Annotated in this window: 48 protein-coding genes, 1 tRNA gene and 1 pseudogene (1 of these 50 running past the window's edge); 37 read left to right on the top strand and 13 right to left on the bottom strand. The window is 65.3% G+C overall.

The features are described 5' to 3' along the window. From SD72_RS04465 to SD72_RS04440, 6 genes are all read left to right on the top strand, one after another. Nucleotides 1-131, top strand: the final stretch of a protein-coding gene (locus tag SD72_RS04465) for an ABC transporter substrate-binding protein (protein WP_042543244.1). Its footprint begins 1,396 nt before the window's first position; 131 of the gene's 1,527 nt are visible here — the last part of the coding sequence; its start codon lies beyond the left edge, outside the window; its stop codon occupies nt 129-131. A gap of 26 nt (nt 132-157) precedes the next feature. Next, on the top strand, nt 158-1,138 hold the full coding sequence (locus tag SD72_RS04460; RefSeq protein WP_198141860.1) for an ABC transporter ATP-binding protein: 981 nt from the start codon (nt 158-160) through the stop codon (nt 1,136-1,138). Further along, nucleotides 1,135-2,136, top strand: coding sequence for an ABC transporter ATP-binding protein (locus tag SD72_RS04455; RefSeq protein WP_052492468.1), 1,002 nt, complete (start codon nt 1,135-1,137; stop codon nt 2,134-2,136). Before SD72_RS04460 ends, SD72_RS04455 begins: the two co-directional genes overlap by 4 nt. Beyond that, entirely contained in the window at nt 2,133-3,080 is a 948-nt protein-coding gene (locus SD72_RS04450; protein WP_042543242.1) for an ABC transporter permease, read from the top strand. Before SD72_RS04455 ends, SD72_RS04450 begins: the two co-directional genes overlap by 4 nt. After that, nucleotides 3,077-3,940 (top strand): ABC transporter permease, encoded by an 864-nt coding sequence (locus SD72_RS04445; protein ID WP_052492467.1) that lies wholly within the window; start codon nt 3,077-3,079, stop codon nt 3,938-3,940. The genes SD72_RS04450 and SD72_RS04445 overlap by 4 nt, the downstream gene beginning before the upstream one ends. A 135-nt stretch (nt 3,941-4,075) precedes the next feature. Beyond that, nucleotides 4,076-5,221, top strand: coding sequence for a hypothetical protein (locus SD72_RS04440; protein ID WP_042543241.1), 1,146 nt, complete (start codon nt 4,076-4,078; stop codon nt 5,219-5,221). Nucleotides 5,222-5,230: 9 nt separating this feature from the next. Here SD72_RS04440 and SD72_RS04435 read toward each other — a convergent pair whose 3' ends face one another. Beyond that, nucleotides 5,231-6,043 carry an ABC transporter permease subunit gene (locus SD72_RS04435; protein WP_042543240.1) on the bottom strand — a complete coding sequence of 271 codons (813 nt, stop codon included), beginning with the start codon at nt 6,041-6,043 and terminating at the stop codon, nt 5,231-5,233. Next, the gene (locus SD72_RS04430; protein ID WP_198141858.1) at nt 6,040-7,011 is read right to left on the bottom strand and encodes an ABC transporter ATP-binding protein; all 972 of its coding nucleotides are present in this window, start codon (nt 7,009-7,011) and stop codon (nt 6,040-6,042) included. The genes SD72_RS04435 and SD72_RS04430 overlap by 4 nt, the downstream gene beginning before the upstream one ends. A gap of 512 nt (nt 7,012-7,523) precedes the next feature. Between SD72_RS04430 and SD72_RS04425 the strand changes: the two genes are divergently transcribed. Both SD72_RS04425 and SD72_RS04420 read left to right on the top strand, forming a co-directional pair. After that, on the top strand, nt 7,524-8,900 hold the full coding sequence (locus SD72_RS04425; protein WP_084766774.1) for an MFS transporter: 1,377 nt from the start codon (nt 7,524-7,526) through the stop codon (nt 8,898-8,900). Next, nucleotides 8,900-10,846, top strand: coding sequence for an acetoacetate--CoA ligase (locus SD72_RS04420; protein ID WP_042543239.1), 1,947 nt, complete (start codon nt 8,900-8,902; stop codon nt 10,844-10,846). The genes SD72_RS04425 and SD72_RS04420 overlap by 1 nt, the downstream gene beginning before the upstream one ends. Nucleotides 10,847-10,897: 51 nt before the next feature. Here SD72_RS04420 and SD72_RS04415 read toward each other — a convergent pair whose 3' ends face one another. Together SD72_RS04415 and SD72_RS04410 are read right to left on the bottom strand one after the other, a co-directional pair. Next, nucleotides 10,898-12,631, bottom strand: coding sequence for a DUF2075 domain-containing protein (locus SD72_RS04415; protein WP_052492464.1), 1,734 nt, complete (start codon nt 12,629-12,631; stop codon nt 10,898-10,900). Nucleotides 12,632-12,717: 86 nt separating this feature from the next. After that, on the bottom strand, nt 12,718-13,038 hold the full coding sequence (locus SD72_RS04410) for a nucleotide pyrophosphohydrolase (RefSeq protein ID WP_042543238.1): 321 nt from the start codon (nt 13,036-13,038) through the stop codon (nt 12,718-12,720). Nucleotides 13,039-13,268: 230 nt separating this feature from the next. On the opposite strand from SD72_RS04410, the gene SD72_RS04400 reads away from it, so the two are divergent. From SD72_RS04400 to SD72_RS04380, 6 genes are all read left to right on the top strand, one after another. After that, nucleotides 13,269-15,080: an AMP-binding protein gene (locus SD72_RS04400; protein WP_052492463.1), complete on the top strand. Its 1,812-nt coding sequence runs from the start codon at nt 13,269-13,271 to the stop codon at nt 15,078-15,080. A gap of 60 nt (nt 15,081-15,140) precedes the next feature. Beyond that, nucleotides 15,141-15,488: a hypothetical protein gene (locus SD72_RS17895; RefSeq protein ID WP_198141874.1), complete on the top strand. Its 348-nt coding sequence runs from the start codon at nt 15,141-15,143 to the stop codon at nt 15,486-15,488. After that, complete coding sequence (locus SD72_RS04395; RefSeq protein WP_198141856.1) at nt 15,377-16,516, top strand: MFS transporter; 1,140 nt, start codon at nt 15,377-15,379, stop codon at nt 16,514-16,516. The genes SD72_RS17895 and SD72_RS04395 overlap by 112 nt, the downstream gene beginning before the upstream one ends. A 931-nt stretch (nt 16,517-17,447) precedes the next feature. Continuing rightward, the gene (locus tag SD72_RS04390) at nt 17,448-19,052 is read left to right on the top strand and encodes an AMP-binding protein (RefSeq protein WP_042543237.1); all 1,605 of its coding nucleotides are present in this window, start codon (nt 17,448-17,450) and stop codon (nt 19,050-19,052) included. Between the two features lie 176 nt (nt 19,053-19,228). Next, nucleotides 19,229-20,059 (top strand): LuxR C-terminal-related transcriptional regulator, encoded by an 831-nt coding sequence (locus tag SD72_RS04385; protein WP_042543236.1) that lies wholly within the window; start codon nt 19,229-19,231, stop codon nt 20,057-20,059. Nucleotides 20,060-20,175: 116 nt separating this feature from the next. After that, nucleotides 20,176-21,327 (top strand): acyl-CoA dehydrogenase family protein, encoded by a 1,152-nt coding sequence (locus SD72_RS04380; RefSeq protein ID WP_042543235.1) that lies wholly within the window; start codon nt 20,176-20,178, stop codon nt 21,325-21,327. A gap of 99 nt (nt 21,328-21,426) precedes the next feature. Here SD72_RS04380 and SD72_RS04375 read toward each other — a convergent pair whose 3' ends face one another. After that, nucleotides 21,427-23,058 carry a class I adenylate-forming enzyme family protein gene (locus SD72_RS04375; protein WP_042543234.1) on the bottom strand — a complete coding sequence of 544 codons (1,632 nt, stop codon included), beginning with the start codon at nt 23,056-23,058 and terminating at the stop codon, nt 21,427-21,429. 19 nt (nt 23,059-23,077) lie between these two features. Next, entirely contained in the window at nt 23,078-23,950 is an 873-nt protein-coding gene (locus SD72_RS04370; RefSeq protein ID WP_042543233.1) for a crotonase/enoyl-CoA hydratase family protein, read from the bottom strand. Nucleotides 23,951-24,372: 422 nt separating this feature from the next. Here SD72_RS04370 and SD72_RS04365 point away from each other — a divergent pair, with 422 nt between their 5' ends. After that, nucleotides 24,373-25,758 (top strand): MFS transporter, encoded by a 1,386-nt coding sequence (locus SD72_RS04365; RefSeq protein WP_198141855.1) that lies wholly within the window; start codon nt 24,373-24,375, stop codon nt 25,756-25,758. Nucleotides 25,759-25,781: 23 nt separating this feature from the next. Here the strand turns inward: SD72_RS04365 and SD72_RS04360 are convergent, their stop codons facing one another. Beyond that, on the bottom strand, nt 25,782-27,425 hold the full coding sequence (locus SD72_RS04360) for a glycerol-3-phosphate dehydrogenase/oxidase (protein WP_042543232.1): 1,644 nt from the start codon (nt 27,423-27,425) through the stop codon (nt 25,782-25,784). Nucleotides 27,426-27,464: 39 nt separating this feature from the next. Then, a complete protein-coding gene (locus SD72_RS04355) occupies nt 27,465-28,115 on the bottom strand; it encodes a TetR/AcrR family transcriptional regulator (protein WP_052492462.1) in 651 nt (216 codons plus the stop codon). Nucleotides 28,116-28,132: 17 nt separating this feature from the next. Between SD72_RS04355 and SD72_RS04350 the strand changes: the two genes are divergently transcribed. Together SD72_RS04350 and SD72_RS04345 are read left to right on the top strand one after the other, a co-directional pair. Then, nucleotides 28,133-29,806 carry an FAD-binding oxidoreductase gene (locus SD72_RS04350; protein ID WP_042543231.1) on the top strand — a complete coding sequence of 558 codons (1,674 nt, stop codon included), beginning with the start codon at nt 28,133-28,135 and terminating at the stop codon, nt 29,804-29,806. A 32-nt stretch (nt 29,807-29,838) separates the two neighbouring features. Next, nucleotides 29,839-30,702 carry an SDR family NAD(P)-dependent oxidoreductase gene (locus SD72_RS04345; protein ID WP_042543230.1) on the top strand — a complete coding sequence of 288 codons (864 nt, stop codon included), beginning with the start codon at nt 29,839-29,841 and terminating at the stop codon, nt 30,700-30,702. On the opposite strand, the gene SD72_RS04340 is transcribed toward SD72_RS04345, so the two are convergent. After that, the gene (locus tag SD72_RS04340; RefSeq protein ID WP_042543229.1) at nt 30,686-31,612 is read right to left on the bottom strand and encodes an alpha/beta fold hydrolase; all 927 of its coding nucleotides are present in this window, start codon (nt 31,610-31,612) and stop codon (nt 30,686-30,688) included. The two genes, SD72_RS04345 and SD72_RS04340, sit on opposite strands and share 17 nt — an antisense overlap. Beyond that, a complete protein-coding gene (locus tag SD72_RS04335) occupies nt 31,599-32,246 on the bottom strand; it encodes a TetR/AcrR family transcriptional regulator C-terminal domain-containing protein (RefSeq protein ID WP_042543228.1) in 648 nt (215 codons plus the stop codon). The genes SD72_RS04340 and SD72_RS04335 overlap by 14 nt, the downstream gene beginning before the upstream one ends. 37 nt (nt 32,247-32,283) lie before the next feature. Here SD72_RS04335 and SD72_RS04330 point away from each other — a divergent pair, with 37 nt between their 5' ends. From SD72_RS04330 to SD72_RS04310, 5 genes and pseudogenes are all read left to right on the top strand, one after another. Continuing rightward, nucleotides 32,284-33,687, top strand: coding sequence for an amidase (locus tag SD72_RS04330; RefSeq protein ID WP_042543227.1), 1,404 nt, complete (start codon nt 32,284-32,286; stop codon nt 33,685-33,687). 108 nt (nt 33,688-33,795) lie between these two features. Then, entirely contained in the window at nt 33,796-35,271 is a 1,476-nt protein-coding gene (locus SD72_RS04325) for an MFS transporter (protein WP_084766772.1), read from the top strand. Between the two features lie 141 nt (nt 35,272-35,412). After that, nucleotides 35,413-35,601, top strand: coding sequence for a hypothetical protein (locus tag SD72_RS04320; protein WP_042543226.1), 189 nt, complete (start codon nt 35,413-35,415; stop codon nt 35,599-35,601). A gap of 59 nt (nt 35,602-35,660) precedes the next feature. Then, nucleotides 35,661-36,437, top strand: coding sequence for a glycerophosphodiester phosphodiesterase family protein (locus tag SD72_RS04315; RefSeq protein ID WP_042543225.1), 777 nt, complete (start codon nt 35,661-35,663; stop codon nt 36,435-36,437). 358 nt (nt 36,438-36,795) lie between these two features. Next, nucleotides 36,796-38,195 (top strand): annotated as a pseudogene (locus SD72_RS04310) (dipeptidase). 75 nt (nt 38,196-38,270) lie between these two features. Here SD72_RS04310 and mscL read toward each other — a convergent pair. After that, complete coding sequence (gene mscL, locus SD72_RS04305) at nt 38,271-38,732, bottom strand: large-conductance mechanosensitive channel protein MscL (protein WP_042543224.1); 462 nt, start codon at nt 38,730-38,732, stop codon at nt 38,271-38,273. A gap of 131 nt (nt 38,733-38,863) precedes the next feature. Between mscL and SD72_RS04300 the strand changes: the two genes are divergently transcribed. The 10 genes from SD72_RS04300 (at nt 38,864) to rlmN (ending at nt 48,715) form a co-directional block, all read left to right on the top strand. Next, complete coding sequence (locus SD72_RS04300; RefSeq protein ID WP_042543223.1) at nt 38,864-40,348, top strand: GuaB1 family IMP dehydrogenase-related protein; 1,485 nt, start codon at nt 38,864-38,866, stop codon at nt 40,346-40,348. A 110-nt stretch (nt 40,349-40,458) separates the two neighbouring features. Further along, nucleotides 40,459-41,886, top strand: coding sequence for a threonine synthase (thrC, locus tag SD72_RS04295; protein WP_042543222.1), 1,428 nt, complete (start codon nt 40,459-40,461; stop codon nt 41,884-41,886). A 110-nt stretch (nt 41,887-41,996) separates the two neighbouring features. Next, nucleotides 41,997-43,136, top strand: a complete 1,140-nt coding sequence (locus tag SD72_RS04290; protein WP_042543221.1) for an AI-2E family transporter — start codon at nt 41,997-41,999, stop codon at nt 43,134-43,136. Nucleotides 43,137-43,169: 33 nt separating this feature from the next. Next, nucleotides 43,170-43,580: a phage holin family protein gene (locus SD72_RS04285; protein WP_042543220.1), complete on the top strand. Its 411-nt coding sequence runs from the start codon at nt 43,170-43,172 to the stop codon at nt 43,578-43,580. 125 nt (nt 43,581-43,705) lie between these two features. Beyond that, nucleotides 43,706-43,778: transfer RNA gene (locus SD72_RS04280), tRNA-Glu, on the top strand. An 84-nt stretch (nt 43,779-43,862) separates the two neighbouring features. Beyond that, entirely contained in the window at nt 43,863-44,201 is a 339-nt protein-coding gene (locus SD72_RS04275) for a hypothetical protein (RefSeq protein ID WP_042543219.1), read from the top strand. 107 nt (nt 44,202-44,308) lie between these two features. Beyond that, a complete protein-coding gene (locus SD72_RS04270; RefSeq protein WP_042543218.1) occupies nt 44,309-45,388 on the top strand; it encodes a 3-isopropylmalate dehydrogenase in 1,080 nt (359 codons plus the stop codon). A 39-nt stretch (nt 45,389-45,427) separates the two neighbouring features. Further along, nucleotides 45,428-46,531 carry a branched-chain amino acid aminotransferase gene (locus SD72_RS04265; protein ID WP_042543217.1) on the top strand — a complete coding sequence of 368 codons (1,104 nt, stop codon included), beginning with the start codon at nt 45,428-45,430 and terminating at the stop codon, nt 46,529-46,531. Nucleotides 46,532-46,543: 12 nt separating this feature from the next. Next, nucleotides 46,544-47,332, top strand: coding sequence for a fumarylacetoacetate hydrolase family protein (locus SD72_RS04260; RefSeq protein WP_042543216.1), 789 nt, complete (start codon nt 46,544-46,546; stop codon nt 47,330-47,332). Nucleotides 47,333-47,410: 78 nt separating this feature from the next. Further along, the gene (gene rlmN / locus SD72_RS04255) at nt 47,411-48,715 is read left to right on the top strand and encodes a 23S rRNA (adenine(2503)-C(2))-methyltransferase RlmN (protein ID WP_042543215.1); all 1,305 of its coding nucleotides are present in this window, start codon (nt 47,411-47,413) and stop codon (nt 48,713-48,715) included. Between the two features lie 33 nt (nt 48,716-48,748). Here the strand turns inward: rlmN and SD72_RS04250 are convergent, their stop codons facing one another. Further along, a complete protein-coding gene (locus SD72_RS04250) occupies nt 48,749-49,822 on the bottom strand; it encodes an aminotransferase class V-fold PLP-dependent enzyme (protein WP_084766771.1) in 1,074 nt (357 codons plus the stop codon). 81 nt (nt 49,823-49,903) lie between these two features. Between SD72_RS04250 and SD72_RS04245 the strand changes: the two genes are divergently transcribed. The 5 genes from SD72_RS04245 (at nt 49,904) to SD72_RS04225 (ending at nt 55,802) form a co-directional block, all read left to right on the top strand. After that, a complete protein-coding gene (locus SD72_RS04245) occupies nt 49,904-50,893 on the top strand; it encodes a LysR family transcriptional regulator (protein WP_042543213.1) in 990 nt (329 codons plus the stop codon). Nucleotides 50,894-51,054: 161 nt separating this feature from the next. Then, a complete protein-coding gene (locus SD72_RS04240) occupies nt 51,055-52,359 on the top strand; it encodes an MFS transporter (protein ID WP_232299641.1) in 1,305 nt (434 codons plus the stop codon). Between the two features lie 57 nt (nt 52,360-52,416). Next, a complete protein-coding gene (gltX, locus tag SD72_RS04235) occupies nt 52,417-53,940 on the top strand; it encodes a glutamate--tRNA ligase (protein WP_042543212.1) in 1,524 nt (507 codons plus the stop codon). A gap of 73 nt (nt 53,941-54,013) precedes the next feature. Continuing rightward, nucleotides 54,014-55,018, top strand: a complete 1,005-nt coding sequence (locus tag SD72_RS04230; RefSeq protein ID WP_042543211.1) for an NAD(P)/FAD-dependent oxidoreductase — start codon at nt 54,014-54,016, stop codon at nt 55,016-55,018. A gap of 82 nt (nt 55,019-55,100) precedes the next feature. Further along, entirely contained in the window at nt 55,101-55,802 is a 702-nt protein-coding gene (locus SD72_RS04225; RefSeq protein ID WP_232299640.1) for a queuosine precursor transporter, read from the top strand. 268 nt (nt 55,803-56,070) lie between these two features. Here SD72_RS04225 and tgt read toward each other — a convergent pair whose 3' ends face one another. Then, nucleotides 56,071-57,399, bottom strand: a complete 1,329-nt coding sequence (gene tgt, locus SD72_RS04220) for a tRNA guanosine(34) transglycosylase Tgt (RefSeq protein WP_084766770.1) — start codon at nt 57,397-57,399, stop codon at nt 56,071-56,073. Nucleotides 57,400-57,671 lie beyond the last annotated feature (272 nt).

The following is a 57,671-nucleotide window of genomic DNA, read 5'->3' as shown; positions in this document are numbered from 1 at the left end:
AGGCGCTCTACGACTTCACGCCGGTAGTGCCCATCACCGCGAGTGTTGCTCTGGTGGGACTCAGTGACGAGGTGAGCGGGTTCGAGCTGAGCCTGCTTGGCAAGCCCAAGTTTGTCGGGGTCACGCTGTAGCGATCCCGAGAGAAAGGAAGTTGAACGTGGCGTTGCTAGAGGTTTCAGACCTGGAAGTCCGTTTCGGTCAGCAGGGCGAGCAGGTCCAGGCGCTAAACGATGTCAGCTTTTCCATCGAGCTCGGAGAGATAGTCGGCCTTGTGGGCGAGAGCGGGAGCGGGAAAACCGTCACCTCTCTCGCGCTCATGGGGCTCCTCGACCCTCGTGACTCCCAGGTGTCGGGTACGGTGACGCTCGACGGGGTCGCCGTGCTCGACGGGAGCGGGCGGCGCAAACGCAACGCCGAGTTGCCCATCGCAATGATCTTCCAGGAGCCAATGACGGCGCTCGATCCTGTGTTCACGGTCGGCAGTCAGCTCGTAGAGACGCTGCGGCTGCGGCAACACCTGAGCCGGCGCGCTGCCGAGGCTGCGGCCCGCGAACTCCTGGACGCCGTTGGTATCCCCGACCCAAAGGCTCGAATGCGGGCATATCCGCACGAACTCTCTGGTGGCATGCGTCAGCGCGTAGTCATTGCGATCGCGTTGGCGTGTGCCCCGAAGCTGCTCATCGCCGACGAACCGACGACCGCCGTCGACGTCACCATTCAAGCGCAGCTGCTCGAACTCATCCGCGGATTGGCGGTGGATCGAGGAATGGGGGTGCTCTTCGTGACACATGACCTCGGGGTTGTTGCTGAAACCTGCGACCGGATGATCACGATGTACGCTGGCCGCATCGTCGAGAGCGGCCCGGTACGGGAGGTGCTTGACGGTCCGGCTCACCCCTACACCGCGGGGTTGCTCGCCGCGCTTCCCTCGCTGGAAAGGCGGGGCGAGCCGCTGGTCACCATCCCCGGAAGGGTGCCGTCACCCAGCGAACACTCGGCCGGGTGCATGTTCGCGGCGCGTTGCGCATTTCGCGAGGACATCTGCGATGCTCCGCTCGCGCTCGCCCCGTATTCCAGTTCTCGGGTGGTTCGCTGCGCTCGAGCTGCCGACATCGAGCTCGCGGGAGCTGCCTCGTGAGTACCGTGCCACTGCTCTCGCTTGAGTCGCTCTCCGTTCGCTTTCCGATAAGCCTCCGCAAACGCGTGACCGCCGTCGACAACGTGAGCTTGCACCTGTACGAGGGCGAGACGCTCGGCCTGATAGGCGAGAGCGGGTCGGGAAAATCTACGGTCGCGCGAGCGGCGGTCGGGCTCGCGCCGGTGAGCAGCGGGCAAGTGAAGTGGCGTGGACAAGACGTCGCGACGTTCCGCGGGCGGGAAAAACGGGCATTCACTGAGGCAATCCAGATGGTGTTCCAAGACCCGCATAACGCGCTCGACCCGCGAAGGACGATCCTTCGCAGTGTCCGTGAGCCACTCGACGTCATGAGTCGCGGCAAGGCAAAGGAACGTGAGGAGCTCGCGGTAAAAGCGCTCGACGACGTGGGGCTCGGGTCGCAGTTCTTTGGCCGCTACCCCCATCAAATGAGTGGGGGTCAAAAGCAGCGCGCGAATATTGCACGTGCCCTCGTGACAAACCCGCAGGTGCTCATTTGCGATGAGTCTGTCGCGGCGCTCGATGTTGCGCTGCAGGCCGAAATTCTCAACCTGTTGAGTGCCTTGAAGCAGGAGTACGAGCTCACGCTGCTGTTTATCAGCCACGATCTCAGCGTCGTGAGCCATGTCGCGGACCGGATGTGCGTGATGTACCTGGGCAATATCGTCGAGGAGGCCCCGACCGAGACGCTGATGGATCAGAGCATGCATCCGTACAGTGAGGCCCTGCTATCCGCCCAGCCGATGGTGCAGGGCGACTCTGCCGCACGCCGGATTGTGCTCAGCGGTGACATCCCAAGCCCGCTCAACCCGCCGCCTGGCTGTCGCTTCAGCAGCAGGTGCAGCTATGCGACCGATGCGTGCACGAAAGCGCCGCCAGAGCTGCGTGCAGTGGGTGAGCACCACCGCTCAGCCTGCTTCCGAGTTGAGGACCTCTACGGCCCGGCGGCAGCGGCAGGAAGCTGGCGGGGGGACCGATGAAGATTCTCCGCGTCGTCGGAAGCAGCGTGCTTGCCGCCGTCCCAACACTGATCCTCGCGACGCTGATCGTGTTCCTGCTGCAGCGGCTCATCCCTGGCGATCCTGCCATCGCTATCGCTGGCGAGTATGCCACTCCAGAGAACCTTGCGAGAATCAGGGCAGATTTGAACCTCGACCAGCCATGGTACTCGCAGTATCTCTCGTGGATCGGCGGAGCGCTCACTGGGGATATGGGCACCACGTTCCAGTCCGGCGAACCCATCGCCCAGCTCATCGCGCAGCGGCTCCCTCTCACCGGGCTGCTCGCGTTCTTCGCGCTCATGTTTGCGATCCTCATCGGACTTCCAGCGGGAGTATTCGCAGCGCAAAGGGTTGACACGACCTTTGACCGCCTCCTCACGACATCCGCCACCTTCGGTATCGCGATTCCGAGTTTCTGGCTCGGCATGATGCTGATATCACTCTTCGCGCTAACGCTGAAGTGGCTGCCAGGCCCGGGAGGAGCGAGCCTTGCAGACAATCCCTCACAAGCGCTCCAGGGCCTCGTGCTGCCATCGATCGCGCTCGGACTCGTTGGCGCCGCTGAGATCGCGCGCCAGGTACGGAGCGCCATGATTGAGAGCCTGTCGAGTGACTACATTCGCACCCACCAGGCGAAAGGCCTACCGCAGCGCACGATTGTGTGGAAGCACGCTCTCCGCAACGCGAGCCTCCCGTTTGCCACGATCATCGGCATTCAGGTGTCGCGGCTCATCAGCGGAGCAGTCGTCATTGAGGCGGTCTTCGGGTTGTCCGGCATTGGCTCGCTCGCTGTCTCCGCAACGAATCAGCGCGAGTACGGGGTGATCCAGGCGGTGGTCTTCGTCGCCGCCATGATCATCCTCATCACCAACGTGCTCGTCGAAGTCTCGTATCGTCTCCTGGACCCAAGGATCAAATCATGACCGCAGTGCTCACGCTCCCAGGCAAGCGCTCGCCGATGACCTCGCGACGTAAGCCCGGCCGTCTCGTGATCTGGGTGAGCTGGGTGATCGTTGGGCTCGTTGTCATTGCGGTTGCATTCGCGGAACTCCTCGCACCCGCCGACCCCAACGCGCAGGACCTTGGAGCGCTCCTCCTCCCAGTAAGTGCGGAGCACCTGCTCGGCACTGACGACCTCGGTAGAGATATCTTCAGCCGCATGCTCTTCGGTACCAGGGTTTCCGTGATCGCCGCTGCGCAGGCCGTGGCCATCGCCGTCACCGTTGGTCTACCGCTTGGCGTCGCTGCTGGCTGGCTCGGCGGATGGTTCGACCTTGTGACGGTGCGTGTGGTCGACGCGGTGATGTCGTTTCCCGCGATTGTGCTCGCAATTGGCATCACAGCGACACTCGGGCCGAACATTACGACTGCGATGACCGCGGTTGGCGTGGTCCTTGCCCCGGTGATCATCAGGCTCGCGCGAGCCCAAACGATGTCGATCCGGTCGGAGACCTATATCGAGGCGGCGAGGTCCTTTGGGGCCAAAGGCCTGCGGCGCATGATCTTGCCGCACGTGCTGCCGAACATCATTCAGCCGGTCCTCGTTCAGGTCGCGGTGCTCATGGGGTTCGCGCTCATCGCGGAGGCAAGTCTGAGCTTCCTTGCCCTCGGAGTGCAGCCGCCAACCGCGTCTTGGGGCGCTGTGCTCTCCCGCGCCTACCTGTTCATTGACCAGGCTCCACTGCAAGTGTTTGTGCCTGGCCTCGCCATCGCAGCTACGGTGTTCGCCTTCAACGTGCTGAGTGACGAGATTCAGCGCTTACTTGATCCCAAGCGGCGATGATGGGCCGGAGCCTCGTGCGATGGCGCAGCTCAGGCGAGACCGGCAAGGTGCGAGGGCGGTCCGGCGAGGTCGGCAGCGAGGGGCTCGTGCCTGGAGACGCTAGCGGCGGCCCACCCGCATCGCTAGGCTCTGGGAATGGCTACCCCTAGCGATCCGACCGCACGTGCCGCACGCGGTGAGGCGTTGCTCGCGGGGCCTCGTGGGCGCCGCATGCTGCTTGAGCTCGCCATTGCGCTCGACGCGAGGGGAGAAGGTGCAGCGCGCGACAAGAGCCTCCGCCAGGCGGTGCACCACGCCGCGTGGCACCTCGACCCAGCCCTGAGCCCGGTGCCGCTCACCACGACAATCGGTTCTTCGGGCGGTGGGGGCCGAGCGGCCGTTCCCCGCGTCAGCCTGCCTCGCGTAGCGAAACTGTTGCGACGCGTGCAGATCGGCGAACTCGGCGAGGAACTGCTGCGCACGGCGCTCGGGGATGCGGCCCGCTACGCGGTGCACTGGGATGCTCCCTTCGCCGAGGAGGCGCTCGCGGCGACGCCAGCGGCGGCCGCGGAGCTGCGCAGATTCGCCGATGCGGTCACGTCGTCCGGGCTCATCGATCAGTGGTGCGCGCCGCTCGATGACCGGGCACAGTGGGCGGTCCAGTGGCAGGACGAGCCGTTTCCCAAGCCGCTCGACGCCTCGCGTTCGGCTCTGACTGCGGCGATGAGGCTGCTCGCGGCGGACGAGGCGCGCGAGCGCCCCTGTCGCCCGGCCGACCCCGCTGATGCATCGCTGAGCGAATGGGCGTCGAAGCCGCCAAGCGTCGTGCCCGCGTCGACCCGTGCGGCGGCGGACGGCGCGCCGCTGAAGCTATACGCGTACGAGGACGGCTTCAAGCTGGGGGAGGCGCGAGTGCAGCGCCTCGACATACCAGAGGGCCTCCACGTCTACGAGATCGACTCGGCCGAGGCCTGGGCTGAGCTCTGCCGCACATACCCGCTTGACGTGACCGAAAGCGTCAGGCGCAACTGGGCGATGACGACCGGGCGCGACGGTGCCTGGGTGATCCCAGACTGGGCAGCGGTCGCCGAGCGGTTCGACGGCGTGCACCTGCAGATCGGTGCGTACCTCTCGGTGGCAGGAGCCGTGATCGACCTCGACGACGAGCGGGCATCGATGATCGCTGGTTGGGACGCCGACGAGACCTACTGGCTGAGCGATCGGGTTCGCTACGTCGGCGACCCCGTGCGGTGGGAGCTAGATCCCGCGCTGTGGGCCCCGGCGTGGCGGGTCGCGAAGTAGCGGGTCGCGCTAGGTGAGCTTCGTGATGAGCCGCTCGCGCTGGAACGTTTTTGCGACAGCGAGAAACACGGCGACGTCGACGATGGCGATGACTCCGGCGGCGATGAGAGCAACCGACGCGTCGAACAGCATCAGCCCGGTGGCCTGACCCACCACGAGCGCGAGCACCGGGAGCAGCACGAGCACGGAAACACCCTGCGCGCCCTGCACCGTCGATGACCTCCCCGATACCGCAACGATGAGCGTGATCGCGAGGAACGCGACGAGCGGCACGAGCAAGAACACGAGGATGAGCCAGGTCACGTTTGGGAAGAAAGCCCTTCCAACGACGGGGTTTCCGAGCACATTCGCGATGATCGCGTAGATGACGAACGATCCCCAGGTGACGACGATCGCGGGGACGAGCGCCGCGAACACCTTGCCGAGCACGAGCTCACGGTTCGTGACCGGGGTGTATAACAGGCCCTCAAGAGTGCGCCGCTCCTTCTCGCCAACGAAACTTGAACTGCCGATCACCGAGGCAACCATGATCGGGATCATCAGGAACAGCGGTGCCAAGAAGTAGGTGAGCGCCGCGTACACGACGATCCCTCCCGTATCGAGATCGGGAGGGAGCACGCCCGCTGGAATGTTGTCAAGAAAGGCATCGAGACCGTTGACCGAGGCCGTGAGCACGGAGCTTCTGCCGAGCAGCGCAATCGCTGCGGGAAACACGACGGCGAAGATGATGGGAACGACGAGGAGCGGAGCGAGTGCCTGCTTGTTGCGGAGCACCTCACTGAGGTCCTTGCGCGCGATAGTGAGGACTCTGCGGCCGTTCATTGCGTCTGCTCCCGGTGGGACTGGATGACATCGAAGTAGAGGTCGCCGAGCGTGTGCGTTACTGGCACGACGGCGCGGATCGCCGCCCCGCCAGCGGCGAGCCCCGCGACAGCGGCCTCGACGGCTGTGTCGTCGGCGAGTTCGAGGTCGAGTGAGCCGCCGGGGGAGACCGACGCACCGGCCCCTGGCACCGCGCCCGCCACGAGTGCCGCGGCTGGCGCCCCGGTCAGGCCCGCCTCGCCGAGGGTAACGGCGACGCGGCGGCCCGGCCAACGCTCAGCGATCATCCCTGCGATTGACCCGCGGGCGACCATCTCGCCGCGCATAAGGAAGCCGGCGTCTTCGCAGAGATCCTCGAGTCCGTGAAGCTGGTGCGTACAGATCACGAGCGTGGTCTGGAGCGACGCGATCATCTGCTGCAAATACTCGATGAGTTCGAGCGAAGCCTCGGGATCGAGGCCCGCCGTCGGCTCGTCGAGAAACAGAAGTTCAGGCTCGTGGATGATCGCGCGCCCGACCGCGACCTTCTGCCGCATGCCCTTGCTGAGGGTGCCCGCAAGCGAGTTCGCGCGATCGGCGAGGCCGAGGACGTCGAGCAGCTCGGTGATCCGCCCGGAAAGCCGCGAGGCCGGTACTCCGTAGAGCTCGCCCCAGATCTTGAGGTTCTCGTGAACGGTGAGCGTTTCGTAGAGGTTCGTGTCGGTCTGCACGCCGATCCTGGCCCGCAGCCTGTCGCCGGATGCGGGGGTGAGCGCCTCCCCGAAGAGCGCGACGCTGCCCTCGCTCGGTGAGAGCAGGCCGTTGAGCAGCCGCACGATCGTCGTCTTGCCTGATCCGTTCGGCCCGAGCAGCCCGAAGGCACGGCCGCGGCGCACCTCGAAGCTCACGTCGGAGACGGCCTCGAACTCGCCGAAACGCTTTGACAGCCCGGTGGCCGCCACCGCGGCTTGGGAATTGCTATGTGACACGCGTTCACCGTACGACGCGGGTGGAAGGCGTGTCAACGGGCTGGTGGCCTGGTGCCCTCCACGCGCACGTTGCCGTTCCGCGGTTTTGCCGGGGACTACCTGACGATCGCGATCCCTGTCACTTCCGCCGCCTCGTCGAGCGAGCCGAGGTTGGAAGCGTTCGTAAAGCCGGCCGAAACCATCATTGCGACCCCAACCGTCCAAGTGGGTCTCTCGTGCTCGACTAAGGAGGCGATGGGCGGTCCATGTTCCCGATTCAGCTGGGTGCCAGCCCAAGGCCCTGAACCAGTGGTGAGGTTTCGGCGCGTGTAAGGAACCGCGGTGCCAAGTTCTCATCGGCGGATGTCAGCACACTACATAGGCGCTTTTGCGCTACTGCGAACGCCTCCAGCCTGGTGCATGGTTGGGGCATGGCAGCCGGAGACGGTGGCTCGCCAACAGTGAGTTTCCGTGCACGAGTGGCGCTAGGTCGGCCGGTTTGAAATGTTCCATTCACCACAGAAATGAGAGTCATGAATTCCGACGAACTGCATCTGGATCCGCAGGCCGCAACTTCAGCGAAAAACAACGGCCCTAAACAACGGGCCAAACGTCGCGCCTTTCTTGGAGCTGTCACCGGTCACCTTATCGAATGGTACGACTACGGAGTTTACGGTTTCGTAGCGGTGTTTATCGGGCAAGCATTCTTCGCCAGCGAAAGCCCGGTTGTGAACCTCATCAGCAGTTTCGCCGTATTCGCACTGAGCTTCTTCGTGCGCCCACTGGGCGGCCTTTTCTTTGGTCCCTTCTCGGATCGGTTCGGGCGCAAACGCTCGCTACTGCTCGTGCTCATCCTGATGGCGGGATCGACGTTCGCCATTGGAATTCTTCCGACCAGCGAAAGCATCGGCTGGTTGGCCCCGCTGCTACTGGTGCTCGTACGCTGCCTCCAAGGGTTTTCTGCGGGAGGGGAGGTGGGCACTGTAGCCGCATTTATCGCCGAGTACTCCGGGCCGAAGCGACGCGGTCTCTCCACGAGCTGGCTGATGGTCACCGGGGTGATGGGCCTCATCCTCGGTGGACTCGTGTCGAACGGACTGATCTTCCTCATGGGCTCCGAGGCAATGCAGAACGGTGGGTGGCGAATCCCGTTCTTGGTGGCGGGCCCACTCGGCTTGATAGCCCTCTACATCAGGATGAAGCTTGAAGACACTCCGGAATTTCTCCAGCTTGTCGCTCGCGGTACAACCTCGAAAGTCCCGTTGCGTGAGGTGATGCAGTGGAAACGGGCGCTCGCGCTCGTGTTCGCCGCCATCGCGCTGCACGCATCGGCGTTCTACCTGTTACTCACGTTCTCGTCAACGTTCATGTCGAACACGCTCGAGTTTGAATCGGGGACTGTGCTGCTCTTCGTGTTCGGATCAGGCACGCTGGCCGCCGCTGTCATGCCCTTCGGGGGAATGATCACGGACCGGTTCGGAAGGAAGCCTTTCATGCTTACCGTTGCGATCTTGAGTATTGGCGCATTTCTTTGGTTCTTCCTAGCCGCAGAGGGGGCGACACCGGCCACGTTCATTGGACCGATCCTCGCCATTGCGTTGCTGTTCGGCTGCTACGTGTCGTCTACATTCGCACTCATGACTGACCTTTTGCCAACCCATATCCGCTCGACCGGAATCGCCATCGCGTTTAACCTTCCCATTGCACTTTTCGGAGGAACCGCCCCGATGATTGCGACCGCGCTGATCGCAGCAACCGGAGATATTACGTCGCCAATGTACTTCTTCGCAGGAACTGCCGTTGTCGCGGCGGCGGGTCTTGCCCTGCTTCGGAACTCTGACTTCGAGCGGAGTGCGAAGGAGAGCGAACGTGTGCTCACCGGCCCCGTCCCGACCGAGGGAGAAGCATAATGCGCCCGCAATGGGCCCCTAACAAGGCCGACACCGAAGCGTCTCGGTTAATGGATTTCACGAGGTGGCTCGTGGCGAACCGAGGTCTGAGTATCTCTGCGAGGGGGGACTATCACGCCCTACAAGAATGGTCGGTCGATCATCTCGAGGAATTCTGGGGTGCTGTTGTCGAGTATTTCGAGGTCACCTTCGCTTCGGAACCAGCCGCCGTGATCCATGGTGAGACCATGCACCGTGCCGAGTGGTTCCCCGGAGCAACACTCAACTACGCGGATCGATTGAACTATGGCGAAGATGCCGCCGCGGCGGTCATCGTTGAAACCGAGGCGGGCCGTGTGACGAGCCACACATACCGCGAACTCCGAAGCGATGTCGGTGCCCTCGCACGATACCTGCGGGGAGCCGGGGTTGAGAAAGGCGATCGTGTAGTCGGTTACCTTCCCAACTGTTACGAGGGCGTGGTTTCGCTATTCGCGGCAGCTAGTCTGGGCGCCGTCTGGTCGCAGGCAGGGATGGACTACAGCGCCGTGGCTGCCGCCAACCGGCTCGGGCAGCTCGAGGCGAAGGTACTCATTGTCGGCACTGGGTACGCCTTCAGGGGAAAGGTCTTTGATCGCAATGCTGAATGCGCGCAGCTGCGCTCGCGCCTTGCAAGTGTCGAACACACAATCGTGGTTCCGACGCTCGGCACCAATTACGAAGTACTCGATGCCGTCGAGTGGGGAGACGCGCTCGCCGCCGGAGGTGCGGGAGACTTCGTTCCCGTACCTGTTGCGTTCGACCACCCGTTGTGGGTGCTCTTCACCTCCGGCACTACAGGCAAACCGAAGGGCATCGTGCACGGGCATGGTGGCGTCGTCGTTGAGCAACTCAAATCGTTGGGGCTGCACTTCGACTTGGGGCCTGGCGAAGTGTTCTTCTGGTACACGACGCCCAACTGGGTGATGTGGAACATCCAGGTGTCGGGGCTGCTACTCGGAGCGACCATTGTCCTCTACGTCGGCGATCCGCTTTACCCAGACACGGCGAGGCTTTGGGAAGTCGTAGATCGGCACCGTGTAAGGCTCTTCGGCACGAGCCCAGCGCACCTCCTCGCAACCGGCGGCGGTGGCCTGGAACTGCCCCGGTGCGGAGCGCTACGACAAATTGCGAGCACAGGATCGCCATTGCCGTCTGAAGCAAACGAGTGGGTGCGCTCACAATTCGGTCCGCGAATGCCGGTGTTCTCCACCAGTGGAGGGACAGACATAGTGGGAGCGTTTGTGTGCGGCAACCCGATTACCCCTGTGTGGGACGGCGAGATATCAGCCCCCGCCCTTGGTGTCGCGCTTGAAGCCTGGAGCGAGGGAGGGGAGTCCATCACGGACACTGAGGGTGAAATGATCATCACGCGGCCGATGCCGTCGATGCCGGTTCAGCTCTGGGGAGACGACACAGGGTCTCGGTACTTGGAGACGTACTACTCGGCATTCCCAGGCGTCTGGCGCCAGGGAGACTGGATCACGGTGACCTCGCGTGGCACCGTGATCATCCACGGGCGATCCGACGCGACTCTCAACCGGCGAGGCATTCGCATCGGCAGCGCGGAGATTTACGAAGCTGTCGATGTGCTGCCCGACGTCCGCGACTCGATCGTCGTTGGAATAGACCTGCCCGATGGTGGGTACTGGATGCCGCTCTTCGTCGTCCCATCGGAGCAGTGGGACGCGGCGCGCTCACCCGGCTCCATCGTCCGTGCCATTGGTGCGCACGCCTCGAAGCACTACGTGCCCGACGACGTCATCGTTGCTCCCGCAGTGCCGCGCACGCGCACTGGGAAGCGCATGGAGGTGCCGGTCAAACGGCTGCTCCTCGGTGCGGATCTCGAAGCGCTCGGTGCCCTCGAAGTCACCGATCAACCCGACGCGCTCCGATGGTTCGCGCGTTTCAGAGAGGATGGGGGTTAATCATCCATTCATGACTGACCGCAAGCCGAAGCTGGTGGATGGCCTCGACTCCTATACGTTGGCAGGAGGGAAGAAAGGCCGGAGGTACTCCCGAAGCGCTGGGTCAACCACGTGGATGTATGTTCCCCGAATGCCTCGAGTGAGTAGCACGGTGTAGATGTTCTCGACAAACCTTTGGATGTCAGCGTCCGTGTACGTGATCTTTCGTAGGTTGTTGTTACGTTGGTTGCCTCGAGGATCGAAATAGTTTGCTGAGTCCAAAAGGACCTTGCCGTCGCGGTACGTGAGGTCAGGGCCGATGATGACCCCAGCCACATTCAGGTCGTAGCCCTGAATGGTGTAGATCGACCCGGCCTCGTTTATCGAGTCCGAGGAGTTGACCCAGTCCTTCATTTTTCGGTTCCACTGAATGCTGAAATCACCGATCGTGATGTCGTCGATGTGGGAGTCCGTTGCTCGCTTGCTTAGATGCGGCCAAGCGAAGCCTGCCAGCATCCGCGACAGCCCAAGCTTCTCATTTTGTTGTCGGATCGCGGCGTGCATTGTCGAGGGGTCGTCGTAGAAACGAAGGTCGTATCCTTCAAACTCGCGGGGGTGCTCGAGTACTCCACTCACCGCGTCGCGGATGTACTCTACGTAATCGCCGCCGGCGAGAACTCTCAGTTGTGATTCGAGGCGGTACCGTCGAGATGCCGTGGCGGCTTCTGCACTGAGTTGAGCTATCGAGGCCGACGGCAAGTCTGCTGGCAGTACCGACTGGCCACCGTCGATGATGACGATCTGATGGTCGCTTTGTTTGCGGATCCAGTCGAGCTGGGTCAAATCTGGGTCAAACGCTCCGAACAGCCGTGTCGTGATGTCGCGGAAATCCGCGACTAGTCCGCCGAAGGATTGGGCAGCGTACTGGCTTAGCCGGTGAGCTTCATCGACGATAAGTAGGTCCCAGCGTGCATCGGACTTCCCAACGTCCCACGGTGTCAGGATTTCCACTCCTCGTAACGCTGGGCTTCGTCGAAACACCCCAGCGAGCGTCTTGCGCAAGGCCTGCTGGGGTACGACGAAACCTATGCGTCGATGCGCGAGCGCTTCCCGAAAACCCGAAAGAAAAAGATCTCCATATGGCCCATCGATGTCTTCTTCGAGGACTTCGCCGCCTTCCACCACGGACTGGATGTCTCTGAGCAGTTTCATGAGGGTGATGACCACCACGGTCTTGCCCGTCCCCGGAGCTCCCTCAATGACGGAGAGCGACGGCTTCCCCGCACCAAGGTCTGCGAGGAGGCCTTCGGCGACATTGGCGACCGTGGCCGTTTGGACATCGGTCAGCTGCTTATACGGAGAAAACTTGAAGAGGTCGGAGTTTTCAATCTCTCGGATTGATCCGCTGAATAGCCCCGCTTGCTGGAGCGCCTCAAAAATTGCCTCGTGGGATGAGCGGTAATGATCCCGATTGAAATAGTTGTAACTTGTCTGGCCAGCGTTCAAGTTCAGAAGGGTGAATTGTTCGTCACCGTCTATGTACTTAATGAGAAACGCTTCAAGGTCATGGCAGGCGGACTTGTTGAATTCCGTGTCGATGATCACACGAGCAACCCGAAGCTTCTCTCGACGGTCTTGAATTTGAAAGTGCTGCGCCATACGGCTCATCGCTCTGTGCGATTCGCCAACGTATGCGTGACGCTTCCCGGTGAGCACATATACGACGGGCCAGTCGTTGAGCGCAACCGAGTCCCGGGGGAACCCGCCCGAAGTGAACGGGAAACTCACGATCTCGAAGTTCGCCATTGTTGTTACTCCATCAGCTTGGCACGGTGGTGAATCGGTGATGCTTGCTTCTCGACTCGCCTGTGAAGAGATACGAGAGGCTCGGTTCAGAGCCTGTCGTATTTGGTACTGCGACCTCTGGCTAGTTCGGCGGGGTACTTACTGATCGTGGTTGCCAGCTTCTTGCGGATCAACGCTTCAGGCGTTGTGCCGAGTTTGTCAGCGAGTAGGAACGCGTATGTGAGGACGTCCGCGAGTTCTTCCTCAACACGCTCCACTTCGGCGTTATCAGACCACTGGAAACACTCGAGTAGCTCAGCTGCCTCGATGCTCACGCTCTTGGCAAGATTTGCTTGCGTGTGGAATTGATCCCACTCGCGTTCGGCGACAAAGCTTCGAAGAGTATCGCGAATATTCTCGTCTTGCATGGTCCCAAGCTACCAGCGAGAGGGCCGGACATGACTGCGTCATCCGAGGGACCAAGCCTTGTAGCCGGCAACAGTGTGGCCAATTCGTCGCCGCAGCTCGTGCGACTCAGGTCATGGCTCGGCGATTCAGATCCCGATCACTGGTGGCTTGAGCGAGCTCGAACGGGGTCGCTGCACTTCGGCGCTTTTACGCTACTGTGCATGTCGGTGCCGTAGGGCATCGTAGGGGAATGGTCACCCTAGACGCGGATCTCATTTCGCTCGGCGTAGCGGTTGCTCGACTGCGCAGAGGCCTCGCATTGACCATCGATGAGCTTGCAGATTCCGCGGGCGTACACCGCAAGACCATCATTCAGATTGAAGCCGGACGCGTCTCGCCACGCATTGTGACGCTCGGAAGAATTGCGAACGCGCTAGACGTGCCGCTGGCGGATCTCCTGCAGAACCGTCCGGACTCGAAAGACGCACTCGCACGCTCGGCTACTCCAACGTTCCACGCGCTGTGGCAGGCCGCAGTCATGGCTCACGGCCCTCGCCGTTTCCTCGTGTTCCGTGATGAAGACGACGAGACTGCGGAGTGGACGTACGCTGCGTTCGATGATGCTGTCCGCAGGATCGCCGGCGCGCTCGCCGCAGCTGGTGTTCGTCCGGACTCGGCCGTGCACGTTGCCCTCGAGAATTCGCCAGTCGTTGTCGCCCTGTGGCTCGCTGCTGCGCGGCTGGGGGCGTGGATCGTGCTGGGGGATCCCCATTCCGAGCCCCACGAGCTCTCAGCACAGATTCGGCGCACCGGTGCAAGCGTCGGAATCTACGCAGAGTCCCGGGCTGACGCCTACGAGGCGGCGATCGATGGGCTTGACTTCCAAGCGATACCAGTAACGGAGACGGCTGCGGATATCGCCGTTGGAGCTCCGCTCGCAAGCTATGGCAGCTCTCCACGTGTCGAAAGGACAAAGCCAAACCAGCGGCTCACCCTGGTGTTCTCGTCGGCTTTGAGCGCAGAGGCGCGCGGCATCGAACTCACACAGGCGAACTACGTCTCCAGCGCGTTTGCCATGTCTGATGTCGTATGGCTGGAGTCGCAGCATCGGTGGCTTGTAACAGAACCGCTCTTCCGTGGACACCCGTTGGCGTCGTGTATTGCCCCTGCGATCGCGGTTGGGGCAAGTGTCGTACTCACTCGGAGATTGAGCGCTTGGGAATGGGTGAGTCAGGCGACTGAGTTCGCGGCAACCCATGCCTGCCTCTCGGCAACATCGATCCGCCTCATCCTCGCCAAGTCAGCGGCACCGGCTGAGCGTGTGCGACTCCAGCACGTCTGGTTCACCGGAAAGCTCGGGCCCAACCACTATGCCGAATTCACAAGGCTCGTCGGCGTGCAACCGAGAGTGATCCACGGCTCGCTCGAAAGCGTCGTTCCGATGGCAGCCGACCTCTCGCAAAAACCGCGGCAAAGTGTTGTCGCTGTGCCGGTGCCCGGTCGAGAAGTGGCAGTGCTCAATCCACGTACGCGCCAGCCCATGGGTGTGGAAGCGGAAGGGCTTTTTGCTGTGCAAGGAACGGCTGGCGTTGACCTCTTCACCGGATACCTCAACGAGCCTCACGCCACTGCCGAACGATTTGTCATCATCAACGGCCAGCAGTGGTTGTTGACCGGAGACGTCGGGAGGATCGGACGTGACGGCACGCTCCACGTCGCGGGGCGAGTCAATGAGGTCATTCACGTCGGCCGTGACCGAGTGAACGTAGTAGAGGTCGCAGCGATCATCGCTCAAGCACCCGGAGTGCTCGAGGTGGTGGTCGTCGGGAGGTCACATCCGACCCTGCAACAGGTGCCGGTCGCGTTTGTCGCCCCGGCGAACCGTGCCGGCCGGTTGGACAGGGTGTTTCTCACCAGGTGGGCTGAAGAACACCTCGCACCAGCAGCTCGGCCGCGTGCCTGGCACCGCATCACGGATATGCCTCGCCGGCGTGCGGACACGCTGAAATCAGCGAAGACACAGGCGTCCCGAGGGTTGGACGCGAGCATCGGTCGGGGGTAGCGGCGGCGAATCTCGAGCGCCACCCCGTTCACACTCACTCAGGCGAAAGGATCGGACAACATGGTGGATAACACCCCACATTCAACCGAATCATCCATGAGCGACACCGCAACACGAGAGGAACTGCTGGGCCGGCGTCGAGCGTTCCTCGGCGCTATTACCGGGCACCTGATCGAATGGTACGACTACGGTGTGTATGGGTTCCTTGCTATCTATATCGGCCAGCTGTTCTTCGCCAGTGAGAACCCGGCGGTGAGCTTGCTCAGCAGCTTCGCGGTATTTGCTTCTGAGCTTTTTTGTTCGGCCACTGGGGGGGCCTGTTTTTCGGGCCGCTCGCGGACCGCGTTGGGCGCAAGCGCACGCTCCTCATCGTGTTGTTGCTTATGGCGGGTGCGACCTTTGCAATAGGTGTCTTGCCCACTGAAGAACTCGTCGGTTGGGTCGCACCGGCACTGCTCGTGCTCATTAGGTGCGTCCAAGGGTTCTCCGCCGGCGGTGAAATCGGCACGGTCACGAGTTTCATTGCCGAGTACGCCGGGCCCGGGCGACGCGGGTACTCGACGAGTTGGCTTATGGCCACTGCTGTCGGCGGTTTGGTGCTTGGTGGTTTGGTCTCCAACGGCCTCATCTACCTGCTTGGAGACGAAACGATGCTGAACGGGGGCTGGCGCATTCCGTTCTTGATTGCTGGCCCGCTCGGACTTATCGCGCTGTACATCAGGATGAAGCTTGAGGACAGCCCCGAATTTCGAAAGCTCCTGTCGCACGGCACGACCTCGAAGGCGCCACTACGTGAAGCGATGCGCTGGAAGCGGGCCATGGGGCTGGTGTTTTGCATCATCACACTCCTCGCATCCATGTTCTATTTGGTGCTCACCTTCGCCTCGACGTACATGTCGAACACCCTTGAGTTCGATTCGGGAACGACGCTCCTGTTCGTGTTCGTGGCGAGCACACTTGGAGCGGTCGTAATGCCCTTTGGGGGGATGTTCACCGACCGATACGGGCGAAAACCTTTCCTGCTCGTCATGGCCGTGCTCGCCGCCGGGGCGCTCGTTTGGATGTTCCTCGCCGCCAGGGATGCCAACCCTGCGACGTTCATCGCGCCGCTGCTTGCGGTCGCGCTGTTCTTTGGCCTGTACTCCTCCACGCCGTATGCGGTGATGACGGAGCTACTCCCGACGCATATCCGTTCCACAGGAATTGCGGTGGCATACAACCTGCCGGTAGCGGTGTTCGGCGGTAGCGCACCGATGATCGCTACGGCGCTCATCGCTGCGACCGGAAATATCAGTGCTCCACTCATCTTCTTTCTGGGGACTGCGCTGTTGTCGATCATCGGTCTTCTCGTGCTCCGCCAGTCTGATTTCGACCGATCCTCGGAAGCGAGCGAACGTGCGCTCAGCGGACAGGAACAGGTAGCTAGGTCGAAGTAGCTGACGCGTTGCGGATCGCCTCGCGCTCGCACGTGCGGCGATCCGCGCAGAGACGCCGCAAGAAGCCAGGACTCAATCCGGGCGAAATATCGGTCATGACTGGGCCAGAGATTTCACTAATGCACACGCGGGAGTCTCTAGGAACCCCGGTGCCCGCGAGGCCTTGGGCCTGTATAACCATGAGGGCGGGCGTGAAATCGCACCAGACGGCAAGTCTCTCGATAGGTCAGACCGGGTTGCTATCGGCGCCGCATATGGTGTCGACGAAGACGCAAAGGCGCTTCCGGGAAAGGATCCCGCGGGATTGTCCAGGATCACAGCTTCGTGAGACTTCGTTCGCCCAGTTAATACGTGGCAAGCTTTGCTGTCGTCGCGCTCGCCCTGGGGCGGGTCGGGTGCCTGCCGAGGCCCGCGCAAGACCGGCCCCCGGTCGTCTCGAAAGACGCGTTCATCGAGCGGTTTGATGCGGTGTGCGAACCTGATGCGCTGATTCCCCTGAGCTCGTTGACGACGGTGGCTTGGGATCGGGTGGGAACCTTTCCGGAGGGTACGTCTCCAGAGAAGTAGAAGGCGGAGACCTGTCACCAAGCGCGGAGGTGAGCTGTCAGTGGAAAGGCACTCCTGCAGATTTCCTGTTGGTTCTCTAGACCGAAGACGAGAATGCTGAGATGATTCAGCGCTTGCCCGGCACGATTCACTGGAACAGCGATAAGCCTCAATGTTCGTACGAGGCCGATGTGCTTGTGCGAGTCTGAGTCAGACTTCGGATGCTAGGGCGAACTCACGCCGGCCCCGGAAGCCAACTAGCGCGGCTGCCTGCCGGGGGACGCAGGCCGCGATGTTGCGCGATCCCGCTACTCGATTAGGGCCCGCCAAAACTCACCCGCGAAAGGGGGTATCCGCCCGCTCGCGGCCCAAGGATCATGAGGTTATGGGCAATGGAGCACAGATATCGTACGCGTCGGGACCGAGCACGACACCGCTGAAGGGGCAAACCCTCGGCGAGATGCTCGATGAGATCACGGAGCAGTACCCAGACAAAGAAGCACTCGTCGAAGCCTTCACTGGCAGACGGTGGACGTTTTCCGAGCTGCGAAACGAGAGCGAGTTGCTCGCGGCTGCGCTCACGAAACGCGGGGTGAAAAAGGGCGACAGGGTGGGCATCTGGTCGCCTAACTGTGCGGAGTGGGTGTTTACGCAGTACGCGACGGCGAAGCTTGGGGCGATCCTCGTAAACGTAAACCCCGCCTATCGCACCCACGAGCTGCGCTATGTGGTTGAGCAGTCGGGCATCTCGCTCATGGTGAGCGCCGTGGAGTACCGCACGAGCGACTACGCCGGCATGCTCGCTGAGATCGGGTTCTCTGATGTGTTGTTCATCGGTTCGGAGGGGTGGGATGCGGCGATCGCCGATGCGGCGAGCAACCCGCCGAATATGGAGGTGCCTCCTCTCACTTTCGACGAAGCAATCAACATCCAGTACACCTCGGGCACCACGGGCTTCCCGAAGGGCGCAACACTCACGCACCACAACATTCTGAACAACGGCTTCTTCGTCGGTGAGGGGCTCGGGTATACGGCGGCGGATCGCGTGTGCCTTCCCGTCCCGCTCTATCACTGCTTCGGCATGGTCATGGGCATCCTTGGCGCGCACAGCCACGGTTCGTGCATCGTGCTCCCTGCTCCGGTGTTTGACCCGGCAAAGACACTCGCGGCCGTCGATCAGGAGCGCTGCACCTCCCTGTATGGCGTGCCGACGATGTTCATCGCGGAGCTCGCACTGGACAATTTCTCGAGCTTCAATCTCGACACGCTGCGCACCGGCATCATGGCCGGCTCCACCTGCCCCGTCGAGGTCATGGAGGAGGTCATTGCTGAGATGCACATGAGTGAGGTGGCGATCTGTTACGGCATGACGGAGACGTCGCCGGTGTCGACGATGACCTCGACAACCGACGGCATCGCGGCCCGCACGCAAACCATTGGGCGGGTGATGCCACACCTCGAAGTGAAGATCATCGACGAGCACGGTCAGGTGGTTCCCGTCGGCGAGCCGGGGGAGCTGTGCACGCGCGGCTACTCAGTGATGCTTGGCTACTGGGGCAATAGTGAGCAGACGGCGGAAACGATCGATGCCGGCAGGTGGATCCACACGGGCGACATCGCCACGATGGACAGTGAGGGCAGGCTGACCGTCGTCGGCAGGCTCAAGGACGTCGTGATTCGCGGCGGTGAGAACATCTACCCTCGCGAGATCGAGGAGTTCTTCTACCGGCACCCCGACATCGCTGACGTGCAGGTGATTGGCGTACCTGACGATCGGTTCGGAGAGGAGCTCATGGCGTGGGTGATGTTGCGGCCCGGGGCGGACTCCCTGACCGCAGAAGCGCTCAGGGAATTCGCGACGGGAAAGCTCGCGCACTTCAAGATCCCGAAGTACGTGCACGTCGCTGATTCGTTCCCGATGACCATCACCGGAAAGGTCCGCAAGGTCGAGATGCGCGAACTTTCGATGGCAATGTTGGACTCCCGGTGAGTGTGTGTGCCCCTCGCCGGGGTTACGGTGGACTTGACTGCGTGATACCCATAGGCTGGCACGCACGGCGACGGCGCCGGGGTGACCCCCTTGCGCAGGCGCTGGGAAGGAGGTCCCATGATCCAGGAGCTACGCGAAGCGGGCTTCCTCGGGGCACGGTTCGGCAGGGCTGAACGGTGAAGGGCTCCGGGATCGCTGGTGCGCTCAGTGGGGCGCAGGAGACCACGCGCCTTGATGTGCTCTTCGGCGGCTACACCGCGCCGGATGCGGATCGCTTCACAATCACGCACACGGTCGGTGTGCGCACCACAGCCCTCAACGGGCTCGTGATTCGCAGGGGAGCGGGCCTCGGAGGTCTCGCCTTCGCGCACGCGATTCCGGCCGTTGCGCCCGACTACCTACACGACACGTCAATCTCCCGCGACTACGACCGCGCGGTCGCCGCGGAGGATCTTCGGTCGGTCGCGGCACTCCCGATCGTGATCGACGGTGAGGCGCGCGGCATCGTCTATGGGGCGCGGAGGCATGCTGGATCCTTCACTGAGGCTGAGGTGAAGAGCGTCAGTCAAGCTGCAGGTGCGATCGCGTTTCGTGTCGCAGTCGACGACGCGGTCACGAAGCAGACCCAGGCAGTTGAGACCGCTGAGTATCTTCGGTCAGTGAGATCAGCGCCGACGGATCGTGAGTGGGAACAGGTGCGCGTCGCGTTTGCGGATTTGCGTGAGTTCGCCCGCAGCATGGACGACCCGACGGCGCAGGCCGAACTGCAGGCGATTCTTGCGAAGCTCACCCCCGAGGTGCACGGCGACAGCCCCGTGCTGTCCGCGCGTGAGGTTGACGTGCTCGCGCTCGTCGCCCTGGGGCTGAGTAACCGCGAGATCGGCGAACGCCTCAACCTTGAACTTGAGACCGTGAAGAGCTACCTGCGCGCGGCGATGCGAAAGTTTGGCGCGCACAACCGCGTCGAGTGCGTCGCCCTCGCCCGCAGCTCCGGCCAGCTCCCGTGACGCTGCCGGCCGGCCCCCGGCCCCCAAAACGTGCTTGTGGAGTTCCCGTCATCCCAAGCAGCGATGAAGATCGCCACCATGCGATTGCACAGTAGAAAATACAGAGGAGTGTTTTGATGGAAAACTACAACCTGACCGAGGAAGAGCAGGCTCTCGCGGGCATGGTGCGAGAGTTCGCTGAGGAGGTTGTCGCACCGATTTCCTACGAGGCGGATCGCACGCACACGCTCCCGCTCGACGTCGTTGGGCAGATGGGCGACCTCGGACTGTTCGGGCTGCCGTTTCCCGAGGAGGTCGGCGGGCAGGGCGGCGACTACTTCGCACTGTGCCTCGCGATCGAGGCGCTCGCGCGCGTTGATCAGTCCATTGCTATCACCCTCGAGGCTGGCGTTGGGCTCGGCGCAATGCCGATCTTCAACTTCGGCACCGACGCGCAGAAAGCGGAGCTCTTGCCCGACCTGCTCGCAGGGCGGGCGCTCGCGGGCTTCGGGCTCACGGAGCCAGAGGCAGGCTCGGACGCGGGAGCAACCCGCACGACCGCGCGGCTTGAGAACGGGGAATGGGTGATCAACGGCTCGAAGCAGTTCATCACGAACTCGGGCACCGACATCACGAAGTTCGTCACCGTCATCGCCGTCACGGGCGAGAACAACGGCCGCAAGGAACTCTCGACGATCATCGTGCCAAACGGCACCCCCGGTTTCACGGTCGAGCCCGCATACGACAAGGTCGGTTGGAACGCGTCTGATACGCACCCGCTCACGTTCACCGACGTGCGCGTGCCTGAGGCAAACCTCCTCGGCGAGCGCGGCAGGGGCTTCGCGAACTTCCTGCGGACCCTCGACGAGGGGCGGATCGCGGTCGGCGCACTCGCGACGGGAGCCGCAGAGGGGTGCCTCAATGACGCTGTCGCGTATTCGAAGCAGCGCGTCGTGTTCGGTGAGCCGCTGTCGAGCCGCCAGCACATCCAGTTCACGCTCGCAAGGATGCAGCTGCGTGTGCACAACGCGCGCCTTGCGTGGCACCACGCCGCCAGGTTGTGTGCCGCTGGGAAGCCGTTCAAGACCGAGGCGGCCATCGCGAAGCTCACTGGCTCTGATGCCGCGATGGACAACGCGCGCGACGCGACCCAGATTTTTGGCGGCAACGGGTTCATGAACGAGTTCTCTGTGGCCCGCCACTACCGTGACTCGAAGATTCTTGAGATCGGCGAGGGCACGAACGAGGTGCAGCTCATGCTCATCGCGCGTTCCCTCGGGGTCTCCTAGGCGGCTCGCGTTCTCGTGCGGCGTGCCCTCCAACCCGGGAGGGCACGCCGGCCGCTCGGCGCAGGCCGGAGCGTGCTGCAGCTGCAGCTATAGGTGCGGCTAGAGCTCCGCGAACGTACCCGCAAGCACCTGCTCGCGGAGCCGGAATTTCTGCACCTTGCCCATCGCGTTGGCAGGGAGGCGCGCGCCTCGGAACCACCGCGCAGGGATCTTCTGCGGGGCGAGCCGGTCTGCGAGGAAGTGCCGCAGCTCGGCGGCGGGCACCGGCACGCTGTCGTCGCTCGCTTCGACGACCGCGGCGACGACTTCGCCCCACTGCTCGTCTGGGAGGCCGATCACCGCTGCGAGCGCGATGCGCGGATGCTCCTGGATGGCGGCCTCGATCTCTTTCGGGTACAGGTTTTCGCCGCCGCGAATAATGAGGTCTTTGAGGCGGCCGGTGACGGTGAGATTGCCGTCTGCGCTGAGGAAGCCGAGGTCTCCCGTGTGAAGCCACCCGTCGTTATCGATGAGTTCACGCGTCGCTTCGGGCATCTCGAAGTACCCATCGATCACCTGATAGCCGCGTGCGCAGATCTCGCCCGGCACCCCGATGGCTGCGGTCTCGCCGGTATCGGGCATGACGACTTTCACCTCAACCTGCGGCAGCGGCGCCCCCGCACTGTTCCAGCGGATGTCGACCGGGTCTGAGGGGGCAGTTTGGGTGAGGATCGGGCTCAGCTCAGTCTGCCCGTAGACCGTGGTGAGCGGCACGCCAAAGATACGCTCGATCTCTCGGCTCAGCTCGATGGGGAGCGAGTCGCCGCCCGAGGAACACAGCCGGAGACTGGTGAGGATGGGTGCTCGAACGTTGATCTCGGGAAACACGGCGCGGAACATGGCGGGGACCATCCGCACGTCGGTTGCCCGGTACCGCTCGATGGCATCGAGTACGAGCGCAGGATCGAACACCCTGCAGAGCACGAGCGTGCCGCGCAAGAGGAAGGTGCCAAAACCCGCGAGACCCGATCCTGCGGTGTGAAAGAGCGGCAGCGGTGAGACGGAAATGCTCTCTGATTCGTAGCCGGATCGCGCGTTCACAAAGTCAGCGTTCGTGATCATTGCGCGGTGTGAGAGCTGGGCTGGCTTCGGCAGCCCCGTTGTGCCTGAGGTGAACTGTAATTGGATGGGGTCGCTCGGGTGCACCGAAGGGAAGCGGTCCGGGGCGGCAGTCACCTTGCGGATCGCCTCGTGCCAGCCAGCAAACGGGATCAGCGAGGGGATCGTGCGTACTGTCCCAGCGCGTCGCACACGGATGCGGTCGAGTGCTTCGTAGAGGATGTCAGCCATAGCGGTTCCCCGCACTTCTGCCGAGAACGCGACGGCGGTCGCGTGTGACGCGTCAAGCACGTGGGCGAGCTCGGTTGCCCGCAGCGCGGGGTTCGCGGTGACAAGGGTCATCCCGGCGAGCGCCGTCGCACCCTGGAGGATCAACCATTCTGGCTCGTTCGCTGCCCACACGGCGATGTGGCTGCCAGCGGGGAACCGGTCGAGCAGCCAGGTCGCGGCTCGCTCCGTATCGTCGAGCAGTTCGCGGTATGTCCACGTTCGTGCCGGGGTGACGGGTGCGATTGCGATGAGGGCCTGCTTGTCTGGGCTGTCTGCCGCCGCCTGGCGCAGGAGCGCGCCGAGCGTGAGTTCGAGGACGGGGCGGCTCGTGTCTGCCGCGTAGTGCGAGGTGGTGAGCTGCATCGGGCACTCCTTCGTCTGCTTAACGGTCAGCGATGTCCTCGTCGCTTGGGAGGGGGCCACCGCCGTTGGGAATGAGGCCGCCAGAGTCACGCCACTTCGTTGCGGCATGGAAGCCGTGGGTTTGCGCGAATCGCATGAACCACTGGCCCTCGGGTGAGTGTCTGGTGATGCCGTCGAAGAGCGTCGCGAGCGTTTGGGTGCTTTGCAACCCCATGTTGTCGTAGGCCTGATTCACCATGAGTTTCTGCATCGCGAGTTGGTTACTCGGAACCGTCGACATGCGGTCGGCGAGTGCTTCAACGGCCTCGTCGAGTGTGCTGCTCGGCACAGCTTCGAGCACAAGCCCCCACTCGGCTGCCTGCGTTCCCGAGATGGTGTCGCCGGTGAGGAGCATCCGCTTCGCCTTCTCGGCTCCGAGGCGGTACACCCACATTGCCGTGGTCGGGCAGCCCCAGACTCTCGCAGGCATGTACCCGATCTGGGCGTCTTCGGCCATGATGATGATGTCGCAGCTCAGCGCGATGTCGCTGCCGCCAGCGACGGCATGGCCGTGCACCTTCGCGATTGTCGGTTTGAGTGAGCGCCACAGGCTGAAGAAGTTGTTCGTGTTCGCACTCATCTGTGCGTAGTCGACGATGGGGTCCCACTCGGGCCCCTGGTTGTCGACGCCGGCTTCGGCATAGATCTTGAGGTCGTAGCCGGAGCTGAACGAGCGACCTGCTCCCTGCACGATGATGACCCGCACGTCGCTGTCCGCGTTGGCGCGCGCGACGGCCGCCGAGAGCTCTTCGCCCATCGACTGCGTGATCGCGTTGAGCCGTTCTGGGCGGTTCAGGGTGAGGTAGGCCTTGCGGTCGCGCACGTCGTACAGAACTGCGTTCTGGCTCGTCATTGAGGATCCTCCAGGGGTGGGCTTGCCGCGGCACTGCGGCTGGCGCGAATGCTCTGCGCTCATCTGCATGGTGGCACGGTTGGGCGCCAACGGTCAAGGCAAAAGTCGCTTTTGAGCACAACGGTTGCGTGTGTAATCGTTCCTGCTTATAGTGAAGCAAGTCAACAGGTTGTAAACAGGTGATGAAGAGGTGGCCCAGTGGGCCGCATGCAACCGTGTTGTCTTGGTCGACCACAGCCGTGCCCCGCAGGGGAATCTCCCCGCTTCCAGCGGACGCGCTCGGCAGGGGTGCTCAGAGTCGAGCGCCCGCGACCGCACGCTGGCAACCCCAGCATCCCGCGCCCGCGCCCCGCGTGGCGCGGGGGAGACGTGCGCGCTGCGCCCGGATCGTCCACACACCCAACAGAAAGCAGGCGAAGTCCATGGCAACGATGCCCGACCACACGGCAACTGCGCACCCCACAGGCCCCGGTGCTGGCGGCCCAAGCAGGGGGCGCCGCAAGGCGTTTTTCGGTGCGATTGTCGGCCACCTCATCGAGTGGTACGACTACGGCGTGTACGGTTTTCTCGCGATCTACATTGGGCAGGCGTTCTTTGCGAGCGACAACCCAGCTGTAAGTCTCATTAGTAGCTTCGCGGTATTCGCACTGAGCTTCTTCGTGCGCCCGCTTGGTGGCCTGTTCTTTGGGCCGCTCGCGGACAAGATCGGGCGCAAACGCACCCTCATGATCGTGTTGCTCCTCATGGCCGGGGCGACGTTCGCGATCGGGCTGCTCCCAACAACAGCCAGCGTCGGCTGGGTCGCTCCCGCGCTGCTCGTGCTCGTGCGATGCGTGCAGGGGTTCTCTGCTGGCGGGGAGATCGGCACGGTCACGAGCTTCATCGCCGAGTATGCCGGGCCTGGGCGGCGAGGGTACTCAACGAGTTGGCTGATGACCACCGCGGTCCTCGGCCTGGTGCTCGGCGGCCTCGTTGCGAACAGCATGATTTTCCTCCTCGGACCAGACGCCATGCACGACGGTGGCTGGCGAATCCCGTTCCTCGTCGCGGGGCCGCTCGGATTGATCGCGCTGTACATCAGGATGAAGCTCGAGGACAGCCCCGAGTTTCGGCAACTCGTGAGCCACGGCACGACGTCGGCGGCGCCACTGCGCGAGGTCTTCGCGTGGAAGCGTGCGCTCGCGCTCGTTGCTGCGATCATCACGCTGCTCGCTTCGATGTTCTACCTGCTGCTCACCTTCGCGTCGACGTACATGTCGAACACGCTCGGGTTCGACTCGGGCACGACGCTGGTCTACGTGTTCGTGGCGAGCACGCTCGGCGCTGTGGTGATGCCGTTCGGCGGCATCTTCACCGACAAATATGGGCGCAAGCCGTTCTTGCTCGTGCTGTCGATCCTCGCGACCGGCGCGCTGATTTGGTTCTTTATGGCCGCGCAAGACGCGACGCCGGCGTCGTTCATTGCGCCGTTGCTCGCCGTCGCGCTCACCTTCGGGCTGTACTCGTCGACGCCATACGCGGTGATGACCGAGCTGCTGCCAACGCACATTAGGTCAACGGGGATCGCGGTCTCCTACAACCTGCCAGTGGCGATTTTCGGTGGCAGCGCGCCCATGATCTCGACGGCGCTCATCGCGGGAACTGGCAACATTTCGTCGCCGGTGATTTTCTTCGTCGGTACCGCGCTGATCTCGATCATCGGGCTCTTGCTCCTGCGCCCATCGGATTTCGCCCGAAGCGCTGAGGCAAGCGAACGCGCGCTCACCGGGCAGGTGCAGGTGGTGCCGGAGCGACGAAGCAAGCGCTGAGCTACGGCGTCCAAGTTGGATGCCTACTCCTCGCCCTCAGGGCGCGGCCGCTGGTCTTCCAGCGCCGCGTCCTGAAGCGTCCGCGCGAGTATCGATTCCACAGGGCCGGCCGCGGCCGCAGCGAGCTCGGGACGCAAGGCGAGGCGGGTGCGTCGCTCGAGCACGTCTGCCGGGGATGCTGCCCCCTCGGCGAGCGCCGCGAATGCCACTTCTGCGCCGGTCACGCCCGCACCCGCAGTCACCTCTTCTTGCAGCGCGGCGTCGGCCGCCGCGATGGCCGCGACCCGCGAGGACTCCCAGCCGTAGCGGCGCCGCAAGCGCGCCGCGATCACGCCGTTCGGATCCGGCCCTGGCCAGGCGAGGGCCGGTCGTGCGTTGCCTGGCGACCGGTAGCCCGGTTCGGAGCCGGGGGAGCCGAGCACTGGCACCCGCCGCGATACCGCCGGCCGGTCGTGCGGCGATTCGCCGAGGCGCGCGACAGCGGCATCGACGGCATCCTCCGCCATGCGTCGGTATACGGTGAGTTTCCCCCCGGTCACGGTGATCGGGGCGCCGGGGGTGTCGAGCACCAGATGCCTGCGCGAGGCGGAGGCGGAGTCTGCCCCGCCGCCAACGAGCGGCCGCAGCCCGGCGAACGAGCTGAGCACATCGGAGCGGTCGAGTGCGGTATCGAGCGACGCGTTCGCGATCCGCAACAGGAAGTCGATGTCTTCCTCAGGCACCCCGGGCTCGTACCCATCGGCCCCGGGCGCGAGCTCATCGGTCAGCCCGAGGTAGCTCAGGCCATTCGACTGCGGCAAGATGAAGACGTACCGTCCGAAGTGGCCGGGTACCGGGGCCGTCATCACGGCCTGCGGGTTCCCCAGCCGCGCTGAGTCGAACACGAGGTGGGTTCCCCTGCTGGGCGTGAGCGGCAAGCCTGGGGCAAAGGCGTCGGCCCACACCCCGGCTGCGTTGATCACGGCGCGCGCGCGGAGCAGGCGCTCGCTCCCCGTGCCGTCGTCGACCCATACGTCGCGTGCGGTGGCACGGAGTGCGCGGCACCCGGTGACAACGTGCGCCCCGTGTCGCGCCGCGGTGCGCGCGAGCGCCACGACGAGCCTGGCGTCGTCCTCGACGGCACCGTCCCAGTACACGAGCCCACCGCGCAGCCCGCGCGCACGCAGCTGCGGTGCGAGCAGCCGTGCGGCGCGGGCGTCGATCCGGCGCGGCCGGGGGAGGATGCCTGAGGGGAGCCTGCTCCCGGCCCGAAACACGTCTGCGAGGCGGATGCCGGTCTCGGTGAGGGCGTCCTCGAGTCGCCCGCGCAGGCCGCCGCCGGAAAACCGCGGCACAAGAAATGCTCGCGACTGCACGAGGTGCGGTGCGATCCGCCGCATGAGCGCTTCTCGTTCAACGGCCGACTCCCAGGCGAGTGCGACGTCACCCTTCGCGAGATAGCGCAGCCCGCCGTGGACAAGCTTTGAGCTGAAGCCGCTCGTTCCGCTCGCCAGATCGCGTGCCTCGACGAGGCCGACAGTCAGCCCGCGCGTTGCGGCGTCGAGCGCGACGCCAGCTCCGGTGATGCCGCCGCCGATCACGAGCACGTCGACTTCGTGATCGGTGAGGTGCGCGAGCGCGGCGGCACGGCTCGCAGCGTTGAGGTCTCCCGGTCGTGCGTCGAACATTGCGCCCCCGTCTCTGCCGCGCTACCGCGGTCGTCGTGTCTAGCTGTGAACCGCCTCGCCAGCGGTGACGAGCTCGTCGAGCGCCCGCGCGCCGAGCGGCCGGGCCCCGAGTGCGGCAGCGATCGTGTCGGAGAGCTCGGAGCAGCAGCGATCGAAGTCGGCCTCCGACGGCAACAGGTGTGCTCCGAGCGCCACTCCGCGAACAAGCAGGAGCAGCGTGAGCGCCGAGGGAGCGTGCTCGGGAACGGAGCCGTCGACCCTGCCGGCGCGCAAGAGGTCCTCGATCGTGGCGAGCACAATCTCCTGGCTGCGCCCGAGACGCCCGCTGAGGTAGGGCTCCACGAGTTCAGGCTGGTGCGCGATCACCGAGGCGATGAGCTCCGACTCGACGAAGGCGCGCGCTCCCGCCCCGAGGAACACCGCGAGCCTGGTCGCGCCGTCAGTGTCGGGGAGGGTGGCGCGCAGCTGGGCGACGGCCCTTGAGAACTCCCTCGTGAGCGCGAGCAGAATCGCGTTGTCCATGCTCCCCATCGCCCGATACAGCGTCATGCGCGAGATACCGGCGGTGTCGGCGACGTCTTGCGCGGTGAGCTTGCGCGGCCCGTAGCGCCGAAGCCCCTGGGAGACCGCGTCAAGGATGGCCTCGTCTCGCGTCGCGAGTGAACTGCCCCTGTGACGATGTGCTTCCATGTGTCACACTGTAACGTATGGCCGCTGATATTACCGCGAGTGTCCCCGAATCGCCCTGGTGGGGTTGGGCGCCCTTCACCCCGGGTGGCGTGCTCCCGGCCGGCGCCCGGCAGGTACTTGCCGAGCGCCTCGGCATCGACCCCGACGTGGAGATCGCGCCGCCACCTCCACCCGCGACAGCTGCGAGCGTGCCAGAGTCCTCCCTGGGCGCCGAAGCCCTCGGTGCCCTCGCAGCTGCGGCAGGCAGCGGCACCGTGTCACAAGACCCAGCTGACAGGGTTCGCCATGCGGCGGGCAAACACACCCCCGACCTACTCAGGCAGCGAGCAGGCACCCCGCTCGCCTTCCCCGACGCCGTCGTAAGCCCGGGCGCGCGCGACGAGGTCGCACCAATTCTTCACGCCTGCTCGGCGCACGGGATCGCCGTTGTGCCATTCGGCGGCGGGTCAAGCGTCGTCGGCGGGGTAACCCCACTCCGCGGGAGCCACTCGGCCGTCATCGCCCTCGACCTCACCCGCCTCGACGCGCTCATCTCGCTGAACGAGGTCGACCGGACAGCGACATTCGAGGCAGGGATCCGCGGGCCAGCGCTCGAACGCGCGCTCGCCGATCACGGCTACACGCTCGGACACATCCCCCAGTCGCACCAACAGGCCACACTCGGCGGGTATGCCGCCACCCGCTCAGCCGGCCAAGCATCGACCGGCTACGGGGCGATCGCCGAACTCATCACCGCAATCACGCTGGAAACCCCGCGCGGTCAACTCGCCCTCGGCGGCCGGGCACCGGCATCGGCCGCAGGCCCGGACCTCAAGCACCTCGTGATCGGCAGCGAGGGAACGCTCGGAGTTATCACCGAGGTCACCGTCGCGATCAAGCCGCGCGTCACCCACAAGACGTACGGGGCGTGGGCGTTCCCCTCGTTCGAAGCGGGAGCTGCGGCCATCCGAGCCCTCGCGCAAGACGGCGGGGCAGGCGACCTCCCGGATGTCTGCAGACTGAGCGACGAGGAGGAGACCGAACTCACGCTCGCGCAGACAGACGGCGCCGCCGTTCGGCTGCTCCGCAGATGGCTTCGCGCTCGCGGCATCGAGACCCCGGCGCTGCTGCTCGGCGTGTGGGAGGGCACGGGGAGCGACACGAAGCGGCGCCACAAACGCGCCGTGCGGATCCTGAAGTCGCACGGTGGGGTCTCGGCGACGACAGCTCCCGCTGAGGCGTGGGATCGTGGCCGCTTCGGCTCGCCCCGGCTGCGCGACGAACTGCTCACTATCGGGGTGATGGTCGACACCCTCGAAACCGCCGCGACCTGGACGAAGCTCGCCGAAACGCACACCAGAGTTGCAGAGGCCATTCGCTCCGCGCTCGCAGCAGGCCCGGGCGGTGCAGAGACGCGACCGGCCGCCGTGCAGGGCCACATCTCCCACGTGTACCGCGACGGCGCCTCGCTGTACTACACCTTCATCGCGGGGGCCGAAGCTGACCCGATCGCGCAATACGACCGGGTCAAGGCGGCGGCAAACGCTGCCATTCTCGCCGCAGGCGCGACCATCACCCACCATCACGCGGTCGGCACGGAACACGCGGCGATGCTCCCGGCAGAGATCGGGCCGCTCGGCGTGAACGTGCTCCGAGCCGTGAAGCACGAACTCGACCCGGCGGGCATCATGAACCCGGGCAAACTCGTCTAGCTCGCGATCTGCGCGAGAGTTAGTTGGTAGCAATGGCAACGAAGCTGAAGCAATCAGTCATCCCGGGATCCACCGTGCTCATCACCGGGGCCGCCCGCGGTATGGGAGAACTCTACGCGCGGCGAGCGGCCCGCGAGGGGGCGCGCGCGATTGCGTTGTGGGACGTCGACGAAGCGCGCGCGGAAGCGCTCGCCGCTGAGCTGAACAACGCGCACGGGCGGGCAGTGGGGGCTGGCCCTGATGTCCGCGCGTACGCTGTCGACATCTCGGACCGTGACGCGGTCGTCGCCGCAGCGGCGCGCGTGCGTGAGGAGCTCGGAGACCCCGACATTGTTGTGAACAACGCCGGCATTGTGCGTGGCGCGCTGTTCTGGGAACACGACCAGGAGCGCGACATCGAGCTCACCATGCGCATCAACGCGCTCGCGCCGATGTGGATCACGCGAGAGTTTCTCCCGGCGATGATCGCGGACCGGACGAGGGGCAAGCGGATCCTCAACATCGCATCAGCCGCCGGGACTCTCGCGAATCCGCGGATGAGCGTGTATGCATCGTCAAAGTGGGCGCTGATTGGGTGGAGCGAATCCCTCCGCCTCGAACTCACCCGAACGGACAACGCGCATGTCGCGGTAACGACGTTCTGCCCGAGCTACATCTCAACGGGCATGTTCGCTGGCGCGCGTGGCCCGCTGCTCACGCCCATCATGCGCCCCCAATACGCGGTGAACGCCGCCTGGACGGGCATGCTCAGGGGCACCCCCATGGTGCTGCGCCCGTGGTCGGTGAAGGTGTCGATGGCTCTCCGCGGTCTCCTCCCGACGCGGGCGTGGGACGTGCTCGGCGACGGGGTGTTCAAGATTTACTCGTCGATGGACCGCTTCACCGGGCGGCAGTAGCTCCGCCAGCGGTGAGCGCCGAGATCACCACGCCAGGGTGGGTGACCGCGAAGTAGTGGCCGAGTTGCGGCAGCTCGATGAGCTGCGCGTTCGGCAGCGTCGCCGCAGCCCACCTTGCGACGCCGATGGGCACGTTCCCGTCGGCTGAGCCGTGGAGCAGGGTCACCGGTTGGTGCACCTCTTGGAGCGGGTAGCTGCGGCGCGTGATGCGGAGGTCTTCGACCGCTGGCCGTGATCCGTTGCTGGCGCTCGCCTCACGATCGGCTGCGAGGGTCTCCTGCACGGCGGCGTCGGCCATCACCGCGCGATCCGCCGCGGGCCACGCGGCCGTGTTCGCTGCGCGTGTCGAACGAAACGGGCCCCTGCCATCGAGCATCGCAGTGGCGAGCAGCGGCGCGAATCTCGCGACGGTGTAGAGGGTTGACACGATCGGTATGCGCCTCGCGAGCGCTGCGCGCGGCGCGCCGGGGACCATGCCGCAGGCGAGCACGACGCGCGCGATCCGGCTGGGGAAGCTGCGGGCGAGTTCGAGCGCGTACCCGGCCCCACCGGAAAAGCCGAGTGCCGTGGCCTGCGCGACACCCAACGCGTCGAGCACGGCTACGGCGTCGAGGGCAGCCGCCCCACCAAAGCGGGTATCACTGGCGCGGTGGCTGCGCTTCGCAGCCGAGGTGCCGCCAACACCCGGGCGGTCGAGCGCGATGATACGCACGCCTGCGGTGCGCGCCTCCTCGTGGAGCGGGAGGAGCTGGTAGCGCGAGCCAGGGGAGCCGTGTGCTGCGAGGATCGGTGTGCCGCGCGGGTCGCCGAGCACCGTAAATGCGACGGTGCGGCCAGCCCGGACAATCGTGCGGGTGGGTGGGGGGTCGTCCGGCTTGGACTCGGGGCCTGCCCCGCTACTGCCCGGCACGCGTGTTCCGATCCGCTGCGGCGAGAATCCCGTCGAGCACCATGCGCAGGCCGGCGGCGAAGCGTCGATCGCTGTCGTGATGCTCGGCAAACACCGACACCTCCCGCTGCTTCGGATCGATCATGAGCAGCTCGAGTTCGCCGCGTCCGAGGCGGATCGCAACGTGCCCAGTCACGAAATCGTGCACGGCAGCGTAGCCGTACGCGGCTTCCTCTGGGGAGAGGCCGGCCGTGCGCAGCGCGTCGACGACGCGGTGCGCGACATCGTTGGCCCCTGGGGTGTCGAGCGCAGCCTTGCGGTGCGCCTCGAGCACGAGCGGGTGCCGCATGAGCAGGTCGTGCAGGCCGTACGCGAAGGTCGTGACGAACGCGAGCCAGTCGCCCTCTGGCCACTCGGTGTCGCCGATCGCGTCTTCGACGAGTTCGGCGATGAGGGCGTGCCGGAGCGCGTCGATGCCGCCCGTTGCGCGGTGGATCGACATTGCCGATACGCCGAGCGCATCGCCGAGGGCGCGAAACGACACTGCTTCGAGACCGGAATCATCTGCGATGCGGGCGGCGGCGGCGTGGATCGCCGCGGTTGAGACGGCCTGCGGGCGGCCAGCCCTTGCGCTTGGGGGTGTATGGGTTACCATGATGCAACAATACCGTTACGCGTAACGAAATGGAACAATGGACCCCCTTGAAAATCTCAGCGGCCTCGAGCTCGCCGCAGCGTTCTCCCGCCGCGAGCTTGGTGTCGCCGAAGTTACTCGCCTGGCACTTGAGCGCGCAGAGCGCAGCAGCGACACCGTTGGAGCATTCACCACAATCGCCCACGAACGGGCCGGAAACGCAGCGCGTCGCGCACAACAGGCAATCGACGACGGCGACGCCGGACCCCTCGCAGGTGTCCCGACAGCGATCAAAGACCTCGAAGCCACCGCCGGTGTGCGCACCACCCTCGGCTCAGCGCTCTACCGTGACTGGATCCCCACGACCGATGACGTCATCGTTCGGGTGATTGACCACGCAGCGCTCGTGTGGATCGGGAAGACCACCGTCCCCGAATTCGGGGCGGCCTGCTATACCGAACCGGAGGTGGCCGCGCCCAGCCGCTCCCCGCACGCGCTCGACCGCTCGGCCGCAGGGTCGAGCGGTGGCGCGGCGGCAGCGGTCGCCGCGCGCCTCGTCCCGGTGGCGCAGGGGAGCGACACAGCGGGCTCACTCCGCTCACCGGCGAGTGCGTGCGGGGTCGTTGGCCTCAAACCCAGCCGCGGCCTGCTCACAGGCGGGCTCGCGGGCTCCGACGGCCTCGGCCTCTCCACGAAGGGGCCGATCGCGGTCACCGTCCGCGATACGGCAGCGATGCTCGACGTGCTCGCCGCAGCTGCGCCAGTCGGAACAGTCCACCCAGCAGCCCGAAACGGCTTCCTCGCAGTCTGCGACGTGCCACCGGGCAAACTCCGCATCGCCGTCGCGACCGGGTCCGTATCTGGCGGCGAGGTCGACCCAGCCGTGGCGGCAGCAACCGAAGCAGCCGGCACACTGCTCGCAACACTCGGACACAGCGTCACCGCGCTGACGCAGCCGACGGACAACGCGTTCGTTGAAGCCTTCACCGTGCTGTTTAGCGCGCTTGCTGGTGCGAAGCCCGTCCCAGCTGGCAGGGAACACGAACTGCGCCCGATCGTCCGCCACCTCCGCTCCCGCGCGCGTGCCGCGGACAGCGCTGAGTGCGCCGCCGCCCTCCTCAGCGTGCAGGCGAGCGCTGGAGCGTGGGCCGACCGATTCAGCGACGCTGACATCGTGGTGCAGCCCACCATCACCCAACTGCCGGCGCGCGTCGGCTCGCTGCGCAATGACCCCGACCCTGCTGCCGAACTCGCTGCGATGACGGCCTTCACCGGCAACACCATCCTTGCGAACGCGACCGGGTTCCCCGCCATCAGCCTGCCGCTTGGCTGGACGCAGAGCGGCATCCCCATCGGGGTGATGCTCACCGCGAAATGGGGCATGGATCAGCTCCTCCTCGCCGTCAGCGCACAACTCGAAGCTGCCGCGCCCTGGCGTACGCGCCAGCCCCAGCTCCCCTGAGGCCAGCAGCACCACTCGCGCGCTCCGCCCGCTCACTCCCGCACGCACCAAGCCCAACCCAGTGCTTCCCAGCCCAGCCCAGCCCAGCCCAGCCCAGATAGGAACCCCATGCAACCAACTGTCGACAGCGTCGTCGCACCCGAACCCCCGCACGCTCCCGCACGCGAAGCTGGCCGCGCCGCCACGCGGGCCGTCGCACTCGCGGGGCTCGCCGTCATCGTGCTCGCCGCGGCATCGCTCGAGGGCTTTGTGCTCCCTGTACTGCCGCAGCTCCAACGCGACTTCGGCGTTGACGCGGCGACAGGTGCGCTCGCGAGCGTCGTCCCCACCGTCATCACCGTCATCGTGACCCCACTCGCTGGGAGGCTCGCAGACGTCCACGGGGCAAACAAGACCCTCGCATGGCTGCTCGCCATTGTGATCGCGGGCGGCCTCACGTCCGCCTTCGGCCCGACGTTTCCCACCTTCATCGTCGGGCAAGCGCTCCAGGGGTTCGCGCTCGGCATCATTCCCGTCGGGTTCGTCGCGCTGCGACAGCTCTTTCCGGCCGAGCAGATCAAGACGGCCTCTGGGGTGCTCGTCTCCATGAGTATCGCGGGGGCGGGCCTCGGCGTGCTCATCGCGGGGCCCATCATCGACGCCACATCGCGCGCCGTGCTCTATGCCGTTCCCACCGGACTCGTCGCGCTCGGCGGTGCCCTGTTCTTCGCGGCAGCACGACGCGGGCAGGCCAAGACTGGCGACTCGGATGCGCGCGGCGATGCGGCGCCGGCTCGCACGGACTGGCTCGGTGCGAGCGTGTTCGCGCTCGCCCTCGTGGTGCTCGTCTTCGCGTTGTCGAGCACATCAACGCTCGGTTGGGGAGCGCCGCTGACGCTCGGGTACTTCGCGGGAGCCGCGGTGCTGTTCGCCGCGTGGACATGGGTGGAGCGCCGTGTCCGCGAACCCATGATCGATGTTTCGACGCTTGCTACGCGAGCCGTTGGTGGGTCGGTTGCCGTTGGTGTCGCCATTGGTGCGGGGTACGCGCCGCTAGTATTCCTCGTGCCCCAACTGATTGGGCAGCCCGTCGAGACGGGCTTCGGGCTCGGCGCGAGTGCGACCACCACAGGGTATTACCTCACAGCGGCCTACGCGGCAGGTGTCATCGCCTCGGTGCTCGCAGGGAAACTTGCGCAGCGCCGATCGGCACGCCTCGTCGGCTGGGTTGCGATGGCGTCGCTTGCTACTGGCGCAGCGCTCGCAGCGGTCGGCGCGGCCCCGATACTCATCATCGGCGCACTCGTCTTCGCCGGGATCGGTGCAGCCGCAGCATCAACCGTGGTCTACGCGGCAGCAGCTGTCGGGGCAAACGAGCACGAGGTCGGCGTATCGACCGCGCTCATCACGATCGCCCGCGCCGTCGGCGGTGCGTTCGCGACGCAGATTGTCGCGTCGATCATCACCGGCGACGGGGGAACGCCAGACTTTGCGACGTTCCGTTCAGCCTTCCTCGTTGCCGCAGCGCTCGCGGCTGCCGGAGCCATCGCTGCGGCCGCATTGCTTCCCCGAGACCGCCAGCAGCGGGCGAAAGTGACGTCGTAACCGGCGCAGCGCACGGCGCCGTGTACTGCGCAGTGCACGGAAGGGGGTTCGGCGCAGTGCCCCGCACTGTGGCACCTGGGTACTACGCGGTTCATACCCAAGACTGACGCGCGGAGGCCGCGCGGACGCAACGATGGGAGTATGAGCTTCCCAGAGGTGTTAAAGCAGCCGTCTACGTTCGTCGCAGCCGCGCTCGTCACAGCGTGTCTGTTGGCGCTTCTCGCAGCACTCGGGGGGTTCCTGCTCATCAACCAGGCAACCCAGACGGTGCTGTCGGTTCCGCAAGTTCACGCCACTGCGGTGAGCGAGGACGCGCCGCGCGGCCAATAGCCGGCACCCGGTTGCACGCAGCTCTCGCTCGGCGCGGGCTCGCGATCTATGCTGGAGCCATGTCGCACCCATTTTTCGGGGAAGGCCCAAAACCCCGCATCTTCGGGCACCGAGGTTTCGTGTCCGCGGCCAGTGCCAGCGCGGGAGTCGTCGAGAACTCCCGCGAAGCCATCGCGGCCGCACTCGCTGCCGGCGTCGACTTCGTCGAGTCCGACTGCCAGCTCACCGCCGACGGCAGGGTCGTGCTGTTCCACGATGCGACGCTCACGCGAACGCTGGGGGACCCGCGCCGCGTGAGCGCCGTGGATTACGCCGAACTCGCCGAACTCATGGAGCTGCGCGGAGGGCTGCTCACGCTAGACGAGGCCGTCACGGATTTCCCCGAAGCGCGATTCAATATCGACATGAAGTCCGCTGCCGTCGCCGAACCAGCCGGCGCCATCGTCGGACAGCTCGCCCCCGATCGAGTACTCATCGGCAGCTTCTCGGAGGCGCTGCGGCTTCGCTCGCTCGCCGCCGCGCGCGCCGCCTCAGGGGTGCGGCCGGCAACGGGGGCGGGGCAGCGCGCAATCGTGCGGATCCTCACGGCCGTCGCGATGCGCTCCAAGGCGCTGCTCGATCGAGCTTTCAGCGGCGTGGATGCGCTGCAGATCCCCGAACGGCAGGGGCCGGTGCGGGTGCTCAGCGACAGGCTGCTCAATGAGGCACACACGCGAGGTGTCGAGGTGCACGTCTGGACGGTGAACGCGTCAGAGCACATGCTGTCACTCGCGCGGCAAGGGGTTGACGGGCTGATCACTGATCGCGCCGACGTCGCCGTGGGGCTGTTCCGCTAGCCGCGGCCCGCGGCTAGCGAGGAGCGGGGCGCACCGGTGACAGTGCGCGCCCACCCCGTGGCCACCGACGCAGTTAGCGTGCGCAGCTGCAGCGATCCGCCTGCGCGACGCCCTCGAGCGCGGTCTCGATGTGCTCGCCGCAGCCGGCCCAGGTTGGCTTTGAACAGGTTTCGCAGGTGACGCGTGCGCACATAGTGTGTCCTTTGGGGTCGGTGGTCGGTCGTAGCCGACCACGAATGGGGTGGGGAATGATCATCCGCTAACACCATCAAAGCAGAAGCAGCCCTCGCTAGGCTTAAGAGGTGATGATGGCGCGCCCCTGCCGGGACGGCGCCCGAACGGCGACAAAGGAGATCCGATGAGCGAAGCGCTCGAAACTGGCATCAAACAGCACATTGACGGGGCGTTCGAAACAACCATCGCGGAGCTGTGCGAACTTGTGCGCATCCCCTCCGTGTCGTGGCCCGCCTTCGACCCGGCGCACGTGCAGGCGAGCGCCGAGAAGGTAGCTGACCTGATGCGATCGACCGGCGTGTTCGACTTCGTCGACATCCGGCGTGCGCCCGTCGACGGGCAGGAGAACGAAGCTGATCCCGAGCTCGGCCATCCGGCGGTCATCGCGCGGCGTGCCCCGAAGAACGGCGCGCCAACCGTGCTGCTCTACGCGCACCATGACGTGCAGCCCCCCGGGAAAGACGAAGAGTGGGACACCCCGCCCTTCGAACCGACCCAGCGCGGCGACCGCCTGTTCGCTCGCGGAGCAGCCGACGACAAGGCGGGTGTGATGGCACACGTCAGCGCGATCCGCGCGCTGAAGGCCACGGCAGGCGACGACTTCGATCTCGGGCTTGCCGTGTTCATCGAGGGCGAGGAGGAGTGGGCCTCGCAGTCGTTCGGCAACTTCCTGCGCGAGAACCGGGACGAGCTCGCGGCCGACGCGATCATCGTCGCCGATTCCGGCAACTGGGACATTGATACGCCTGCGCTCACGGTCGCCCTGCGCGGCGCCGTCGCGTTCAACGTGAAGATCGACACGATGGCGCACGCGACGCACTCCGGCATGTTTGGTGGCGCAATCCCCGACGCGATGCTCGCAGCGGTGAAGCTGCTCGGCACGCTCTGGGACGAGGACGGGGCGGTTGCGGTCGAGGGGCTCACGAGCGCCGACCTCACCACACCCGAGTATGACGAGGCGCGGCTTCGTGAGGAGTCGGGGCTGCTTGACGGGGTGTCGCCCATCGGGCGCGGTGAGATCCTCTCACGGATGTGGGCGCAGCCAGCGATCACGGTCACGGGCATCGACGCCCCTGACATCGCGAACGCATCGAACACCCTGATTCCGAGTGTGACGGTGCGGATTTCGGCACGCGTCGCGCCTGGCCAGGACCCGCAGGAGTTCTACGACGCGCTCACGGGCCACCTCACGAAGCACGCACCGTTCGGCGCGAAGCTTTCGTTTGAGGATCCGGGCCTCGGCCACTCCTTCAGCGTCGATACCACTGGCCCGGCTGTCGCACACATCCGTGCTGCGATGGAGCTGGCTTTGGTCGCGCGCCGATCGATATGGGGATTGGTGGATCGATTCCGTTCATCGCCGACCTCGTCGAGGAGTTCCCGAAGGCTGAGATCCTCGTGACGGGTGTTGAGGATCCGGACAGCCGGCCGCACTCGCCGAATGAGTCGCTCCACCTGGAGTCCTACCGCAAGGTGCTCGCAACCGAGGCGATCTTCCTCGCGCGCATGAACACGGGCCTGTAGTAAGCGACACAGCTAGTAAATGCGACAGGGGCGGTGGTGGATCTTGGATCCACCACCGCCCCTGTGTGCGTGAGGTTACTTGGCCTCGGGGGTTTCCGCGTGTGCAGCGGACGCAGTGGTCGTTGCTGCCGGTGTTGACGCGGCTGGCAGTTCGCCCTTCTGCGCCTGCAGCAGGTCGCGGATCTGCGCGAGCAGCTCCTGCTCGGTCTCGCCCGTGGCCTCTTCGACGACGGGCATCGTGCGCTTGCGGAGCTCGTTCATCGGGACGATGAAGACGAAGTAGACAACAGCCGCGACGATGAGGAAGTTGATGAGCGCGCCGATGAGCGCGCCGAATGCGATCGTGCCGCCGCGGGGTAGGTCGACGAGCAGTGCGGTGTCGAGGGAGTCTGCTTCGAAGAACATGCCGATGAGCGGCGTGATGAGCGAGCTCACGACCTTCTCGACGACAGCGTTGAACGCCGCACCGATGACGACCGCTACGGCGAGGTCGATGACGTTGCCGCGGAGCAGGAACTCCTTGAACCCTTTGAACATGTGCTTCCCCTTTGTGTCTTGCGTGAATGGTCTAGGCGTTTTGTGGGTGATGGTTCGCCACTAATGTATTGCTTCTCGCTAGGATACGCGACCCTGTGACGCCGCAGAGAGACGCGCTGTAGCCTGGCGACATGGAGTTTATTGGCGCCCAGCCTTCCCTCGATCTCACCTATTCCGACGTCTTCCTCGTGCCGCGCAGATCCGCGGTCACGAGCCGCCTCGCGGTGGATCTCACCCCGTCAGACGGCACCCCAGCAACAATCCCGCTGGTGTCGGCAAACATGAACTCGGTGACTGGGCCACGCCTCGCAGCCGTGCTCGCCCGGCGCGGCGGCCTCGGGGTGCTCCCGCAAGACATGGCCGTTGAGCCGCTCGCAGACGCGATCGCGTGGGTGAAGGCGCAGCCCGTGTCGTTTGACAGCCCAGTTGTGCTCTCGCCGGAACAGACCGCTGCTGATGCGCTCAAGCTCATCCCGTCCGCGGCGGGGCAGAGCATCGTCGTTGGCGTGCGCGGCAACGGCGGCTCGCTCGCAGTGAGCGACGTCCGCGGTGTGCTCTCAGCGACGCGGCTCCAGGTCGTGCCGAGCGATGCGCGGCTCGGCGATCTCACCGTCGGGGCGCCACCCGTCCTCGACATTGGCGACCTCGGCGGCACAGCGGCCGACCCCCGCGCGGTCTTCGACGCCGTCGACGCGCTGCTGGGCGACGGGGGAAGCCCCGCAGCCATCATTACTGACGGCGCAACCGTCGTCGGCGTGCTCTCGCGGCGGTCCGCCCTGCGCACCTCGATGTACCGCCCAGCGCTCGATGGAGACGGCCGCCTCGCCGTAGCCGTCGCTGTCGGCATCAACGGCGACGCAGCCGGAAAAGCTCGCGCGCTTGCAGCCGCCGGGGCTGACGTGCTCGTCGTCGACACCGCGCACGGGCACCAGGAATCCATGCTCCGCGCACTGACTGAGATCTCCGCGCTCCGCCTCGGGCTGCCGATCGTCGCAGGCAACATTGTCACCCACGACGGCGTTCACGACCTCGTGAACGCCGGGGCCACGATCCTGAAGGTGGGCGTTGGCCCGGGGGCGATGTGCACAACACGCATGATGACGGCCGTTGGGCGCCCGCAGTTCTCCGCCGTGCTCGAGACCGCGGAGGCCGCGCGGGAGCTCGGCGCACACGTGTGGGCCGACGGGGGAGTGCGCTACCCGCGTGACGTGGCGCTCGCACTTGCGGCCGGGGCAGGATCGGTAATGATCGGGTCGTGGTTCGCTGGCACAGCCGAGTCGCCGGGGGAGCTCGCAACCGACAGCGACGGTCGGCAGTACAAGGAGTCGTGGGGGATGGCATCGACGAAGGCTGTCACCGGACGCTTCTCCAAGCTCGACGCCTACGAGCGCGCCCGCAAGGAACTCTTTGCCGAGGGCATCTCGTCGTCGAAAATCTATCTCGACCCGCAACGGCCAAGCGTCGAGGACCTCGTCGACATGATCACCTCCGGCGTGCGCTCCTCGTTTACCTACGCTGGGGCTGCGACGCTTGAGGAGTTCAGACGGAACGCTCGAGTCGGGCTGCAGTCAGCCGCCGGTTACGAGGAGGGCAAAGCTCTCCCCGTGTCCTGGTAGGCCAGTCCGGCGGCAGCGGGAAGCTGAGAAACCGCGCCGATCCGCGCGGGTGTGCGCCGACGGATACGCCGGTTCACTAGACTGGGAAGCTGCAACGGTAAGGAGCTTTGGTGGAATACATCTCGACCCGCGGCGGGATGGCCCCCGCACCCTTCAGCGCGACACTGCTCGAAGGGCTTGCGACAGACGGTGGCCTTGCGGTCCCCGAAACCATGCCTGAGATCACGCTCGAGCGAATCGAGACGTGGCGCTCACTGAGCTACGCCGAGCTCGCGACCGAGATCCTCAGCTTCTTCGCAACTGACATTCCGGGGCCAGAGCTTTCGGCAATGTGTGAGCGCGCTTACCGTGAAGAGAGCTTCTCTCCCGGGATCGTGCCCCTCACTCCCATCAGCGAGTCGATCAGCCTCCTCGGCCTGTCCGAGGGGCCGACGCTCGCGTTCAAAGATATGGCGATGCAGTTCCTCGGGCAGTCGCTCGAGTACGTGCTTCGCAAGACCGGGCGCACACTGAACATCCTCGGGGCGACCTCGGGCGACACCGGCTCCGCCGCCGAGTACGCGCTGCGCGGCAAGGAGGGCGTCTCCGTGTTCATGCTGTCGCCCCAGGGCCGCATGAGCGACTTCCAGCGTGCGCAGATGTACTCGCTAGACGACGCGAACATCCACAACATCGCGGTCGAGGGCGTCTTCGACGACTGCCAGAACCTCGTGAAGAGCATCGCCGGCGATCTCGAGTTCAAGCGCAACAACACCATTGGTGCGGTGAACTCCATCAACCTCGGTCGCATCTCGGCGCAGGTCGTCTACTACTTCTGGGCGTGGTTGCGCGCGAGCGACGCGTTGACGCCGGCGGAGCGCGAGACCTTCAAGGTGTCGATCACCGTTCCGTCCGGCAACTTTGGCAACATCCTCGCCGGGCATTTTGCTCGCGAGATGGGTGCGCCGATTCGCCGCCTCGTGCTCGCCGCGAACGAGAACAATGTGCTCGACGACTTCTTCCGCACCGGCGTGTACGCGCCGCGGAGCTCGGCAGACACGCACGCGACCTCAAGCCCCTCGATGGATATCTCGAAGGCGTCGAATCTTGAACGGTTCATCTTCGATCTCCTCGGCCGCGACGCTGAGCGGCTCAACGCCGCCTGGCGCGAGCTCGACGAGACAGGGAAGCTGGACCTCAGCGCCGAGCTGCCCCGGTTCACGGGTGAGTTCGGCATCCTCAGCGGGACGAGCACGCACGCCGACCGTGTCGCGACGATCCGTTCGGTGCGCGAGGAGAGCGGCGTGACGATCGATCCGCACACCGCTGACGGCGTGAAGGTTGCGCGCGAGCACCTCGAGCCTGGCGTGCCGATGATCGTGCTTGAGACCGCGAAGCCGGAGAAGTTCCCAGACATTGTTGTCGAGGCAACGGGGGAGCGGCCCGAGCTGTCGGCTGAGCTCGCTGGGCTGCTCGACCTGCCTCAGCACGTCACGGAGATGGCAAATAACGAGACCGAGCTTCGGGAATTCGTCGCGGCGCGGGCGCTCCGGGCGTAGACTCCAGGCACATGGTCCACAGCTAGGAGGGGTCAATAGTGTTCGGACGCCGCACAGAGCAGGTACTAACTCGACGCATAGTTGAGCTGGAAAGACGGAGCGGCATCCGCGTGTCGGTAGACGACTCCGCTGATGAGCACACTTCGCCGGAATCGGGCGAGGCCCGCAGCCGGGCACGCGGTGCGTGGGGCGACGGGTTCGGCATGGTCGCTACCCGGTCGCTGCAGATCATCATCGTGCTCGTACTCACGGCTGGCGTCGTATTCGGGCTGCGCACCCTGAGTACCGTCTTCATCCCGATCCTCCTCGCACTCATCCTCGCGAGCACGTTCTGGCCGGTCATGCGCTGGCTGCGCAACCACAGGGTGCCCTCGGCTCTCGCCACCGTCATCGTGCTGCTCGGGATACTCCTCATCCTCACCGGTGTCGGCTGGCTCATCGTCTGGGCCGTGCGCGACGAGTGGGATGAACTCTCGGCGCAGGCCCAGGACGGCTTCACGCAGGTCGTCGAGTGGGTGCAGACGCTCCCGTTCGCTCCGAGCTCAGAGCAGATCTCTGAGTGGCAGGACACGGTCGTAGACTTCGTGACCAGCTCGCAGTTTGGCTCGGGCGCGCTCGCGGGCGTCGGCGCGATTACCAGCTTTGTCACCGGGCTCGTGCTGCTCATCGTTGTGCTCTTCTTCTTCTTGAAGGACGGGCCGCAGATCTGGCGCTTCCTCCTCCGCCCGTTCCGCGGTGAGTCCCTCGCCCGCGCGAAGCGGGCAGGCGACAAGACGGTCTCGACGCTCGGCTCCTACGTGCGCGGCACGGCCGCCGTCGCCGCCGTCGACGCGATCGGCATCGGCATCGGCCTATTCATCCTTGGCGTCCCGCTCGCGCTCCCGCTCGCGGCGCTCGTGTTTATCCTCGCGTTCATCCCCATCGTCGGTGCGACGGTCGCCGGCATCCTCGCTGCGCTCGTCGCGCTCGTCGCGAACGGGCCGCTCAGCGCGGTGCTCGTGGTCGGCGTGGTCGTGCTCGTGAACCAGCTCGAGGGCAACTTCCTGCAGCCCGTGCTCATGGGCAGGGCGCTCAAACTGCACTCACTCGTCATCCTGCTCGCACTGACCATCGGCACCGTGCTCAGCGGCGTGCTCGGCGCGATCCTCGCGGTCCCGATCGCGGCGGTCGCCTGGGGCATCATTCAGGTCTGGGACGGCCCCAACCTGCCAGCGAAGCCGTTCCGTCAACGCGAACGGGAACGGGTGTAAGCCGGCTACGCAGCACCAACGGAAAGGTCGCCCATGCGATTCCTGTTTCAGCTCATCTCCCAGGTGGTGCTCGCCGCCATAGCGCTCGTGATCATCCACTTCGCGCTCCCAGGCGTCTCACTGCACCTCGGCGGCTTCCTCATCGCCCTCGGCGTCTTTACGCTCGCGCAGGCGGTCCTCGGCCCGTTTGTGCTGAGTATCGCGCGCCGCTATGCCGCCCCGCTTGCGGGCGGAGTTGGCCTCGTGGCGACACTCCTGTCGCTCTGGATCGCCTCGCTGTTCAACGGTGGCATCGAGATTCATGGAGCACAGTCGTGGTTGCTCGCCCCGCTGATTGTCTGGGTCGTCACGGCCCTCGGTGGCTGGTTGTTCATGGCCCTCTTCGCCGAACGCTGGTTGAAGAAGCGTGAGACCGCGCGGACCATCGCGCGCGCCAAGGCCTAGCCAGAACGGGCAACACGCGCGGGCGCACCGGTTTTAGGGCCTCGATTTGTGGAGCGCCTGGGGATGTGGGAATATATATGAGTTGTCGCCGAGAGCTTCAGGCCCAAGGCAAAGACAACGCGTCCGGCCCTATCGTATAGCGGCCTAGTACGCCGCCCTCTCACGGCGGTAACGCGGGTTCGAATCCCGCTAGGGTCACCGGATAGAAAGCCTCACCTTCGGGTGAGGCTTTCTGCATTTCACGAAGCAAATCAGGCGCCTCCGGCCACTAGGCTTTCACGCATGCCGGAAGACACTGCCACCGATCCTGCACCCAATCGCACATGGGTGCGGATCACCGCATACATCGTCGCGCTCGCGGCGCTCATCGTCGCGACGGTCCTCGCGTGCTTCTTCGGACTGTTTCTCGGCTACGGGGCAATCGACTCCACCCGCCCCCAGTGGGTATTGGCGCTCATCCTTGGTGTTGGCACCATCGGGACTGCCGCGATCGGCGTGGTCTGCGCCATCTGGGGCGGCGTCAGTCTTGCACGCGGAGAGGATGGCTGGGGCGTCCCAGCCATCGGCGTCGTTGCCGTGTGGCTGAACTTCGCGATCGCCAGCGCACTCATCAGCATCTAGCGCCCAGCCGACTCCGCTCGTTGCCCACCCGCTGTGGCGCGGCGCCCCGAGAGAGTCCCCACGGCTATGCTTGAACCATCATTTCCACGCACAACGAGGAGCACGTAGTGACCCGCACGATCAAGCTTGCAGTGATTCCAGGCGACGGCATTGGCCCGGAGGTGATCGAGCAGGCGAACCGCGTCATCGATGCGGTGCTCGCCGGGAGCGATGTTGCACTCGAACGCACCGAATTCAAACTCGGTGCAGAGCGTTTCCTCGCGACGGGGGAGACCCTGCCAGAAAGCGAGCAGGCGGCGATCGCGAGCCACGACGCAATCCTCTTCGGCGCGGTCGGCGGCGTTCCAGGCGATCCGCGGCTGCGCTCCGCAAACATCGAGCGCGGCCTGCTCCTCAAGCTTCGATTCGACTTCGAGCACTACGCGAATGTGCGCCCGTGCGTGCTCTTCCCCGGCGTGGACTCGACACTCGCGAACCCCGGAACCGTTGACTTTGTTGTGGTGCGTGAGGGCACCGAGGGTCCCTACGTTGGCAACGGTGGCCGGCTCCGCCCGGGAACGCCGGCCGAGGTCGCGACCGAGGTCTCGGTGAACACCGCGTTCGGTGTTGAGCGGGTCGTGCGCTACGCGTTCGAGACCGCCAAGGCTCGTCCGCGTCAGAAGCTCACCTGGGTGCACAAGACCAACGTGCTCGTGCACGCCGGTGCGACGTGGCAGCGTGTCGTCGAGGCAGTGCACGCGGAGTACCCCGAGATCGCCGTAGACTATATGCACGTCGATGCGGCAACGATCCACATGGTGCAAAACCCAGCACAGTTCGACGTGATCGTCACAGATAACCTCTTCGGCGACATTCTCACCGATCTTGCCGGCGCTATCGGCGGCGGCATCGGACTCGCGGCGTCAGGCAACATCAACCCAGACGGGTCCTTTCCGAGCATGTTCGAACCGGTGCACGGCTCCGCTCCCGACATTGCGGGGCAGCAGCTGGCCGATCCGACCGCGGCGATCCTCTCTGCCGGGCTCATGCTCGACCATTTGGGGCTCGCTGCCGAGGGCGACCGGCTGCGTGCAGCAGTGCGCGCGGATCGTGCAGCGAACGGCGCGGCCCGCCGCTCCACCGGTGAGATTGGGGACGCGATCATCGCTGAGATCCCCGCGAGCGGCACACCGCTGCTCGGCGCGTAACCACCACACAACAGTTTTCCCTTCTACGAAAGGCGTGTCATGACTGACCTCACCTTCGCTCACACCGAGGCCGAGCGTCTCCCCGCGAAAGACCGCGAGGCGATCCTCGACAACCCCGGTTTCGGCGATCACTTCACAGACCACATGGTGTCCATCGCCTGGACCCGCGACGCTGGCTGGCACGACGCGCAGGTCATGCCGTACGGGCCGATCCCCATGGATCCCGCCTCCTCGGTGCTGCACTACGGCCAGGAGATCTTCGAGGGCTTGAAAGCGTACCGTCGCGCTGACGGCTCGATCGTCACCTTCCGGCCCGAGGAGAATGCCAGCAGGCTCAACGACTCGGCCGCACGGCTCGCGCTCCCGGAGCTGCCCGTTGAGCTGTTCGTTGAGGCGGTCAAGCGCCTCGTCGCCGTTGACGCAGCGTGGGTGCCGAGCGGCGCTGACCAGTCGCTCTACGTGCGGCCGTTCATGATCGCAGACGAGAGCTTCCTCGGTGTCCGCGCAGCGCAGCGCGCCCGATTCCTCGTCATCGCAAGCCCGTCCGGTCCGTACTTCACCGGTGGCATCAAGCCCGTCTCGATCTGGCTTTCGCAGGACTTCTCGCGCGCCGGACACGGCGGTACGGGGGCGGCAAAGTGCGGCGGCAACTACGCCGCGTCGCTGCTTCCGCAGAACCTGGCCGCTGAGAACGGCTGCCAGCAGGTGCTGTTCACCGACGCGAACTCGCCCGACACGATCGACGAGCTGGGGGGCATGAACCTGTTCCTCGTGCGCGATGACAAGACACTTGTCACGCCAGCGCTCAACGGCAACATCCTTCCAGGGATCACGCGCAAGAGCCTCATCCAGCTGGCGAAGGACCGCGGCTACGCCGTTGAGGAACGCGCCGTGACGGTAACGGAGTGGCGCGAGGGCGTCGCGAACGGCTCCATCACGGAAGCGTTCGCCTGTGGCACGGCTGCGGTCATCACCCCCATCGGTCAGCTGAAGTCGCCAGACTTCACGATCGACTTCGGTGACCGCGCGCCCGGAGAGCTGACGCTGTCCCTGCGTGAAGAGCTCACCGGCATCCAGTACGGAACCCACGAAGACCGCCACGGCTGGCTCACCGAGATCCCGGCCGTCGGCGCGGCTGTCTAAGGAGAACATCTAGTGAAAATCGCTCGCTTTGAGGCGGAAGGTGAGATCTCATTCGGGATCCTCGACCAGGCAGAGGACGGGAAGGGCGTTGAGCTCGTCGAGCTCATGGGCGATCCCATCGTCGCCGGCTTCGACACGACGGGGAAGCGATTCCGTTTCGCCGACGTGCGGCTGCTCGCCCCGGTGATCCCACGCTCGAAGATTGTGTGCGTCGGGAAGAACTACGCGGACCACATCGAAGAGATGAAGGGCGTGACCGGTGGCGACGCGCCAGTAGAGCCGCTGTTGTTCCTCAAGCCAAACACGTCGGTGATTGGGCCGGGCGGCACCATTGTGCGCCCGAAGATCTCCGATCGGGTTGAGCACGAGGGCGAACTTGCCATGGTGATTGGCGCGATTGCGAAGGATGTTCCTGAGGAGCGCGCGCTCGAGTACGTCTTCGGTTTCACCTGCGCGAACGATGTTTCGGCGCGCGACATCCAGGTCAAAGACGGCCAGTGGACGCGTGGCAAGGGATTCGACACATTCTGCCCGCTCGGGCCCGTGATCGAGACGGATCCCGACCTCGCCGACGCCAGGGTCACGACCAGGGTCAACGGAGAAACCAGGCAGGACGGCAGCACAGCGCAGCTCATTTTCTCGCTCGCACGCATCGTCGCGCACGCCTCGCAGGCGTTCACACTACTCCCCGGTGACGTGATCCTCACCGGCACACCTGCAGGTGTGGGGCCGCTCGAAGCCGGCGACGTCGTCGAGGTCGAGGTCGAGGGGATCGGGATCCTCCGCAACACCGTCGCGTAGCGTGGCGGCTTCCGGGTGCGGGCGGCGAGCTCGCACCTGGGAGCGGTAGGCCGCGGGAGGTGAGACAATAGGAACACGATGGATCCGAATAAGCTCAACCACACCCAGGCCGACGATGAACCAAAGTTCATCAAGACCCGCCCGAACAAGGGCGGCCTTGCCGCGCGCCCACAGGTGCGCCCGAAGGCCGAGGGCTGGGAGCAGCTCACGAACGCAGACGGCCGCCCCACGCTGCAATTCGCGTCACCGCGCGTCAAGCAGCCTGCGACGCACCTCGCTGACCTGACGCTCGCCGAGCGCGAAGCGAAGATCGTCGAGATGGGTCTTCCGAAGTTCCGCGCGAAGCAGCTCTCCGTGCACTATTTTGAGCACCGCACCACCTCTCCTGAGGAAATGACGGATCTCCCGAAGGATCGCCGCGAGGAGCTCGCGGAGGCATTCTTCCCGCCGCTGCTGAGCGAGGTGAAGAAGCTCGTCACCGATGACGGTAACACCGTGAAGTTCCTGTGGCGCCTGTTCGACGGTGCTCTCGTCGAGTCCGTGCTGATGCGCTACCCAGGCCGGATCACGCTGTGCGTGTCGAGCCAGTGCGGCTGCGGCATGAACTGCCCGTTCTGCGCGACCGGGCAGGCCGGTCTGACACGAAACATGTCGACCGCTGAAATCCTCGACCAGATCGTTCAGGCGAACCGCTTCATCGCTGAGGGCGGGCTCGGCCACAAGCGTCGCGCAGGCAACGGGGCTGAACCAGAGCGCGTGAACAACATTGTGTTCATGGGCATGGGGGAGCCGCTCGCGAACTACAAGCGCGTGATGAACGCCGTGCGGCGCATGGTTGCGCCGTCGCCCGAGGGCCTCGGCATGAGCGCCCGCGGCATCACGGTCTCCACGGTTGGTCTGGCCCCGGCGATCCGCAAGCTCGCCGACGAGGACATCCCCGTCACGTTCGCGCTCTCGCTGCACGCGCCAGACGATCAGCTGCGCGACGAGCTCATCCCGGTGAACAGCCGCTGGAAGGTCGACGAGGTGCTCGACGCGGCATACGCGTATTACGAGAAGACCGGGCGCCGCGTCTCCATCGAGTACGCGCTCATCAAGGACATGAACGATCACGGCTGGCGCGCAGATTTGCTCGCGGATCGACTTAACGAGCGCGGTCGCGGCTGGGTGCACGTCAACCCGATTCCGCTGAACCCGACCCCCGGCTCCATCTGGACTTCCTCAACAAAGGAGGTCACGCGCGAGTTCGTCGATCGGCTCAACGCTGCCGGCGTGGTGACGACACTTCGCGACACCCGCGGCAAGGAAATCGATGGCGCCTGCGGGCAGCTCGTCGCTACCGAGCAGGATCGGGCAGACGCAGAGGCTTTCGCCACCTCCTAGTGGAGGGCGAATCCGCTCGGTGCAGCCGGCCCGCTAGCCAGCTGCGCCGAGCGCTGTTGCGAGCAGTGCAACGTCGTCCGCGGTGTTCCACACGTGGAACGAGACACGGGCGTTGCCTGCGCGACCCGATGCCACGATGCCCGCGGCTTGCATCGCAGCGAGCGCGGTGCCGTCAGCGTCGGGCCAGGTGACGATCGCCGAATTGCTCTCGGGAAGCCCCAGCACCTTGCGTGCGGCGTTCGCGAGCCCCACCGCATGGTCGTGGACCTCCGCTGGGTCGAGTGACACGAAGAACGCGAGTGCTGCCTCCGTGCCAGCGACGAGTGGCCAGAGCGGCGACAGGTCGAAGCGGCCAGCGCTTGCGGAGAGCGGCGTATGCCCTGCGTAGCATGAGCTCCAAACGTCGTCCGCAGAGCACCATCCGGCGGCGATGGGGGTGAGCGCCTCATCGAGGCCCTCACGCACGGTGAGGAACGCGGTGCCTCGCGGTGCACAGAGCCACTTGTAGGCATGGCACACGGTGTAATCGAATGTTGCGGCGCCAACGGGCAGCCACCCGAGCGACTGCGTCAGGTCGACGCAGGTGCTGGCGCCGACGCTGGCCGCGGCGGCAACGATTGCCTCGTGGTCTGCGACCTCTCCCGTCGCCGACTGCACGAGCGAGAAGGCGACGAGCGCGGTTTCGGGCCGCACCGCAGCCGCGAGCTCGGAAGCTGGGGCGTAGCGCACGGTGACGCCGCGGGCAGCAAGCTGCTCAAACGGGTGCGTGAGTGATGCGAAATCACCTTCGGGGCAGAGCACCTCTGCGCCATCGGGGACCGACGTGGCGACGATGGAGACGAGCTGGGAGACCTGTGAGCCGAGGGCTACGCGCTCAGGGGCGACGCCTGCGAGGGTGGCGTAGAGTTCGCGGGTGCGCTCGGCCGAAGCCGTGATCGCGTGCGCATTGAGCTTGCCTGCCGACCACTCCTCGTAAAACGCGCGGCTGGCGTCGAGCGTGGCTTTCGTCGGGAGCCCGCCCGTGCACGCTGAGAGATAGCCACGTGTCTCAGGGAAGTGGCTTGCGAAGTCGGCGGCGGTGTCGACGTGGGGCATGTTCGTGCTCATATTGACAGGCTACGCGTGGCTCAGACATAAGAATAGGGAATGATTCTTATGAAAGAGTTCCTCCAGGGTTATAGTGGTCGTGTGAATGCTACGAGACCTGTCGACCCCCTCGGCTCCATCGACTCCACCGAGCTGCGCATTTTGCATACGCTCTCGGTCACTGGATCGCTGACCGCAACCGCAGCTACCCTCGGCCTCAGCCAGCCCGCCGTGAGCCAGCGCATCAAGCGCGTCGAGACCAGACTCGCGGTCCCGCTCATTGAGCGATCCGGCCGCGGCATCCGGCTGACAACCGCCGGCAATATCCTCGCCGACCACGGGCGAACCGTCGTGAGCGAGATCGACGCAGCTCTCGCCGCGATCGACGATCTCCGTGGCGAACGCGCTGGCACGTTGCGGCTCGTCGGCTTCCCATCCGCATCGGCAACAATCGTCCCGGCGATTATGCGCATGCTCGCGATCGAGGCGCCGGAGGTTGCGCTCCAGTACCGCGAGGCCGAGCCGCCCGAGGCAACCGAGATGCTGCGCGACGGTGAGGTCGACTGCGCGCTGATCTTCGATTACGAGGGCGCAGCCGAGCTCCCCGCAGGGTCGGCGTTCTTCCCGCTCTGGCGCGAAGAGGTGCACCTGGTCGTTTCGGAGCGCAGGGCCGCCGAGATCAGGGAACTCGGGGAGGCAGGCTCGCCGGCAAAGCTCGGCGACTTCGCAGCGGAACACTGGATCGCCGGGTGCGAAAAGTGCCGCGGTCATTTGCTTGCCGCAGCGCACGACTCCGGGTTCGATCCCGAGATCATCCAGGAGACCGACAACGTGCCGGCGATGCTAGCGATGGCCGCAGCAGGCGGAGCGGTCGCCATGGTTCCGGGGCTCGGACTCGCGGCAGCGCGAACGCTTCCCGATGGGGCAGCCGTGGTCCTGCTCGACCAGCAGCGCCACCGCACGATTGGGCTGATTTCGATGGCGACAGCCAACGAGAGCCCACAGGTGCGCCTCGCAAAGCGGCTGCTCGCCGGCATCGACGGCGCCACCTGGGGCCTCGAACCTGCGGGCCTTGAGTTCTCGAGCCGCTGAGTGGCAGTGCCGCTGTGCCGCTGAGCGGCTCGGCCACTGAGCCGCATGCTCGCTGAACTGCCTGCCCGCTGAGCCACCTGCTCGCTGACCCGCTGGTGTGCTTGGCGGCCGCGGCCGCAGGCCACCCGCGAAGAGACCGACACCCAGAGGGAGTATCCACTGTGACACAGAGCGCTGCCGTGCGGCCCGAGCCGAGTAATGGCGGGGGAGCGAAGCGGCAGCCGCTGCCACGCGAACTGGGCGGCAAGCTCCAACGGCGCACGCTGCTCGTGCTGTCCAGTGCAACGATTCTCGGGGGCCTTGGCTTCGGCGCTTCGGCGTCGGTCGGGGCGCTCCTGCTCGCGGAAGTGAGTGGGCAAGACGCAATCTCTGGCCTCGCCGCAGCCATGTCCAACGCAGGCGCGGCCGCCGCGGGGATCCCGCTCGCGCGGATCGCTGCCCGCAAGGGGCGTAGAACCGCGGTCGTGCTGGGCAGCTCCGTTGCGATGCTTGGCGCGCTCGTCGCGATCTTTGGCGCCGCGATCTGGCAGTGGTGGGTGCTCGCGCTCGGGATCGGGATACTTGGCGTCGCCGCTGCCGTGCAACTGCTGTCCCGTTTCGCGGCGACCGACCTCGCCCTTCCGCAGAACCGCGCGCGCGACCTCTCGCTCGTCGTCTGGTCGATCACCGTCGGCGCCGTCGTCGGCCCGAACCTCATGGTGCCCGGGTCTGTGGTCGGGGGCTGGCTTGGGGTGCCGCCGCTCGCTGGTGTTTTCGTCTTTACATTCTTCGCGCAGCTCGCAGCGGTGCTCGTCAATTACTTCGGCTTGCGGCCAGACCCGCTGCTCACCGCGCGTGAACTGCAGGCAGCCGCGGTCGCGGCGCGGCCGGCCGACGCGCGTGAGACGACCGAGGAAGCGTCGGCCTCGCGCCGCGCGAAGGTGCTCACGATCGTGATCATTGGCACCGCTCAGGCGATCATGGTCGGGCTCATGGCGATGACGCCGCTCCACCTCAAGCACCACGGCGGAAGCGACGCTCTCGTCGGATTCACGCTGAGTCTGCACATCGCGGGCATGTACGCGCTGTCTCCAATCTTCGGGATTCTCGCCGGAAGAATTGGTCGTCTTCGGGTGATCATCGGGGGCTGGGTGATCCTTCTCGTTGCGATCTACTTTGCGTATCTCGCGGGCGAGCAGAGCCTCTACGTGCAGGTCGCAATGACGCTCGTCGGTGTCGGCTGGAGCGCGGTGACCGTGGCGGGTGCGGCGTTGCTCACGGACCTCACCTCACTCGCTGAGCGGCCGAAGTGGCAGGGCCGCGCGGACACACTCATGAGCGCCTCCGGCGCCGCAGCCGGTGTGCTCGCGGGGATCGTGTTCGCGATGAGTGACTTTTCGATCCTCGCGCTCGTCGCACTGGCCGTACTTGCGCTCGGAGCTATTGCCTCGATGTACCCGAAGCTGCGCGTCGCCAGAGCGCACTAAGAACACGTCCGGCGCTGCAGCGGCAGGTGACTGCCGGAAGCGGCTAAACTGGCGGGGATGTCTACTACCGTCGAACCCCAGTTTTCCACCGCCACCGGCAGCGACGTTCGCGTCCGCTTCTGCCCCTCGCCGACGGGCACGCCGCACGTCGGCATGGTGCGCACGGCCCTGTTCAACTGGGCATACGCCCGGCACACCGGCGGCACGTTCGTTTTCCGTATCGAGGACACTGATGCCGCGCGAGACAACGAGGAGAGCTACGGCCAGATCCTTGACTCCCTCCGTTGGCTCGGCCTGACCTGGGATGAGGGTATCGACGTTGGCGGCCCCCACGGCCCGTACCGGCAGTCCGAGCGCGGCGACATCTACCGCGACATCGCGCAGCGCCTGAAGGACGCCGGTTTCCTCTACGAGAGCTTCTCCACCGCCGAGGAGATCGACGCGCGCAACGAGGCAAACGGGCGAGCGAAGCAGCTCGGCTACGACAACTTCGACCGCGACCTCACCGAGGAGCAGCGGGCTGCGTTCCGCGCAGAAGGCCGCGAGCCTGCGCTGCGCTTCCGGATCCCCGACATGGATCTCAGCTTTGATGATCTCGTGCGCGGCCCGATCAGCTTCCCAGCAGGATCGACGATCGACTTCGTCGTCGTCCGCCCCAACGGCGCACCGCTGTACACGCTCACGAACCCGGTCGACGACGCGCTCATGGGCATCACCCACGTGCTGCGCGGCGAGGACCTTCTCTCGTCGACGCCGCGTCAGGTCGCGCTGCACCGCGCGCTCGTTGAGCTGGGCATCGAGCCCGCGATCCCGCAGTTCGGTCACCTGCCGTACGTGCTCGGTGAGGGCAACAAGAAGCTGTCGAAGCGTGACCCGGAGTCAAACCTCCTGCACCACCGCGAGCGCGGGTTCATCCCCGAGGGGCTACTCAACTACCTCTCGCTGCTCGGCTGGTCAATCTCTGCCGATCGCGACGTGTTCACCAGCGAAGAAATGATTGCCGCGTTCGACGTCACCGACGTGAACCCGAACCCCGCGCGCTTCGATCAGAAGAAGGCCGACGCGATCAACGCCGACCACATTCGCCTGCTCAGCGAAGACGACTTCTACGCGCGCATCCTGCCGTACCTGATCGCAGGCGGTGCGCTGCCGATCGAGGCAAGCGAGCAGCAGCTCGCGACCGTGCGCGCTGCGGTGCCGCTCGTGCAGAGCCGCGTTACCGTCCTGTCCGAGGTCGTGCCAATGCTCGGCTTCCTCTTCACGAACTCGACCGCCCTCGTCTACGAAGAGGATGCGTTGAAGTCGTTGAAGGACGACGCGCCTGAGGCGCTCCGCGCGAGCATTGCTGCGCTCGAAGCGCTGCCAGAGGGCAGCTGGAAGACCGAGCCGATCCAGGAGGCGCTGCAGGGCGCGCTCATCGAGGGGCTCGGGCTGAAGCCACGCGTCGCGTTCGGCGCGCTCCGCGTCGCAGCGTCGGGGCGGAAGGTTTCGCCGCCACTGTTCGAGTCGTTCGAACTGCTGGGCCGCGAAGAGACACTGGCGCGCCTGCGCCGGCTCGCTGCCGAACTTTCGGGAGAGTAGCGGGAAGGGGGTCGCCGCAGCGCGGCGACCCCCAACAGAACAACGGGTTCACGGAGTGAAGGAGTGAGGGCGAATGGTGATCGAGACAGTTGCTGCTAACCCCGACGCCCCATACGGGGTCGCCATCATCGGGGGAGGCCCCGCTGGGCTCTCGGCCGGGCTGCAGCTCGTGCGAGCAAATCGGCGCATCGTGATCCTCGACTCAAACCGCCCCCGGCACTCGGCGACGCTGCGCTCCCACGGCTTCCTCACGCGTGACGGCGTGCCGCCGCTCGAGCTGCGCAAGCTCGGTCGCGAGGAGTTTGAAACGTACCCGACTGCGCGGTTCGCGCAGGCAATGACGCGTGAGATCCTGCCGCTGACGCGCGACGAGGCCATCGCGGCGGGCTTCCCGGACGGCATCGGATTCCGGGTGATCGGCACCGGGCTGCGCGGCAGCGGCGACGTCGACATCGTCGCCCGCCGCGTGCTTATCGCGGCGGGATTGACCGAAGACCTTCCGCCGTTCCCCATGATCAGGGCCTACTACGGTACGGCGCTGCACTCGTGCGTCGAGTGCGACGGCTTTGAAAAGACGGACAAACCCCTTGCGCTCATCGGGGAGACGAGCGATCTCTTCGCCAGGGCGCTCCTCATCTCGCGCTTCAGCTCCGACCTCGTGGTCTTCACGAACGGCGCGGACACGATCCGCCCAGAGCAGGAAGCCCAACTCTCTTCGATCGGCGTCCGCGTCGAGCGCAGGGAGATCGATGACATTGTTGGCGAGAAGGCAGACATGACGGGCGTTCGGCTTGCGGACGGCGAAGTCATCACGCGCGTCGGCGGCTTCGTTCGTCCGCGCTGGCACGCCTCGGTCGGCTACTTCGGGGACCTCGAGATCGAGCGCGATGATTGGGGCCTCGTGAAGGTCGACGATCGTGGCGAAACCTCAATTCGCGGTGTCTACGCCGCGGGAGACACCGTACCTCCAGGCCCCCAGCAACTCATCATCGCGGCCGGCAACGGCGCGAGCGTCGCCGCAAAACTCAACATGGACATGATCCGCGGCGCGCTCGGCGTGGGTCAGGTCGACGAGTAGGCTAGACGATGCTCACCCCTCGGTGAGCAGAGACGTTTCAAATCAGACGTGGGGCAGCGCGTCGTCATTCTCAAGGAGAGTTGTGTCTGAGCAACAACGCGCCCCCATGGTTCCCGGTGAGCGCTCGGCGCTGGCTGGGTCCCGCTACGCCCTGATCTCGGCCGCGTTCGTCGGGATCCTGCTGATCTCGAATGTGGTTGCGGTCAAGCCGATCGCGTTCGGTGCGATCCCCATCGGCGACGTTTCGTTGCCACTCGTATTCGACGGGGGAGTGTTCCTCTTCCCGCTCGCGTACATTCTTGGCGACGTGCTCGCCGAGGTCTACGGGCTGAAGGCATCGCGGCGGGCGATCCTCACCGCATTCGCGCTGGCGCTTATCGCATCGCTGACGATCCTCGCGGTGCAGATCTCGCCGCCAGCAGCTGGGTGGGAGAATCAGGAGGCGTTCGCAGCGGTCCTCGGGTTCGTGCCCCGGATCGTCGCCGCAAGTCTCGTCGCCTTCCTCGCCGGCCAGCTCGCGAATGCGTGGGTGCTTGACCGGATGCGCCGCAAGACCGACGGTCGCTTCCTGCGCGCCAGGCTGATCGGGTCGACGGTCGTGGGGCAGCTCATCGACACGCTGCTGTTCTGCACCATCGCATTCGCTGGCATCATTACCGGCATCGACTTCGTGATGTACGTCGTCCTTGGCTACGTGGTGAAGGTGCTCGCCGAGGTCGTACTGCTGCCGCTCACAACCCGCGCAATTCGGTGGGCTCGTGCAGCCGAGGAGCGCGCGGCGTAACTAGACGCCATCGGAGCGCCGCGCTTCGCGCTTGCTCGCTCCCGCTCTTGGGCTCACGTGTTCCCTGCGTTCGCGGCGTTCGCTCGGGCTTGCCACGTTCGCTCGGGTTCGCCCTGGTTCCCTCCGCGTTCCTCCGCGTTCGCGGCGTTAACTCAGGGATCTGCAGAAGCGATGGGATTTCTCGGGCAATACGAGAGAGTTTCTGCAGATTACCGACGTACGAAGGGCCGGCCGCGCGACGAACATCGCGCGGCCGGCCCCTTTCGTTTTAGCTCGCTACTTTCGCAGCGGCGTCGCGCGCGAACTCGGCGCCGTACTGGCGTGTGAGCACTTCGTCGCGGAGCTCAGCGAACGTGTCGTTGATGATCGACTCGCGGATTCGCTCGACGAGGCGCACAATAAAGCGCTCATTGTGGATCGTGGCGAGCGTCGAGCCCAGCATCTCCTTCGCCTTGAAGAGGTGGTGGAGGTAGGCGGCCGTGTAGTTCTCGCAGGTGTAGCAGTCGCACTCGGGGTCGAGCGGCTCGAATCGGCGACGCTGGGTCGCGGCCTTCGCGTTGATGCGGCCGGAGCTCGAGTACATGGTGCCGCCGCGCGCCTGGCGGGAGGGTGCGACACAGTCAAACGTGTCTGCGCCCGCGGCGATCGCGGCGAAGAGGTCGTCTGGTTCGGAGATGCCGAGGAGGTGCCGCGGCTTGTGCTCGGGGAGCTCCTCGCTTACCCAGCCAACAATGGTGCCGAGTTCGCTCTTCTCGAGTGCGCCGCCGATCCCGTAGCCGTCGAACTCCTGCTCAGTGGCCTCCGCTCCGCGCAGGCGCTCAAGGCCGCCGGCCGCCTGTCGCCGAAGATCCTCATACTGCGCACCCTGAACGACTCCGAAGAGTGCCTGGTACGGGCGGTGCTGCCGCTCCGCGGTTTGGCGGGCGTGCTCGTCCAGGCAGCGAACCGCCCAGCGCTCGGTACGAGCGACCGAGTCCTCTTGGTAGGCGCGGGTGTTCAACAGAGTGGTGCACTCATCGAAGGCGAAGATGATGTCGGCGCCGAGCTGGTGCTGGATCTGCATGGAGATCTCAGGGGTGAAGCGATGCTTGTCGCCGTTGATGAAGGACTTGAAGGTGACGCCGTCCTCATCAACGTGGGCAAGCCGCTCCTTGTTCTTTGCGATGACCTCGGCCTGCTCGTGCGCGCCCTCACGCATTGAGATGACCTTCTTGAAGCCGACACCGAGCGACATCACCTGGAACCCACCCGAGTCGGTGAAGGTCGGGCCGTGCCAGTTCATGAACTTTCCGAAGCCACCTGCCTCGTCGACGATGTCGCTTCCTGGCTGCAGGAAGAGGTGGTACGCGTTAGCGAGCACGGCTTGGCCGCCGAACTGCGAGACCGTCTCAGGGAGGATCGACTTGACGGTCGCCTTTGTGCCCACAGGAATGAAGGCTGGAGTCTGGATATCTCCGTGGGGAGTATGGATTGTCCCTGCGCGGCCGAGCATGCGGCCGTCTGTTCCGCGCGCACCTCCCGTTTCGAGGCGATGCTCTACATCGAAGCTAAAGTCTGCGGGGGAGGGGGAACCATGGGTCGCTTGGGTCTCAGTCACTCCATAAGTGTAGGAGCCGCGACCTGCGAGCGGGCAACACGCGCGGGCTCCACCGTGTTCGGTGCGAAACAGGGCCGTTTTGGGGCTGTTTCACCCGGGTAGCTGCCCGGTGGCCGGGGAGTGAACATGATGGGTCTGGCACATAAACGGCGGAAACATGCGGAGACACGCCCGAATGCGGCGCGCAGCTTGCGGTCGGGGGTGGATCCCCGTAATGTATTCCCTTGTCAGCGCAACGCAGCCGGGCCGCAGAGCGGTTCGGTTCAAACGGA

Source organism: Leucobacter komagatae (genome assembly GCF_000834055.1).
Classification (GTDB): Bacteria; Actinomycetota; Actinomycetes; order Actinomycetales; family Microbacteriaceae; genus Leucobacter; species Leucobacter komagatae_A.
Note: the sequence above shows the minus strand (reverse complement) of the source record. Positions and strands in the feature narration are given on the sequence as shown.

Excerpts from the sequence above, each read along its gene's own strand:
- SD72_RS04450 (WP_042543242.1), top strand. The coding sequence starts at position 2,133 with ATGAAGATTCTCCGCGTCGTCGGAAGCAGCGTGCTTGCCGCCGTCCCA.
- SD72_RS04445 (WP_052492467.1), top strand. The coding sequence starts at position 3,077 with ATGACCGCAGTGCTCACGCTCCCAGGCAAGCGCTCGCCGATGACCTCG.
- SD72_RS04440 (WP_042543241.1), top strand. The coding sequence starts at position 4,076 with ATGGCTACCCCTAGCGATCCGACCGCACGTGCCGCACGCGGTGAGGCG.
- SD72_RS04435 (WP_042543240.1), bottom strand. The coding sequence starts at position 6,043 with ATGAACGGCCGCAGAGTCCTCACTATCGCGCGCAAGGACCTCAGTGAG.
- SD72_RS04425 (WP_084766774.1), top strand. The coding sequence starts at position 7,524 with ATGAATTCCGACGAACTGCATCTGGATCCGCAGGCCGCAACTTCAGCG.
- SD72_RS04420 (WP_042543239.1), top strand. The coding sequence starts at position 8,900 with ATGCGCCCGCAATGGGCCCCTAACAAGGCCGACACCGAAGCGTCTCGG.
- SD72_RS04415 (WP_052492464.1), bottom strand. The coding sequence starts at position 12,631 with ATGGCGAACTTCGAGATCGTGAGTTTCCCGTTCACTTCGGGCGGGTTC.
- SD72_RS04410 (WP_042543238.1), bottom strand. The coding sequence starts at position 13,038 with ATGCAAGACGAGAATATTCGCGATACTCTTCGAAGCTTTGTCGCCGAA.
- SD72_RS04400 (WP_052492463.1), top strand. The coding sequence starts at position 13,269 with ATGGTCACCCTAGACGCGGATCTCATTTCGCTCGGCGTAGCGGTTGCT.
- SD72_RS17895 (WP_198141874.1), top strand. The coding sequence starts at position 15,141 with ATGGTGGATAACACCCCACATTCAACCGAATCATCCATGAGCGACACC.
- SD72_RS04390 (WP_042543237.1), top strand. The coding sequence starts at position 17,448 with ATGGGCAATGGAGCACAGATATCGTACGCGTCGGGACCGAGCACGACA.
- SD72_RS04380 (WP_042543235.1), top strand. The coding sequence starts at position 20,176 with ATGGAAAACTACAACCTGACCGAGGAAGAGCAGGCTCTCGCGGGCATG.
- SD72_RS04375 (WP_042543234.1), bottom strand. The coding sequence starts at position 23,058 with ATGCAGCTCACCACCTCGCACTACGCGGCAGACACGAGCCGCCCCGTC.
- SD72_RS04370 (WP_042543233.1), bottom strand. The coding sequence starts at position 23,950 with ATGACGAGCCAGAACGCAGTTCTGTACGACGTGCGCGACCGCAAGGCC.
- SD72_RS04365 (WP_198141855.1), top strand. The coding sequence starts at position 24,373 with ATGGCAACGATGCCCGACCACACGGCAACTGCGCACCCCACAGGCCCC.
- SD72_RS04360 (WP_042543232.1), bottom strand. The coding sequence starts at position 27,425 with ATGTTCGACGCACGACCGGGAGACCTCAACGCTGCGAGCCGTGCCGCC.
- SD72_RS04355 (WP_052492462.1), bottom strand. The coding sequence starts at position 28,115 with ATGGAAGCACATCGTCACAGGGGCAGTTCACTCGCGACGCGAGACGAG.
- SD72_RS04350 (WP_042543231.1), top strand. The coding sequence starts at position 28,133 with ATGGCCGCTGATATTACCGCGAGTGTCCCCGAATCGCCCTGGTGGGGT.
- SD72_RS04345 (WP_042543230.1), top strand. The coding sequence starts at position 29,839 with ATGGCAACGAAGCTGAAGCAATCAGTCATCCCGGGATCCACCGTGCTC.
- SD72_RS04335 (WP_042543228.1), bottom strand. The coding sequence starts at position 32,246 with ATGGTAACCCATACACCCCCAAGCGCAAGGGCTGGCCGCCCGCAGGCC.
- SD72_RS04330 (WP_042543227.1), top strand. The coding sequence starts at position 32,284 with ATGGACCCCCTTGAAAATCTCAGCGGCCTCGAGCTCGCCGCAGCGTTC.
- SD72_RS04325 (WP_084766772.1), top strand. The coding sequence starts at position 33,796 with ATGCAACCAACTGTCGACAGCGTCGTCGCACCCGAACCCCCGCACGCT.
- SD72_RS04320 (WP_042543226.1), top strand. The coding sequence starts at position 35,413 with ATGAGCTTCCCAGAGGTGTTAAAGCAGCCGTCTACGTTCGTCGCAGCC.
- SD72_RS04315 (WP_042543225.1), top strand. The coding sequence starts at position 35,661 with ATGTCGCACCCATTTTTCGGGGAAGGCCCAAAACCCCGCATCTTCGGG.
- mscL (WP_042543224.1), bottom strand. The coding sequence starts at position 38,732 with ATGTTCAAAGGGTTCAAGGAGTTCCTGCTCCGCGGCAACGTCATCGAC.
- SD72_RS04300 (WP_042543223.1), top strand. The coding sequence starts at position 38,864 with ATGGAGTTTATTGGCGCCCAGCCTTCCCTCGATCTCACCTATTCCGAC.
- SD72_RS04285 (WP_042543220.1), top strand. The coding sequence starts at position 43,170 with ATGCGATTCCTGTTTCAGCTCATCTCCCAGGTGGTGCTCGCCGCCATA.
- SD72_RS04275 (WP_042543219.1), top strand. The coding sequence starts at position 43,863 with ATGCCGGAAGACACTGCCACCGATCCTGCACCCAATCGCACATGGGTG.
- SD72_RS04265 (WP_042543217.1), top strand. The coding sequence starts at position 45,428 with ATGACTGACCTCACCTTCGCTCACACCGAGGCCGAGCGTCTCCCCGCG.
- rlmN (WP_042543215.1), top strand. The coding sequence starts at position 47,411 with ATGGATCCGAATAAGCTCAACCACACCCAGGCCGACGATGAACCAAAG.
- SD72_RS04250 (WP_084766771.1), bottom strand. The coding sequence starts at position 49,822 with ATGAGCACGAACATGCCCCACGTCGACACCGCCGCCGACTTCGCAAGC.
- gltX (WP_042543212.1), top strand. The coding sequence starts at position 52,417 with ATGTCTACTACCGTCGAACCCCAGTTTTCCACCGCCACCGGCAGCGAC.
- SD72_RS04230 (WP_042543211.1), top strand. The coding sequence starts at position 54,014 with ATGGTGATCGAGACAGTTGCTGCTAACCCCGACGCCCCATACGGGGTC.